This window comes from Pseudoalteromonas rubra (assembly GCF_001482385.1).
GTDB classification, from domain to species: domain Bacteria; phylum Pseudomonadota; class Gammaproteobacteria; order Enterobacterales; family Alteromonadaceae; genus Pseudoalteromonas; species Pseudoalteromonas ardens.
On record NZ_CP013611.1, the window covers coordinates 288,357 to 346,027 of the forward strand.

Here is a 57,671-nt window from a genome sequence, read left to right on the forward strand (position 1 = left end):
TTAGCGCAATATTTACGACCTGTCTTAAAGAATCAGAATCATCTACAACTAAAATGGTTTTACTCATAATGTACCCTCAGGCTGCATGTCAGAAAAAAGTAAGGTCGTCCACAGTGTCATCGTCCTTACTATTGTTGCCGCTATGATTGGATGACAGAATATGTCGTTGCTCCCGGGTCGCAGCAGTACGAGAGAGCGTGTCACTGATCCGTTGATGATTAAATCGGGCGGTCTTGCTTTGGCGGCGCTCTTCAATGAATTTATCCAACTCTTGTGTCATGATCTCCAGCGCAATCGTTACGCTGTCTTGGATCTGATCGACCCGGTCCTGAAACTGCAGGTCAACCAAAATCTCTGAGATTTTTTGTCGATTGTCTTCGTTAGAGGTCTGAAGTATGTGTGCCTGTTGCTCGACGTTTTGAGATAATGTGAGCCAGGTATCAATTACTTCGTTGATTTGGAGTTGATACTTTTCCGTCAATGCCTGGCGTTCGGTTAATTCACTTTCCATCATCGTCATAGAGCTTTGCATTGCTTGTGCAATAGACTCGACCATTTTGTTGATTTTGACCCCTGTCTCTCCACTTGAATTAGCCAGTGCACGCACTTCATCCGCAACAACAGCAAAGCCGCGGCCATTGTCACCGGCACGCGCGGCTTCAATTGATGCATTCAGAGCCAGTAAATTGGTTTGCTCTGCAATTTTCGCGACATCGATGGACATTGCCTGCAATTCTTTGCTTTGTTCGACCATGGTTTTAAACGTCTCGGTACGTTGCTGTTGGCTGGTATTGGATTGTTCAAGATAAGCCAGGATCTGATTTAGCTGATCACGACTGTGTTGAGAAGTTTGTTGTAAGGTATTGGCACTGCTGTTATCCAGGCTACCTAAGGTTGCAGTGATATTGTTCACTAACTGGGAAAACTCACCAGACATATTGTCAACCGCCTGCTTGGTCTGTTGTCGGGCACTGTTTATTTGTTCCCGCAACTGCGGGGTGATGGTGTGGCCCAATTGCTGCAGACAGGTGAGATCAGATTGCTGTCCGAGTGCTTGTTCTGGTTGAGGGTCCGTTGCCTCTGGTACGTCTGCCCTGGCAGCGCGAATGCTAACATACAGAGCGAGTCCAGACAGAGTGGTGATAATCAGCGCAAAGGCCAGGTTTGATCCATACCAGGCGATCACAAATATGATTGACTGAATAGCAATGGAAAGTGGGATCATAGTTACGACCACTTTGACCTGTTAGAAGATCCTTTAATCCTAGTCGAGACTATTTATTGTGCAAATCCAAATAATCACCTTGAATACTCTTGCGCTTAATACACCCGCTTGTGTAGTGTGATGCTTGCATCCGGTCGATTTAATTCATACAGTAGAGGAAATTTCCTCAAGCAGTAACAAGAATGACGAAAGACAACACACAAATGAGTAAAGAAGAACAACAAAAAATGCTTGCCCAGTGGCAACACACTTCCCTTCAGACTGCGCAGAAGTATCTTGCAGAAAAAGGCATAGTCGGTATCAATATTCAAACCGGTGAGTCCCGTATTTTGCCTCCTATCTGTGGTGTTTGGAAAATTAAAGACAATAAAGGCAAAGGGTACTGGGTTGTCTCTGGTAAAGTCCCAACAGATGCGATGCCTGTGAGCGGGGCAGCGGATGCTCGCGCCGCACTCAAACACTTTTCTTATCAATGGCAAATCAAAGCCGATAAAATCCTCGGCGCAGAGCACCCTGATCCGACACAGGCCGAATATGCTAATTTCCTTATTCACCATGCTCATGGCGTCTATGATTTGGCTAACAGAGAGCAGTTATGGGCTAATGCAGCATCGTAAACGGCTCTGAGTTCATTTCTTTTACCGGGCATTTCATTCGCTGTCTTGGAATGCCTGCTTCCATAAATACACCGCCTTGTTTGGAAAAGCCGGATTTCAAAAAGGTGGGCACCTCGTCCAAAATGCACTGTACGAAGACGTTCTCATAGCCTTTTTGTTCTGCCAGTATACTAAGAAAGCTGATCAAAGACTGATAGGCTTCACGGTTTCTGTGTGCCCGAATGATTGCAATTCGACTGATCAGACCATCACAACATAACCTGCCGGTTCCAATTGGGCACTGATTTTCGTCCCGCACGAGAACATGTTCCGCAGTTTTATCGTGTTGATCAAATTCTACTTCCCTTGGCAGGTGAAGCTCGCAAACGAAGACTCGCTCGCGGATTTGGCGCAGTTGTCCCTGAGTTTTTTGCCAACTCACTCTATCGACGTGGTAATTCATGATTGCCTCGCATCAAACATCATAATCACGCCTGATTAGGGGATCAGCCTGTGCTATTTATTATTGTGGCACCGACTTGGTCGATGCCTTATTGTGTGACTAACCCTCAGATTCAGGTAATTACACCCAGTCCTCAATGTAAAAGGACCCATCGTTAATAAGCGTAGTTAATGTTTGTTTAAATTCCAAACATGCAAACTCACTTAATAATGAAGATACGGGCGTACAACTCTGATCTGTCAGCTTTTTAACGGCTGGTAAGACCTCAAGTGGAAGGGTGAAATTTTGCCCATTCACGCTCATTATCACCGTGTGTGTCGTTAACTGATACAGTGCTCTGACGCCTCCTGACCGTACTAGGGTGTCTTGGGGCGAAATATCATCTTGTAAGGTGTCAGCAGTCAGTGGCGGATCGAGTGGTGCCAGATCCATTTCATGCTTAGGCTCACTGAGTGTCTGTCCCAGCCATTGGTCGAAGATGTCGCTGTCATGCAGTATCGATTCCAGCATGGTGCGGATCTTCCCTTTGTCCTGACGACTGACCTCGCCCAGAGAGTCACGCAGCGAGAGATCAGGGTCGCTGTAACGAGTTGTGCCTAACTCTGCATCTATCAGGTGATCAGCCAGGCTTGAGAGTAGATCTTTTTGATCTGGAGCCCTGAAACCAACAGAATAGTTCATTGCATTTTCAACAGCATAGCCTTCATGAGGGCAGCCGGGTGGAATGTACAAGATATCACCCGGTTCCAGTTCTGCATCAATGCAGGCTGCAAATTGCTCTACCTGTAAGAGGCTTTTGTTCTGCGCAAATTGTTTCAGGCTGGCGTCAGGCATACCGACGCGCCAACGTCTTTTCCCCTGGCCCTGAATGATAAACACGTCGTATTGGTCAAGGTGTGGACCAACACCACCCCCCGGCGTAGAAAAACTGATCATCAGATCGTCAATACGCCAGTTTGGAATAAAGCGAAAGGGTTCCAGTAAGCTGGCAGCCTGAGGGTGCCAGTGATCAACGGCCTGTACCAGCAAAGTACTGTGCTGCTCTGTCAGCAACGAAAAGTCTTCAAACGGACCATGGTGTGCATCCCAGTGATTGTCGTGGTTGGTGACGATCCGAGACTCAATATTGTCTTCCATTGCCAGGCCTGCCAGTTCTTCTGGTGACAGTGGATCGATGAAATTCTGAAAGCCTTGTTTGATAAGTAGAGGTTTTTTTTGCCAGTACTGGGCGAGAAACGCGGCCTCAGTCAGGGCATTGATAGATAGCTGATACATAAAGTGACTCCAATAAAAAAGCGAAAGTCCGGCACTATGCCACGACTTTCGCTTCTCAGGCTTATTTCTGAGTGATACCAATTTGCATAATTAAGCCGCCCATGCTGAGGCAAGAAGACCTCGCTTGTCACCGGTCAAAAGTGTCCGAATCTATCTCTGAAGTATAGGTTCTTAACGAACATTTTTAACACTGTGAGCGGCAGATTATATCTTTCAAACTGGTTATTAATGCTTAGTACTAGTTTAGTTCATCAATGAAAGCTTCTGCGCGGCCAATATAGTTGGCAGGCGTCATTAGCTTCATGTCAGCTTTTACTTGCTCTGGCAGATCCAGGCCATCGATAAACTCAGCCATAATTACCTGATTAACGCGTTTACCGCGTGTCAGCTCTTTTAGCTTTTCGTACGGCTTTTCGATACCGTATTTACGCATCACAGTCTGGATTGGCTCAGCCAGTAGCTCCCAGTTGTCATCCAGCTCTGCTAACAGGCGATCTGCATTCACTTCCAACTTGCTGATCCCTTTAAGTGTGGCCTGGTAGGCGATCAGAGTGTAACCCATGCCAACACCCAGGTTACGTAGTACCGTCGAATCGGTCAGGTCACGCTGCCAGCGAGAAACTGGTAGTTTTTGCGCTAGGTGAGTGAAGATTGCATTGGCAATACCCAGGTTGCCTTCAGAGTTTTCGAAGTCGATTGGGTTCACTTTATGTGGCATGGTTGAAGAACCAATTTCGCCCGCAATGGTTTTTTGCTTAAAGTGGTTGAGTGCAATGTAACCCCATACGTCACGATCAAAGTCGAGCAAAATAGTGTTGAAACGTGCAACCGCATCGAACAGCTCTGCAATATAGTCGTGCGGCTCAATTTGCGTGGTGAAAGCATTCCAGGTCAGGCCCAGGCTGGTTACAAATTGCTCTGCATGATTGTGCCAGTCGTAATCTGGGTAAGCGCTCAGGTGAGCGTTGTAGTTACCGACTGCACCATTGATTTTGCCCAGCATCTGAACGTTGGCAATTTGCTCGCGCTGACGTTGCAGACGTACGTATACGTTTGCAAATTCTTTGCCCATAGTTGAAGGAGAAGCAGGCTGACCGTGGGTGCGGGTCATCATTGCCACTGACTTATATTCAATCGCCTTTTCTTTGATAGCAGCCAATAGCTTGTCGCAGTATGGCAGCAGTACTTGATCACGCGCTTCACTCAGCATCAGACCATGAGAAAGGTTGTTGATATCTTCAGATGTACAGGCAAAGTGAATAAACTCATTTACTGCCTGAAGCTCAGCGTTGTCTGCGACTTTCTCTTTCAAAAGATACTCGACGGCTTTAACGTCATGGTTAGTTGTGCGCTCAATCTCTTTAACTCGCGCGGCATCCGCTTCACTGAAGTTATCAACAATGCTGTCTAACAGGGCATTCGCCTGCTCACTGAAGGCTGGAACTTCGTTGATTGCAGCTGCGTTGGCCAGGGCTTGTAGCCAACGTACTTCAACCGTCACACGATACTTGATCAGGCCGAATTCACTGAAAATACTTCTCAGCTCACTGGTTTTGCTACCATAGCGGCCATCTACTGGAGAGATAGCGGTTAACGCTGAAAGCTCCATAACTTCTCCTAACTAATTGGTTTTGAACGATATTTAAATATAACTTTGTGCAGCAGTAATGATTTTTTTCTTCGCAAAGAAAAATTGACGACGCTTACCACCAAGCTGACGCCATAACACTGCGCTGCGGATCCCGGCCAGTAACAGGGCCCGGATCTGATGTTGTACATGAGATTGTTTGAGCAACTCGGGTTTACCAAAAATTTGGATTTTTGGGCCCACCGGACTTACAACCTGGCTATAGATATCAGCCAAAGCGGCAACGATTTGCTCGTCACCGATATCGAAGTGCTGAAGTTGCCTGTCGAGTTGTTCAATACGCTTGCCCAGTTCAGCTAGAGCTTTGCTATTGGCTGACAGCGCGCGTTCTAATTGCATCAGACTACCGACGTATTTGACCATTTCCACGTCCTTCTCACCTTGCGCACTCAGCTGATCTGCGAGTGCACGACAGCCTTGCTTGACGGCACCGGGGTCTTCGTAGACATCCTGAGGGTTTTGCGGCGAAGTAATAGTGATACTTTTTAATATACTGTCTGTTTCGTGGCTATTAAAGGTGCCATATCGGGCGCATTTCTGGACAAGCTTGGCAATTTGACACATAGCTGCCAGTGGGATCACGACTTCACGCTGCATTATTTGATCACCGACTCAATGATACCACCACCCAGACACACATCATCGAGGTAAAAGACTGCAGATTGACCAGGTGTCACTGCTTTTTGTGGTTCATCAAACAACACGCGTGCCATGCCATCCTGACCGACCAGTAATGTACATGGAATGTCTTCCTGGCGATAACGGGTCTTAACTGTACAACGTGTTGTGCCCTGTGGACCCACGCGATCAACCCAATGTAGCTGGTTGGCGTTGAGGCCATTACTGAACAGGCGAGGGTGGTTTTTGCCTTGCCCGACGATCAATACATTGCGTTCAACGTCTTTATCGACCACATACCAGGGTTCGCCGGAGCCTTCTTTCATTCCGCCGATCAATAACCCTTTGCGCTGACCCAAAGTGTGATACATCAGGCCTTCATGTTCACCAACATGGTTGCCTTCGCTGTCTTCAATATTGCCAGGCTGAGCTGGCAAAAACTTTTGCAGGAAGTCTTTAAACTTGCGCTCACCAATAAAGCAAATACCGGTGCTGTCTTTCTTATTGTGAGTAATTAAATCCTGCTCTTCCGCGATGCGGCGTACTTCGGGTTTCTCGATATTGCCGACCGGGAAAAGTGTTTGTGCCACGTGCTCATGGCTGAGTGTGTAAAGGAAGTAGCTTTGATCTTTATTGTTATCAAGCCCACGCAGCATGGCAAACTTGCCATCTCGTTCCTCACGACGTACGTAGTGACCTGTCGCGATATAGTCAGCACCCAGTGCTTCGGCGGCAAATTCTAAGAAAGCCTTAAATTTGATTTCTTTGTTGCACATGATATCCGGGTTTGGTGTGCGACCGGCTTTGTATTCGGCAAGGAAATACTCGAATACATTGTCCCAGTATTCTGCAGCAAAGTTAACGGTATGCAACTCAATGCCTAATTTATCGCATACTGCCTGAGCGTCTTTTAAATCTTCAGCGGCGGCACAGTATTCGTCATTGTCGTCTTCTTCCCAGTTCTTCATGAACAGGCCTTCAACCTGATAGCCTTGCTGTTTAAGCAGGTAGGCCGAAACGGAGGAATCTACGCCGCCGGACATGCCGACGATGACTTTAATTTGACTGTTATCGCTCATAAACTCGCTGTGTATTTTGATTACAAAAAAGTGAGCTGCATTATAGCATGTAAATCAAGGTGCCCGGAAGTCGCGGGCCGATTAATCCCAAGTTTTTCATCGTCGGGCTAAGTGGTTTTCATCACGCGATACTGGCCGTTTTCAATCCCATCAAGCGTGTAGGGGCCGATCCGGTAGCGGATCAGTCGCAGGGTCGGGTAGCCAACATGTGCTGTCATGCGTCTCACCTGACGGTTACGACCTTCTGATATGGTGATTTCCAGCCAGCTGGTGGGAATGTTCTTACGTTCGCGGATAGGGGGAGTGCGTGGCCATACATCGGGAGCTTTGATCACGCGCACTTTGGCTGGTCGTGTCGGCCCGTCTTTGAGCATGACCCCCTCGCGCAGTGCATGCAGCGCGGTGTCATCGGGTTCACCTTCTACCTGAACCCAATAGGTTTTGTCGGTTTTTTTGCCCGGCTCGGTCAGCTTATGTTGTAAGCGGCCGCAATTGGTGAGTAACAGCAGGCCTTCGCTGTCTCGGTCGAGTCGTCCTGCGGCATAAACATCTTTTATATCAACAAAGCTGGCGAGTGTTTGGCGATTTTGATCGTCGGTAAACTGGCACAGGACATCAAAGGGTTTATTAAACAGAATGATTTTAACCTGATCTGGCGAGAGCTTAGGTTTATTCGTTCGTTTTGTGCCGGGACGTTTATGAGTAGGGCGCTTGGCAGTGTGTGTTCGGTTTTTTGTGCGCTGTGCAGGCATAGTCACTAGTATAGCTGAGTTGCGATGGCGCGAGTGTAGCAAAGAATGGCGGCAAAGAAAAAAGGTGGCTGTCAGGCCACCTTTTTACAGCAATGAATGTATTAAGCCATGTTAGCTAATACGTCATTCAGTGTTTTGCTTGGACGCATGGCTTCAGAAGCCAGTGCATCGTTAGGCTGGAAGTAACCGCCGATATTCATCGCCTGGCCCTGAACGTCGTTCAGTTCACCGACGATTGCCGCTTCGTTATCTGTCAGGCCTTTTGCAACGTTTGCAAATTTAGTTTGTAGCTCAGCATCTTGTGTTTGCTCTGCAAGGGCTTGTGCCCAGTACATAGCAAGGTAGAAGTGGCTACCACGGTTGTCGAGTTCTTTCACTTTACGTGAAGGTGACTTGTTCTCATCGAGGAATTTACCCGTTGCTGCGTCCAGCGTGTCTGCCAGTACTTGTGCTTTGCTGTTACCAGATACCTGGCTCAGGTGCTCAAGAGAGGCTGCTAGCGCCAGGAATTCACCCAGTGAGTCCCAACGTAGGTGGTTTTCTTTTTCGAACTGTTGCACGTGTTTAGGCGCAGAACCGCCAGCACCTGTTTCAAACAAGCCGCCGCCATTCATCAGTGGTACGATAGACAGCATTTTTGCACTGGTGCCCAGCTCAAGAATTGGGAACAAATCTGTCAGGTAATCACGTAGAACGTTACCAGTCACTGAAATTGTGTCCTGACCCTCTTTCATGCGAGCAAGTGAGAATTCGGTTGCTTCAACTGGTGCCAGGATATGAATTTCCAGACCTGAAGTGTCGTGCTCTGGCAGGTAGGCGTTTACCTTTTTGATGAGCTCAGCATCGTGTGCACGATTTTCGTTCAGCCAGAATACCGCAGGCGTGTTGGTTGCACGTGCGCGGTTAACTGCCAGCTTAACCCAGTCTTTGATAGGTGCATCTTTCACTTGACACATACGCCAGATATCGCCTTGCTCAACATCGTGTTGTAGCAATACGTTACCTGCTTGGTCAACAACGCGGATTTGACCGGCTGATGGTGCTTCGAATGTTTTGTCATGTGAACCGTATTCTTCGGCTTTTTGTGCCATCAGACCAACGTTAGGGATAGTACCCATAGTACGTGGGTCGAACGCACCGTGCTCTTTACAGAACTCGATAGTTGCCTGATACACGCCAGAGTAACAACGATCAGGAATGACGAAGCTGGTATCTTGCTGTTTACCTTCCGCATTCCACATCTGACCACTGGTACGGATCGCAGCTGGCATAGATGCATCGATGATCACATCGCTTGGTACGTGCAGGTTAGTGATGCCACGGTCAGAGTCAACCATTGCAATACTAGGGCGCAGGTCATAAACGGCAGCTAAATCAGCTTCAATTTCTGCACGTTTCGCTTCGTCCAGGTTAGCCAGTTTGTTGTAAACGTCACCAATACCGTTGTTTACATCTACACCCAACTCTTCGAATGTTTTGCCATGCTTAGCAAATACTTCTTTATAGAATACTTTAACAGCGTGACCAAAAATGATTGGATCAGAAACCTTCATCATGGTGGCTTTCATGTGCAATGAGAAAAGTACGCCTTTTTCTTTTGCCGCTTCTACTTCTGCTTCCAGGAAGCTGCGTAGTGCACTTACGCTCATACGAGACGCGTCAATGATTTCGCCAGCCAATAATGGTGTGCTTTGTTTCAGGACTGCAACCGTGCCATCTGTAGCAACGTGTTCAATGCGAACGTCAGTTGCTTGTGCAACAGTAGTTGATTGCTCTGAACCGAAGAAATCGCCTTCGCTCATGCTGGCAACATAAGATTGTGAGTCTTTAGACCATGCACCCATTGAATGTGGGTTTTTACGTGCGTACGCTTTAACAGAAGCTGGTGCGCGACGATCTGAGTTACCTTCACGCAGTACCGGGTTTACCGCACTGCCTTTGATCTTATCGTAAGTCGCTTTGATTTGGGCTTCTTTGTCGTCTTTAGGCTCTTCAGGGTAGTCAGGAAGGGCATAGCCTTTTTCCTGCAGCTCTTTAATTGTCGCTTTTAGCTGAGGGATAGACGCACTGATATTAGGGAGTTTGATGATATTGGCTTCTGGCGTTTTGGCCAGTTCACCTAGCTCAGCAAGGGCATCACCAATGCGTTGCTCTTCGCTCAGAAATTCTGGGAAGTTCGCAATGACACGGCCTGCCAGTGAAATATCACGAGTTTCAACTTCAACACCAGCCGCTTTGGTGTAAGCCTGGATTACTGGCAATAAAGAGTAAGTTGCCAGAGCCGGCGCTTCATCTGTTTTAGTGTAAATAATTTTTGATGTCATCATCATTCCTAGATAGTTTAGGGCTAAACAGCCGTTCAACAAAGCAAAAGCTTGCTATTCAAGGACGTATCCGCATACACGATCTTTATTCAGCCATCAGCTTGGTGACCTGATTAGGGATCATCAAGCTGATGGCTGAGCTCGGCATATAGCAAGTTTGTTAGGTATTGTTACTCGTGGGCACAATAAAAATATCTAACACACCTGACGCGCCCTGAGGCTTAACAAATTGGGTGGCTTGTTTGACATCGGCGGGGATTGTATCAACCAAATGACGAAGTCGCTAATGCAATTTAATAAACATATAAAATTTTATGAACTAAGGTGGAAGAAATGAGACTAATTAACGAAGAGGATTAAGCGAGAAACAAACGTAACCCGCTTTGAGTGTGCCAAAATCTTGCAATGCTAAACAACTTCCTCCGCTATCGGCGCGATGTTGGTAGCGTGCAGCCCTTTGGGACCTTCTTGCAGATCGAATGTTACATCCTGACCGGCTTTAAGCGTTTTGTATCCATCCATTACAATCGTGGAGTAATGGGCAAAGATATCTTCTTCGCTGCCGTCTTCTACGATGAAACCAAACCCTTTGGCATTATTGAACCATTTGACTTTTCCGCAAGCCATACTTCTACATCCTTCTATAAGTTGACTAAATTAAGTTAATCTAACCTTTGAAATTTGCTAAGCTGCCCATATGATTATTATGTCCAGCTAGGTAAAGACTGTAGTTTATTTGGCCAGACAGTCAAGTTTTTAAAGCGATTTTTTAACAATTTATTTATTTTTCAATTCAAGTTGCTTGAGTTGATAAGACAAGACTATATTTTATTATGAGTGGGACAAACGAATCTGGTGTGGTTGACGCGGTCCGCGAGGAACAGAAACAAAAGTTGCAACCGCCGCGCAAGTACAAAGTGATTTTAAACAATGACGATTACACACCAATGGATTTTGTCATTGAAGTTTTAATGACATTTTTCCGTATGGATAGCGAAAGAGCAACTGAAGTGATGTTGAAAGTACATCACGAGGGAAAAGCGGTATGTGGACTGTATCCTGCCGACATTGCCCATACAAAGGCTGAGCAGGTAAATCGATATGCTCGGGATCACGAGCACCCGCTGCTCTGTAGTTGTGAGCAGGAATGACCTTATATATTCTCGTTGGGGGTTGCCAATGCTAAATAAAGACTTAGAAATTACTCTGAATACCGCGTTTCGTGAGGCAAGAAATCGCCGTCACGAATTTATGACGGTAGAACATTTACTGCTCGCATTGATTGATAACCCGTCTGCCAGTGAAGCACTGAATGCTTGTGGCGTTGATACAGAGGGGCTAAAAAAGGAGTTATCTGAATTTATTGATGAGACTACGCCGGTCATTCCAGATTTGGAAGAAGACCGTGAGACACAGCCGACACTTGGCTTTCAGCGCGTATTACAGCGCGCCGTTTTTCATGTTCAGTCTTCTGGTCGTAATGAAGTGACGGGTGTCAATGTGTTAGTGGCGATTTTCTCTGAGCAGGAAAGTCAGGCTGTGTATTTGCTGAAAAAAGCAGATGTCAGTCGTTTGGATATTGTTAATTATATCAGCCATGGTATTTCAAAATCGGACGATGAAGTTGAGCCGGAAGATAATGAAGAAATCCATGAAGAGAGCCACGAAGCAGCATCTGAAGAAAAAACCAAATTGGAGAACTTCACAGCCAATTTGAATGTGCTGGCCAAAGCGGGTCAAATTGATCCTCTGGTTGGGCGCGATCAGGAAGTAGAAAGAACCATTCAGGTCCTGTGCCGCAGAAAGAAAAACAATCCGTTGTTGGTTGGTGAGGCTGGTGTAGGTAAAACGGCTATCGCTGAGGGCTTGGCGTATCGGATTGTTAATGAGCTGGTACCAGAAGTGATTGCCGATGCAGTGGTGTATTCACTGGATATGGGCGCGTTACTTGCCGGAACTAAATATCGGGGTGACTTTGAAAAACGCTTCAAAGCACTGCTGAAGGAGTTACAGGCAAAACCCAATGCCATTTTATTTATCGATGAAATTCACACTATTATTGGTGCCGGAGCGGCGTCAGGTGGCGTGATGGACGCGTCAAACTTGATTAAGCCTCTGCTATCAAGCGGCCAGCTGCGTTGCCTTGGGTCAACCACGTATTCCGAATTTAAGAATATTTTCGAAAAAGACCGTGCGCTGGTTCGGCGTTTCCAGAAAATCGATGTGGTGGAGCCGAGCGTAGCGGATACCGCCAAAATTCTGAGCGGTCTGAAAGAGCGTTATGAAGAACACCATGGTATCAGGTATACCCAAAAAGCGTTGAAGGCAGCTGCGGAGCTGAGCGCAAAATACATTAATGAGCGTCACTTGCCAGATAAAGCCATTGACGTAATTGATGAAGCGGGTGCAAACCAGCGCCTGTTGCCTGCCTCTCGACGTAAAAAAACCATTGGTGTCGCTGATATTGAGCAAATAGTCTCTAAGATTGCGCGCATTCCTCAGCAAAATGTGTCATCAAGCGACAAAGAAGTGCTTAAAAACTTGGATCGTAACCTGAAGATGCTTGTCTTTGGTCAGGACGAATCCATTGATGCTCTGACGTCTGCTATTCGTTTATCACGCTCAGGGTTGGGCAGTGAGGATAAGCCGATTGGTTCATTCTTATTTGCAGGCCCAACTGGGGTTGGTAAAACGGAAGTGACTAAGCAACTGGCGAAGTGTATGGGCATTGAGTTTGTACGCTTTGATATGTCTGAGTACTCTGAGCGTCATGCAGTAAGCAGATTGATTGGTGCGCCTCCTGGATATGTTGGCTTCGAACAGGGCGGCTTGCTGACCGATTCGGTGATTAAGCATCCGCACTCTGTGGTGTTACTGGATGAAATTGAAAAAGCGCATCCGGATATCTATAACATCTTATTGCAGGTCATGGACCACGGTACACTGACCGATAATAATGGTCGTAAAGCCGATTTCCGCAACGTGATTGTGGTGATGACAACCAATGCAGGTGTGCAGGAAACCGTGCGCCAGTCTATTGGTTTCCAGCAACAGGATCATTCACACGATGCGATGGTTGAGATTAATAAGGTGTTTACACCTGAGTTCAGAAACCGTCTGGATAATATTATTTGGTTTAATCACCTTGAAAAAGACGTCATCTTGCAGGTTGTCGATAAGTTCATTGTTGAACTACAGGCGCAGCTTGATAAGAAATCTGTCTGTCTTGACCTGACAAATGAGGCGAGAGATTGGCTGTCAGACATTGGTTATGACAAGTCGATGGGCGCGCGTCCAATGGCCAGGGTGATACAGGACAACCTTAAGAAGCCACTTGCCAATGAGATTCTGTTTGGTGAGCTGGTTGATGGTGGAACTGTCACTATATCCGTTAAAGATAAGAAGCTGTCGTTTAAGTTTGAGTCTAATGTGGTTGAACCCGCTTGACCTTGACTTAAGACGACAAAAAGCCCGGCAATTGCCGGGTTTTTTGTTTTAATCGTCTCTTTGTATCCGCTTAGTGTGGTAAGCGTTACTGAGCTGGGCGAATTAACGCGCGCGGAAGACGATACGTCCTTTGCTCAGATCATAAGGTGTCATTTCAACAGTCACCTTGTCACCGGTCAAAATACGGATGTAGTTTTTGCGCATTTTGCCAGAGATATGTGCCACAACTACGTGACCATTTTCCAATTCAACACGGAACATAGTATTTGGTAAAGTGTCAAGGACCGTGCCTTGCATTTCAATAACGTCTTCTTTCGCCATGGGGAGCGTATCACCTCTTTGATAAGTTTAACGGTGCAGATTTTGCCGAAAAGCGCGCGATAAGTAAAGGCAGGAGCGCTTATTTTTGTAATCTAAATGTTGACCCAGACATCGCTTTTGAACTGTTGCGCAGGTAAATATTGTTGCTTATAGCGCATTTTGGGACAGGCATCTATCTGGTATCCAAGATAGAGGTAGGTTTTATCATGCTGTCGGGCAAAGTCTAATTGGGCCATGATCATGATAGTCCCCAGGCTTAATTGGGCATAATCGGGGTCAAAAAAAGTATAGATAGCTGATAAAGCGGTGGGCATTGTATCCGTGACTGCAACGGCTATGAGCTTGTCTTTGTGCCATAGTTCGATGAAAGTGATGGGCAACCAGCGACAAAACAGAAAGCTTTCGTATTGAAGTCGGTTGGGCGGATACATAGAGCCATCGCTGTGACGCATTGTGATGTACTTTTCGTATAACTGATAATAGTCAGCTTGTTCCTGAGTACTATATTCAAAGCGAAACTCTGAGTTTATTTTATTCCATTTGCGTTTTTGTGAGCGTGAGGGAACATACGCATCAGCCAGTACACGCACTGACTGGCAGGCGTGGCAGGCTGGGCAGTGTGGACGGTATATATGATCGCCACTGCGACGAAAGCCAAATGAGAGCAAGGCCTCAAAGCGAGCAGGTGTATAGCAGTTGCTATCCAGGATAACCAACAACTGCTCTTTTCTGTCTGCGAGGTAACTGCAATCAAACTGTTGACTCAGTCCAATTTTTGAAGGGAAATGTTCAGTCATATATCGCCCTCAATGGTTGCGGATGCCACATCGAATCAGGCACTTGATAATGGCTTGCTGCTTTAAGTTTAGCTAAAAATTCTCTTCGTGAGATGACTTTTGCACCTAAAGACACCAAATAAGGGTTCTCTAGTTGGCAGTCTATGAAGTGGGCGCCATGACGCTTGAGCCAGTTTACTAATGCCCACATAGCCAGTTTGGAGGCATCTGGTACGTGGTAAAACATTGACTCTCCGCAAAAAACACCATTTAACATCACACCGTATAAACCGCCAATCAGGGTGTTCTCGTGCCACACTTCAACGCTGTGTACGAACCCTTCATCATGGGCTTTCAGATAAGCATTGAGCATGGCACTGTTGATCCAGGTGCCTTCTTTGTCCAGCCGCTGCTCCCTGCATGCCTTAATAACTTGCTCAAATGCTGTGTTCACCGTTACCTGTGGCGCTAGTTTTCGCATAGATTTTTTGAGGGAGCGACTGACGTGAAATTCATCTAGGTCGAGGATACCCCGTTCACTGGGCGTCCACCACATAATCGGCTCTCGTTCATTGAACCAGGGGAAAATACCTTGTTGATAGGCGCGGCGCAGCCTTGTGGTACTCAGACATCCACCTACGGCCAGCAGCCCATCTGGATCTTTGAGTGCAAAATGGCAGGGGGGAAAAATAAAATCGGTGGCAGACAGATGAAACAATTGCTGAGTCATATTCGGGGATCTGAATTACAAACTAAAAACTTCAGGGATGAAGTCAGTCTAACCTATTTTTGCTCAGGCGTGGGGATTTTATATTGGAAGACGTGTGTTAAGTCACACGTCTTCCAGCAGGCGTTACTTAAGGTTGTCTAAGTAACGCTCTGCATCTAGGGCTGCCATACAGCCTGTGCCCGCAGAGGTAATTGCCTGGCGGTAAATGTGGTCAGAGACGTCACCAGCAGCAAAAACGCCTTCAACGCTGGTTTGAGTGGCATTGCCGTTCAAACCTGATTGTACAACCAGGTAACCGTCTTTCATTTCCAGCTGACCTGCAAACATGTCTGTATTTGGTTTATGGCCGATAGCAATAAACACACCAGCAAGGTCTAGCTGCTCAGTGGCATCAGAATCGGTATCTTTAATACGGATACCCGTCACACCCATGTCATCACCCAGGACTTCATCGAGCGTTTTGTTCAGGTGAAGTACAACATTACCATTGTTTGCCTTTTCCATCAGACGATCTGACAGGATTTTTTCACTGCGGAAAGTGTCACGTCTGTGGATCACGTGTACTTCTTCAGCAATGTTTGACAGATACAGCGCTTCTTCAACAGCTGTATTACCACCACCGACAACCGCAACTTTTTGTCCGCGATAGAAGAATCCATCACAGGTTGCACATGCTGAAACACCGCGACCCTGGAAGTTGGTTTCTGATTCCAGACCCAGATACTTAGCAGAAGCCCCCGTCGCAATGATCAACGCATCACAGGTATAAGTACCCTGATCACCCGTTAAAGTGAAAGGACGCTTAGTGACATCAACTTTGTTGATGTGATCAAAAATGATCTCAGTCTCGAAGCGCTCAGCGTGCTCCTTCATGCGATCCATCAGTGCAGGACCTGTCAATCCATGCGCATCACCTGGCCAGTTTTCAACTTCAGTAGTGGTAGTCAGCTGACCGCCTTGTTGCATTCCTGTGATCAGCACTGGGTTAAGGTTAGCACGGGCTGCATAGACAGCGGCAGTATAGCCTGCAGGCCCTGATCCAAGGATCAATAGTTTGCAATGTTTTGCATCACTCATGTAAACAATTCCTAAAAATAAATTTTATCTTCTCTAGTTAGTGCTGCCGATTCTATGAATTTCAAGCCAGAAGTAAAATAAATTGCAAAAATCGATTTTTTATAAAATGACAAGCTGTCAAATATACTGTACTTGCTGAGAATTTGCGCCACAAGCGTGTAAATGAACGGTATTTCATGACCTGAGTGTTTTTTTTTGCTATGTTCTAGGGAATTTTTCTCTGTCTATTTGACGTTAGTCTGTTTTTAAAGGTAGTTATGGCATTTTGGCAGGATAAACCTGGGTTTTCACTGGAAGCGGAAAGTTGCACAATACTCACTGACGCAAAACAGTATCATACACAGCTTTTGTCACTCATTCGCGGCGCACAGCAACGCATTTACTTAACCGCATTGTATTTGCAAGACGATGAGGCGGGGCGTGAAATACTGTCTGCCTTACATGAGGTGGCAACAGCGCGGCCAAACCTAGAGATCCACGTGCTGGTCGATTTTCATCGTGCTCAGCGTGGTCTGATAGGTGAAGTAAAATCAGAAGGCAATGCGAAGCTGTATTGTGATATGCAAGCACAGTTTGGCTCACAGGTTAAAGTTTACGGTGTGCCGGTCAAGGCAAAAGAGCTATTTGGGGTACTTCACCTTAAAGGGTTCGTGATCGATGACACTGTGCTCTACAGTGGCGCCAGCATAAACAACGTGTACTTGCAGCATGGTGATAAATACCGTCTTGATCGCTACTTTGTGATTGAGAACCCTGCACTGGCGGCAAGTTTTTGTCACTTTCTGGATACTTATTTGTTGTCCAGTGAAGCGGTTCCGAGATTGGATTTACGCCCACTTAAACCTTTCTCCGAGCTAAAGGTGGCGCAAAAGCAGCTGATGAAGCAGCTTAAAAAAGCACAGTATGATATGAGCACGGCAACGGCGGAAAATGGCTTAAATGTGCGCGCTTTTTTGGGGTTTGGCCGCCGCACAAACAAGTTAAATCGCCTTATCAAAGCTTTGTTCGACACCACCGAGCGTGAGCTGTTGCTATACACGCCTTATTTCAATTTTCCGGCTCCATTGCTGCGCTCATTGCGAAGATTGCTTAAAGAAGGCAAAACAGTCACCATAGTGATTGGTGACAAAACCGCAAACGACTTTTATATCTCGCCTGATCAGCCGTTTAGCCGTATTGGTGCCTTGCCTTATTTGTATGAAACCATTTTGTACAAGTTCCTTAAATCGCAAAGGCGCTATCTCAATGCCGGCCAGTTGAATGTTTATTTGTGGCGTGATGGCAATAATTCATTTCATCTGAAGGGAATTAATCGGGATAATCAGGTTCATCTGATGACCGGGCATAACCTTAACCCGCGTGCCTGGGGCCTAGATATCGAAAATGGTATTCTGATAGAAGATCCCGAGCAGCAACTTGAGCAGGCCATTAATCAGGAGCGAGATGCAATTCTTGCTAACTGCACCAAACTGACTGGTCCGCAGGATCTTGAAACAGTGGATGATTATCCATTACCGGTTAAGAAGATACTTGGCCAGGCGAAGCGTGTCAAAGTTGACTTTATTATCAAAAAGTTCATTTAGATTAAAAAGGGCCATCAGGCCCTTTTTTGTACGCCATCATTACGAGCTAGTATTTTCATAAGCATGGCTATGAACATTGGCGGCCCGGCCTGAAGGATCCGCATTTTGCTCAAATGATGCATCCCAGGCGAGCGCTTCAGGCGTGGAGCAAGCGACTGATTTGCCGTGAGGCACACATTTGGCTGCCGCATCTCCAGGGAAGTGTGATTCAAAAATACAACGGTAGTAGTAGGCCTCTTTGCTATCTGGTGTATTGATAGGGAAGCGGTACTGGGCGCTGGCCAGCTCCTGATCACTGACCTTCTCGTCAACATACTCTTTTAGCGAGTCAATCCAGGAATAGCCAACACCATCGGAGAACTGCTCCTTTTGACGCCAAAGCACATCGTCTGGCAGATAGCCATCGAATGCTTCACGAATAATGTGCTTTTCGATGCGTCCATCTTTGCACATTTTGTAATCCGGGTTAGTGCGCATGGCAATATCGACAAACTCTTTGTCGAGGAATGGTACCCTGGCTTCTACGCCCCAGGCAGCCATTGACTTGTTTGCTCGCAGGCAGTCAAACATATGCAGCTTAGAGACTTTACGGTTGAGCTCTTCATGAAACTCCTGACTGTTGGGAGCCTTATGGAAATACAAATATCCCCCAAACAACTCATCGGCTCCTTCTCCTGAAAGCACCATTTTTATCCCCATGGCTTTGATGTAACGCGCCATCAGATACATCGGGGTCGACGCCCGAATTGTCGTAACATCGTAGGTTTCAAGGTGATAAACCACCTCTTTCAGTGCATCGATACCTTGCTGCACAGTAAAGTGAATTGGGTGGTGAACTGTGCCTATCTGGTCGGCGACCTTCTGAGCAGCTGCGAGGTCGGGTGATCCTTCTAGGCCGATGGAAAAGGAGTGCAGTTTGGGCCACCAGGCTTCAGTCGCATCATCGTCTTCAATGCGCCGCGCCGCAAATTTTTGTGTGATTGCTGAAATAACCGACGAATCCAGACCACCCGAAAGTAACACGCCATAAGGTACATCACACATGAGCTGGCGTTTTACGGCAGCTTCCAGCGCGTCTTTAACGGTAACTGGATCTGCGCCATTGTCTTTAACCGCATCAAATTGCTGCCAGTCTCGCTGATAATAGGGTCTCAGTGTGCCTTCTTTGGAGTACAGGTAATGCCCCGGCGGAAATTCTTCAATCTGGTTGCAGATTGGGGTGAGTGCTTTCATTTCACTGGCGACATAAAAATTACCATGCTGATCACGGCCTGTGTATAGAGGAATAATACCAATGTGATCGCGACCAATCAGATAGGCATTCTCTTGTTCATCATACAGGCAAAAGGCAAAAATCCCGTTCAGATCATCCAGAAATTCAGGTCCTTTTTGTTTGTATAGCGCCAGCAATATTTCACAGTCTGATTGGGTTTGAAAGGTGAAAGGGACACTTAGCTGCTGCGCCAGCTCTTTGTGGTTATATATTTCCCCATTTACGGCAAGAATATGCGTCCGTTCCGGGTTATACAAAGGTTGTGCGCCACTGGATACGCCAACGATAGCGAGTCGCTCGTGCACCAGGATTGCTTTCTCACTGGCATAGACACCGGACCAGTCAGGCCCGCGGTGGCGTAAACGCTTAGACATTTCTATTGCCTGCTCACGCAGAACTGTTGGGTCGGACTTAATTTCCAACACACCAAAAATTGAACACATAATGGACCTCATTCCTGTTAACTATTATTGTCGAGCACCTGTATTTTCGGCGTCTCGTGCCCATAGTACTATCAGAAATGGGATATCAAGTCACATAAAAAACTGTGATTTTGTCGAGTAAATATTGCCCTACCTTGGTGCGCAAATGAACCAAGATAGGGCGGTGTGACTAGTGTGTGGTGCCTGCAGCAATCTGCAGATCCGTATCATGGGTCAAAGCAGAGGAAATCATCACTTTGAGTGCATCGACAACCTGAGGAGCACTCATACTGGGTGCACCGATTTGGTGCGTGGCTTGTTCGGGTAAGTAAGGAATATGAATGAAGCCGCCACGGCAATTGAGCTGATGCTCATTGATATAGTGAAGCAATCCGTACATAACATGGTTACACACATAAGTGCCGGCGGTATTTGAAATACTGGCCGGGATCTGTGCCTGTCTGAGATCATTGAGCATGTGTTTAACCGGGAGTGCAGCAAAGTAAGCCGCGGGGCCTCCTGCTAATACCGGCGTATCTATCGGCTGAGCACCGGCATTGTCTGGAATACGTGCGTCGTTAATATTGATGGCCACACGTTCAATGGAAATGTCCGCACGGCCACCTGCCTGACCCACGCAAAGAACCAGCGCAGGGGCATATTTGTCTATGGCTCTGTTCAGTTGTGTTAAGGCATGGTCAAACTCGCAAGGGAGCTCTTTGGTACGAATTGTATGCCCTGCAATATGACAGCCGTCGAGCTGATGTACAGCTTGCCAGGAGGGGTTAATCGATTCTCCGCCGAAGGGTTCGAAGCCCGTCAATAATACGGTTTTATGCGTGCCTTTAGTCATTGAAGATGACTCCATACATGAGCAAGATGTTAATGATTAACAGCGACAAAGCTGTCGGAATTTGAACTTTGATAACCTGATATTTGTCTTTCAGATCTAATAGCGCTGCCGGAACTATATTAAAATTGGCGGCCATAGGCGTCATCAGAGTTCCGCAATAACCTGAATACATACCGATGGCAACTAACGGGGCCGGACTTGCGCCATGACCCTGAATTAGAAATGGCACGGCAATGCCGGCTGTCATAACAGGGAAAGCAGCAAATGCATTACCCATGACCATAGTAAACAGGGCCATACCAACACAATAAATAACCACCAGCATGAAGCGGTTGTCGGGAGAAACAAATAATGTGACCAGATCCTGAATGGCAGTGCCGGTATTGGCGACGATGAACACCCCTCCCAGCATCGCGAGCATTTGCGGCAGAATTGCGGCCCAGCCTATGGAGTCGACCAGGCGTCGTGATTCCCCCAGAGCCTGAAACGGGCTGCCACCGGTAAACTTCCAGCTGACTAACAGTGCGACTGTACAGGCCAGCGTCAGTGCTGCAAGGGTCACATGACTCTGGTCGAATACAAATAACCCTGCTACCTGAATATCTTTGAGCAGGATAGTACACACCACAGTTACTATGGGGATAAGCACTGCGGGAATAAACAGCTTATTACCGATCCGTCGGGCACTGGCAGTTTGCACTTCGTCACTGGGTACATCGTAGCTGCCCATGGAGACCTTGCCCATTCCGGCCAGTATTGCGATGGCGATGACAAAGCTTCCTACCCAGCGATGGGTCAGGTTTTCTCCCAAATAGGCGGCAGATAAATCACCAAACAGAAACACACTACCAAATAATCCCCAGAACAAGGCGGTAGTTAGTCGTTTTGGGTGGTGTTTATCTTGCAGTGTTTTGACCACCAAAAATAACACCACGAAGCCGATTAGCAGATATATATTATCAATCGACAGGATAGCAGGCTGCGCACTGGCAGAGGAGGCTATTGTGCTCATGCCAATTCCTCCCGGGCAACTGAATTGCTTGTATTGGAGCCGTTTTGCTCGGCATGCAGGGCTATTTGCGTTCGTATCTTGGCTTCTAGTCTGGCCAGTCGAAACAGGTGGACAATCAATGCCGCAATGGCTGTCGGAATAGCCCATAAACCAATATGAAGAGGTTCAATTCCCGTAATGCCATTTTCTCTTAAAAAGGCATCCATCAGTAATACGGCACCAAAGGCGATGAAAATATCTTCACCAAAGAAGACGGCAATATTATCACACGCTGCGGCATGCGCACTGATCATATCCCGGACAGGTTTTGGCAAATCGCCATGCATGTTACTTGCTGCACCAAGCGCCATAGGCGCTAATAAAGGACGCACTGTTTGAGGCTGACCTGCAAGGTTGATGAGCCCAAGTGCGGCACTACATTCACGCACAACAAAATAGACGCTGAGGATCCGCGCTGTGGTGGCACCTTTGATACTGGCTATCCAACTTTTGGCATGCTGCTGTAAGCCATAGCGTTCTAAGATAGCAATCACAGGCAAGAGTAATAAAAAGCTTGCTAACTGGCGGGAGTTAAGAAATTTTTCTCCAAAGGTTTCCAGCAAAGTCAGGTAATCTAAATCGACTGCCCAGCCGGTGACGAGCCCGGCACAGGTCACGACCAGCAGGGGGTTAAAACGAAAGGCAAATCCGAGGATCACCACCAGTATCCCTGTAAGGGGCAAAAAATTAAGTTCGCTCACGAAATACTCCTGTCGCGATGTGTCAGCGCAAAGCGCAGTTGGTTGAGATGATATTGTTGTTGTTGTGTCTCTTGGTATGCCCGAGCCGGGGTGACCAGCGTGAAATTAATCATATCTCCGGCACTGAGTTGAGCAAAGTGTCTCAGATCCGCCGCAATCACTTGGGCTACCATTGGGTAACCGCCCGTGGTTTGACAATCATTCAGCAGCACAATAGGGGCGCCGTTTGGTGGCAGCTGAACGGTGCCAGGTAAAACCGCCTGACTATTGATAGAAACTTGATGAGTGACTGGCTCAGAGGCCGAAAGTCGCATACCCATTCTATTGCTATCTGGCGATACCTGCCATTGCTGAGTGCACAATAGCTGCTGTGTTGTGAGGGATAACCGTTCGCAGTGTGGGCCTGGCAATATGCGTATTTGTTTATGGTAGGGAGGCTGAAGCGCGCCAGCACTACTTTTTGCTACACAGCTTTCATAGTGTAGCTGATCGCCGGCGGCCAATGCTGAACCATCAAAGCCTCCAAATCCCGCCTGGACATCGGTCGAGTGCGAGCCCAACACGGTATTCAGGGTGAACCCTCCTTCAACACTCAGATAGGCACGCAGTGCATCTGAGCTCGAGGCGAAGCTCAGGATCTGACCTGGCTTGCTAAAATAGCGCCAGCCGGGCGTCAGTGGTGTATCGTCAAGACGCGCATTCAGGTCACCCCCAGTCAGCGCAAAATTGGTAGCTGTCGTAAATTTTAGCTGGGCGAGTCCGACTGTGATCTCAAGTACCGCAGTATTTGGCGCATTATCCAGTAACAGGTTGGCAATGTGCAGTGCCATGGGATCCATCACACCACTTTGAGAGACCCCAAGATGACGATGCCCATGTCGTCCGAGATCCTGGATACACATTTGCACGCCGGGCTTAATGACTTCTAGCATAGGCCCTCCTTCTGTGGCACAAATTTGACGTTATCACCTGGCTGAAACAAGCTGGGGGACTGCACATTGGCATCGAATAAGCGGGTCGTGCTGTGACCCAGAAGCCGCCAGCCGCCTGGAGAGGCGCTGGGGTAAATCGCACTTAAATCTTCAGCGATGGCAACAGAGCCGGCTGGCACATGTGTTCTGGGTGAGTTGAGACGGGCAACCTGCAGTTGCTCAGGTACACTACCCAGATAGGCAAAACCAGGTAAAAAACCCAGAAATTTGACCTGATAAGTTGGTGAACTATGCAGCTCAACGATGTCTTTTGGTGATAAGTTCAGCTGTTCAGCCAGCGGTGCCAGATCTGGGCCAGCTTCCCCTCCATATATAACCGGGATTGTGTGTGTAGTGGGTTGAAAGTCTTCTGCACTGAGTGATTGCCACAGAGTGAGTAATGCTTCTTGCCACTTGGCGCACTGTGTGTGGTCTTGCAAAACCAGGGTAAGAGAAGTCTTGCCAACTACAATATCTGTGTAACGGGCTTGTTTTTGCAGGTGACGATGTAGGGCAAACAAGCGATTCTGTTGTTCGTTGTCGAGTCGGGCGCAGTTAAGGTCGAGTACAACAGCTTGCTCGCCGAGCAGGTAAGTCTGTTCTTGTGTCATGGTTTCTTATTTTCATTTTATTGTCTTCACATGTGGCGGCCCGTCAGTGTCGGTTCACTCAGAGGGACACCCGGGCAAAGCATAGCAAGCTTATTGTTGGCTGTCTTGCCAAACCTGTCCAGCGTTGTCAGTCTGAGAGCTAACCACAGCTAAAAAAAAGCCATGCAAGGGTTGCATGGCTCTCTTCAGTTGGGATTGAGTTAGTTGCTTAACAACCATTCACTCAACAGGCGTACACCAAACCCGGTGCCACCCGGAGATACTTCACCTTTACCTGTGGTAGTCAGTGCGTTTCCGGCAATATCAATATGTAACCAGCGCGTGTCACCGGCAAAGTGCTGCAGGAATGAGGCCGCGGTGGTTGCACCAGGGCCGCCAGAACCAATATTAGCAATATCTGCAATATCGGATTTCAGCATGTCTTGGTAGCCCAGAGGAAGTCGCCATAGCGGCTCATTGACGGCTTTACCTGCAACCGTAAATTCCGTGACTAGCTGATCATCGTCTGAGAACACGGCTGCGTAGCGGTTACCGACAGCACGGATTTTCGAGCCTGTCAGCGTTGCAAGATCAACCATTACCTCTGGTTTGTAGTAGGTGCGGGCATACCACATAGCGTCACTCAATACCAAGCGGCCTTCCGCATCGGTGTTGAGGATTTCGACACTCAGACCTTCTGCTGTACGCAGCACGTCACCGGGTGCAATAGAATTCTCAGAAACCATGTTCGCGGCCATGCCCATCACGGCAACCACGTTCACATCTGCTTTCGCCAGTGCCATAGCCTTTACGGTACCCAGTACCGCAGCGGCGCCAGCCATATCTGATTTCATGCGGGCGATAGATTTGCCTGTTTTGATGCTATAACCGCCAGAGTCAAACGTGATCCCTTTACCAACCAGTGCAATTGGGGTGTCGTTATTTCCTTTATAATGGGCTACCACCAGGCGTGCACCTTCTTTACTGCCTCTGCCAACACCTTCCAATGCGTTCATTCCCAGAGACTTAAGCTGCTCGGGTTCGAGGATTTTGACTTCAACACCATATTGCTCAAGTTGTTTTGCGGCATTTGCAAAATCAACTGGCGTCATTTCAGTCGGAACTTCTGAGGTCAGGTCACGCGCCAGAAACACACCCTGCTCGATATAGCTTAAAGTGGTGTACTCGGCCTGGGTTTGACGTTGGTCATCGACACTCAGGCTGTAGGTCATGCTGTGCGTGTTAGGTTCTTTTTTGTATAACTCGAAAGTGTGGTCGCGCAGATTTGCACCATGTGCATATTGTGCAGCAAGCGCATGGTTACTTAGCTGACCATTAACGCCTTTGAATGCCACACTGACGGTGCCGGCTTCTTTTTTCTCCAGTTTGGCATGCAGGTTACCACCAAGCTTGGCCATTTTGGCACTGTCCAGCTCATCGCGCTCACCAAGACCGACGACAAGAATGCGCTTGTGCCTGGAGTCCACTGGCGCTAATACTTCTACAACCTTGCCGTATTCACCTGTAAATTTGTCTGCTTCAAGTGCTTTGGAAAGCTGTTTACGGGTATCTCTGTCAAGAAATTTAAATGCATTGCTTTGCTCGCTGTCCTGAAACACAACCAGCGCATCGGTTCTTTCGTTCAGTTTATTGGTGAACTGGATGTCTGCGGCCAAAGCCGATGCTGAGCCGAAAAGTGCGACGCTGAGTGCGCAAAGACGAGTAGATAATGACATTGATTAAACCCTCAATAACTAATTTGGACTTTGTTTTACCCTAAACGACCAGATTAATTAATTAAATGTCGTTGAATGACACAGAATCATAGTTAAAGTGCGGGCTGGCAGGTTTTTTCCCTGATAATGAAAGAGCAGTCACGGTTTCGCGGTCTCAGTAGATAACAGATATTTATTTAAAGGATACCGGAGTGAATAAACGACTAATTCTGGGATTTACGCTGATGAGTGCCGCAAGTCTGGTGAATGCTGGTGAAGTCTCTGTCAACAGCACAATGCCTGAACAAGCCAGCTCACATATTAAAACTTTGGTTCTGGGGTCAGGGTGTTTTTGGGGGGCAGAAAAACGCTACGAGGCTTTGCCTGGTGTGGTAGATGCTGAATCCGGCTACGCTGATGGCCGTGGGTTTACAGCAAGTTACAAGGCAATTACGGCACCTAGCAGGCGTTTTGATCCTAACAATTACGCTGAAGTAGTGCGGGTGACTTATAATGCCAGTCGGCTCTCGACCGCGTCATTGCTTAAAGCTTATTTTGAAAGCCATGACCCGACTCAGAAAAACCGTCAGGGCAACGACATTGGTACACAATACCGCTCGATAATACTGTATACCGATAAAGCGCAAAAAGAACAGGCTATTTCGTTAACTGAGCAGTATCAGGTATTGTTGACGAAAGCTGGATATGGCCAAATCCAGACCGAACTTAAACCGCTCGCAGCATTCGTTCGAGCAGAAGAATATCATCAGAATTACCTGGTTAAAAACCCCAATGGGTATTGCCCGGATCACAGTACTGGTGTCACTTTTATCGATATAGCAGAGCAGCAAGTTGACAATGACGCTTTGTTAGCGGGCAAGCACGTGGTTGTGATTGATGCGCCTTACTGCCCATATTGTGACAAGTTTAAGCAGCAAGTCGTGAACGACTATCAGGGTAGCATTCCTTTACATTATCGCCGTGCCAGCCAGTTGCAGGGGCTGAGTATTATGTCAGCGACCTGGGCGACACCGACCATTTTATTCCTTGAAAATGGTAAAGAAGTTGCTGGGTTTCAGGGCTATATGAACCGTAAGGAATTCTATCAGGCGCTGGGCGCATTTAAATTGGGTGACAGCGACGCCTTTAAAACCGCGTTTGAACAGGGCACAGACAGACCATTTTGTAAACAATATGACTTGTTCAAGAAAACAGGGGATGGGGTCTTTGTCGACAAGCTCAGCGGGCAAGCCTTATTTGATACGAAAGATAGGTTTAATTCGGGCACTGGCTGGTTGTCATTTAAGCACCCGGTCGCAGACAGTGTTACTTATCATGAGGATAATAGTCATGGTATGCAACGCGTTGAGATCCGTTCCAGTTCATCCGGAATTCATCTGGGTCATGTGTTTGCTAAGGAAGGGCCCGGCGGAAGTGACCGCTACTGCATCAATGCGACCGTATTAGAGTTTAAATCAAGACAGGATTATCAGGCAAATCACTTTTCATCTGACTGAGTAACTTGGTCTGAGCTAAAGGACTAGCACCCAATCGCCTGAGACAGCGGGCAATTGTTGATTGACTCTTCCCAGCAAAAGCGGTTTTCGGTAGGTGCACAGTTATTGAAATAGCTTTTGGGACGACCTCCAGCCACTTGTGGCGTCGCTTGCATTGCCAGTGCTTTGTCTGTACTGAGTCTTTTGATGCTTTTTTTGTTTAAATTGAGTTTCATTTTGATATTCCTTTTAAAAAAATGCGTGATGTTCATTTGTTGAACAATATCCACGTTAGTATAGTTGTAATAATGTTGTAAAATTGTTTTTCATGTGTATTTGTAAATAATTATATCACAAAAAAGACATGTAATGAGGAGGTACGGCAGAACGAATTTATAACTATACTGAAGAGACTTATATTTTGACTTCGCTCTTACTATGCATCGTTTGTTCTGTGTTTTGATTCTGGCATGGTCATTGTCGCTGAGGGCCGTGCAGCCAGTGCAGATCCTCTACAATGACTGGACCAGCCAACAGGTTCTTTCTCATATTGTGGCAGATATTTTTACGGAGCTGGGTTACCAGACTGAGTTTATCGAAGCCAAAACGGATGGCCAATGGTTCTTACTCAAAGCCGGTATGGCAGACGTACAGGTTGAAGTGTGGGAAGGCACCATGGCGGATAAATATGCGCAGTTGATGCAGAGCCAGATCATAGTCGACCTGGGGGATTATGCGCTTAAAACCCGAGAGGATTGGTGGTATCCACTGTATGTTAAGCAACATTGTCCCGGGCTTCCTCATTGGGAAGCCCTGATCCAGTGTGCGGAGGTATTTGCCCGTCCTGGTTCCCAGGGTAAAGGTGTGTATATTGCAGGTCCGTGGGAAAAGCCTGACAGAGCCAGGATCCGGGCACTGAAGCTGCCATTTGTTGTGGAACAAGTAGACAGCGGTGAGGCCTTGTGGAAAAAACTGGCCATCGCGCACAAAATCAAACAGCCCATCCTCATGTTTAACTGGACGCCTAACTGGGTGGGTGCCGTGTATCCAGGTGAGTTTGTTGAGTTTCCGGACTTTGACGAGCGCTGTGAAACTGAGCCCAGTTGGGGCGTGAATCCCAAGTTTTTGTTTGACTGCGGCAACCCCAAATCTGGCTGGCTAAAAAAAGTGGCCAGCACGCTATTTGTTGAACAACATCCCTGCCTGGCGGAGGGGTTGCGTCAGTTCAATATGACCGGTGCAACGCTTGAACAGCTTGCTGCTATGGTAAATCTGGAGAATTTCACCCCAAGCCTGGTTGCCAAGCACTGGCTTGAAAATAATCAGGTACGTTGGCGTAAATGGTTTGTCAGCTGCTTACGCGCTTAAAATATCTACAGAAATACCACATAACGGTATGTTTTATATAGCTGTAATAGAAAAATGTGAATTTACGCGGATCTCCGGACAATCAGCTTAGGTGGTAACAGGGTATCTGTGACTGTTTCTCCTTTAATTAAAGAGAGCAGGTTATTGACCAGCATCTGACCGGCCAGCGTTGTATTCTGTTGCACCGTAGTCAGGGCGGGTGAAATAAAGTTGGCGGCAGCAATGTTATCGAAGCCAATAACCGCTACATCATCAGGCACTTCTTTGCCAGCTTCTTTGAGTGCTTTGAGCGCGCCAATTGCAATGAGGTCGCTGGCTGCGAATAACGCGTCAAATTGAATATTATTAGCCAATAAAGACCGGGTTGCATGATAACCCGACTCCTCAGTTGAAATCGCATTGGCGATTTGGCGCTCTGATAATACACAGTCATTGGCTATCAGCGTATCTCTAAACCCCTTGAAGCGTGCGAAAAATTCAGGGCTGTGCTCTGATGCGTCACCGACAAAAGCATACTGAGCGCGATTTTGCTGTAACAGATGTTCCGCTGCCAATTTACCACCACCATAGTTATCACAGCTGACCGTCAAATCCTCACGCCCATCGACTGTCGCTCCCCAGCAAACAAATTTGGTATCCTGAGTGAGCAATTGCTGAAGGCGAGACTGGTAGTCCATGTAGTCACCATATCCAAGCAGAATGATACCGTCGGCACGGTGGCTATCCTCATAGTCTGCTCGCCAATCTTGACTCGTGGACTGGAAGGACACCAGCAGATCATAGCCTTGCTTTGCACAGGCTCGGGTGATGCTGCCCAGCATATTAAGAAAAAACGGGTTGATTTGTGATTCATCACCGGTTGGGTCTTCAAACAGTAACAGAGCCAGTGTGCTGCTTTGCTGAGTGCGCAGGTTACTGGCGTTTTTGTCGACTTTATAGTTGAGCTCCTTTGCGACTTCCCAGACGCGGCGACGTGTCTCTTCATTGACCAACGGGCTGTTTCTCAGCGCACGGGACACTGTAGACTGGGAGACGCCCGCAAAATGGGCGATATCAAAAGAGGTGGCTTTGCCTTTAGGTTTCATAGTGCATTGGTTCTGAGTGATAACCTGATTATTGTCAGCAAATGAATAAAATTTGCAAGCTTAATATCTCTGTTTCCTCTTTAGTAACATATTTAACTGATTGTACTGTCACTATACTGTATACGACAAATAGAATTGGCGTGAAAACACGCAGTTGGCATACGCAGCACCGATCTGACCAAAATTTTTATTGCCTCCATCTGACACCGGTGTCATAATGTCACTGTTTTATCATTTTGTTGTCAAAACGTATTTAGCTGTCCTTTCGGGGACAGCCTTTTTTCAGCTGAACGTGCAAAGTTATCTAGCTGAATCTTGGCATCATCACCCAAGCCAGTTACCTTGGAAGTTGTGCACTAAGTGCACCCAGATAAAAGAGAAAAACAACATGAGCCAGACAACACCTCATAGCTCGAATGACACAGGACAGGCCTTTGAGCCAATTGTCGTCGCGGATATTGGCGGTACCAATGCCCGCTTTGCCGTCGTAACCCACTACGAATCGAGCAACAATCAGTTTATTATTAGTCATCAGTCTACGTATCCCAGCGCCGAATTTCCCTCTTTTGAAACTGCCATTAGCCGTTACCTCAATGAACTCCCAATAGCCAAACCAACACGCGCGTGTTTAGCCGTTGCGGGCCCCGTTAAGGCTCAACAGGTTTATCTGACGAATCTCGGTTGGCAGTTTAACAGTCAGGATATTAAACAGCAGTTCGGTTTTAATGAATTGGCTGTGATCAATGACTTTGCAGCCTTTGCTTACGCAGCGCCGTATCTAGACCCAAAACAAAATATAGAAATTAAATCGGGTCAGGCACAGGCCGGCGCCAACATCGCAGTGATGGGACCTGGCACTGGCTTTGGTGCCGCATGTCTGACCAGAGACATTAATGGTAGTGCTGTTATGAGCTGTGAAGCTGGCCACATTAGCCTCGCTGCAGTGACCGAACTGGACCAGCAACTGTTGGTGGCTCTGAAGCAGGAGATTGCACATGTCTCTGTTGAAGAGGTGTTTTCGGGGCGTGGATTGGCACATTTATATCAAGCCATGGCTAAAGTAAAAGGCCGTACCGCAGAAAGGTTGACTGCTGCACAGATCAGTGAGCGCGCATCCGAGTGTGAGATCTGCGATGCCACGTTGAATCATTTTTGTGACTGGATTGGCAGCGTAGCTGGCGATCTGTCGTTAACGTTTGGTGCGCTTGGAGGCGTATTTATTGGTGGTGGGATATTGCCGCGAATGGCAGAGCGACTCAAATCAAGCCAGTTTGTTGAGCGTTTTGTGACTAAAGGGCCTATGAGTCAGTACGCAGGCCAGATCCCAGTCACCTTAGTTGTGCAGGAAAATATTCCTTTGATTGGTGCCGCAGCGTGTCTACATGAGCGTGCGAGCATCAGATAGTCAGGATAAGTGTAATGAAGAAAGTGACCATTAACAGTGTCGCACAGTATGCGGGAGTCTCGAAAAAGACGGTTTCTCGAGTGCTGAATAATGAACCTAACGTCAGCCCGGCGACCCGTGAGAAAGTACTCAAGGTGTTCAAAGAGCTGGACTATCGGCCAAACCCGATAGCTCGGGGGTTGGCGCGTAACAAGAGCTTCATTATCGGCTGTCTGTATGATAACCCGAGTAAAAGTTACATCACTCGGGTGCAAAGCGGTGCGTTAGAAGCGTGTCATAAACACAATTACAACTTGCTGATCCACCCATGTGAGCTCAGGGGGGAGGCGTTAATTGACAACATAGATCAATTGCTGACGACGTCTCGCCTCGACGGGCTGGTGTTGACGCCGCCATTTTCTGATTCAAGGGAATTGATAGAGTTTCTTAAGCAGAAACAAGTCAATTACGCATTGGTGGCTTCTGCAATTCAGGATGATGACTCCATTTCTGTATGTAGCAACGACGAGCAGGGGGCATATGAACTCACCGAGCACTTGATTACGCTTGGGCATACCGACATTGCATTTATCAAGGGACACCCGGATCATAGTGCCACCGAAAACCGATTTAACGGTTATAAACGGGCGCTCGAACAGCACAAAATTCCTTTACAAGAACGGCTTGTGGCTGAGGGTAACTTCAGTTACCACTCGGGTGCAGATAGTGCTAAGGCGATACTGGATCTGACGCCACGTCCCTCCGCTGTGTTTGCCTCGAACGACTACATGGCGGCAGCTGTCCTTAAGCTGGCAACCCAGCGGGCGTTGCGAGTGCCGGAGGATTTGTCTATTGCCGGGTTCGATAATGCACCTATTGCCAGGCATATCTGGCCGGGCCTGACGACCATTGCACAGCCAGTCGAAGAGATGACCCTGCAGGCGGTTGAGCAACTGATACTGCAGATTTCTGAGCCTCAGGAAGAGGTTTATCATCGTGTGCTGGAAGCGCGTCTAATCACTCGCGAGTCAACAGCCCAAAACCACTAAATCCCATTTTTATACTTGCCCAAAGCCCGGCCATTACTGGTCGGGCTTTTTTGTTTGTTATTTGTTCATTTGTGAAATTTAGACTAAATTTAACGGAAAGGTTGACACCGGTGTCAGAAACGTGAGTAAATATAGTGACACCGGTGTCAGGTTGGGGTGAGAGACAACCTGATAGCGTACCTTTGAACGGGTAAATCAAAGCTGCTCAGTACAGGTAGAGCTGTACTGAGCCTTTTCCTCTAACAATAGAGAGTTGAATTATGTTGCATCCTCGAATTCATGAAGTCACTCAACGCGTTATCACTCGCAGTCAGCGATCTCGTCATGCCTATCTTGAGCGTATCGAACAAGCAAAAAAACAAACTCGAGTCAGAGCCGGACTAGGCTGTGGTAACCTGGCACACGTGATGGCGGCCTGTTCGAGCAGTGACAAAACCAGATTAAAAGCTGATGAGCAGCCAAACCTGGCCATCATCAATTCGTACAACGACATGTTGTCTGCCCACGTGCCTTACAAAGAATATCCGGATCAAATCAAAGCGATTGCCGAAAAATACGATGCGACCGCACAGGTTGCCGGTGGTGTACCGGCAATGTGTGACGGTGTAACGCAGGGTCGCGATGGCATGGAGCTGTCTTTATTTTCACGTGATGTGATAGCAATGTCGACAGCGGTTGCACTCTCACACGACGTGTTTGACGGTGTGTTCTGTCTGGGGGTGTGCGACAAGATTGTTCCGGGACTGTTGATTGGCGCACTATCTTTTGGCCACCTTCCCATTTACTTCTTACCTGCGGGACCGATGCAGTCGGGTATTCCAAACAAAGAAAAGGCGCGTGTTAGACAAAAATTTGCACAGGGCCTGGTGAGCCGCGAAGAGCTATTGGAAGCGGAAAGTGCGTCTTACCATAGCGCAGGTACCTGTACTTTCTACGGTACCGCTAACTCAAACCAAATGCTCATGGAAATTATGGGTCTGCATTTACCGGGCAGCTCATTTATCAACCCTTACACTGAACTGCGCGAAGGCCTGACAGCCAGCGCAGTAGAAACCATGTTGAAGCAACTCCAGGGTGATGACAAAGCGAATAGCCTGGCGGAAGTGGTCAGTGAGAAAACTGTGATTAACGGATTGGTTGGTCTGTTAGCGACGGGGGGGTCAACTAACCACGCTATTCACCTGGTTGCGATGGCAAAAGCGGCTGGCGTCGAAATCACGTGGAAAGACATGGCTGATTTATCGGAAGTTGTGCCGTTGCTGACGCGTATTTACCCAAATGGCTCAGCCGATGTGAATCACTTCCAGGCTGCTGGTGGTATGGGATTCCTGATGCGTGAGTTGCGTGATGCGGGTTACCTGCACAATGACGTAAAAACCATTGTCGGCGAAGGCCTGGATGCATACACCAAAGAACCTGTATTGGATGTCGATCCTTCACTCATCATGACGGACAGCAAGGGTCCTGCAAAAGTGAAGTGGATTGATTGCCCGGTAGATTCTCTGGACGAAGATGTACTCAGACCCGTTTCTAACCCATTCAACAATCAAGGTGGCTTACAGCTACTGAGTGGAAACCTGGGTAAATCAGTGATTAAAGTGTCGGCCGTTGCAGAGCAGCACCAGGTGGTGTCGGCACCTGCCAAAGTATTTAGTTCACAAGCCGCACTGCAAGAAGCTTATACGCGAGGCGAACTTAATCAGGACTTTATTGCGGTTATCAAAGAGCAAGGTCCTAAGGCAAAAGGGATGCCGGAATTACACAAATTGACACCGGTCATGGCGAGTTTGCAGGATGAAGGCTTTAAGGTTGCCATCGTGACAGACGGTCGTATGTCAGGCGCCTCAGGCAAAGTCCCTGCGGCTATTCACCTGGCTCCGGAAGCCGTTGAAGGTGGCCCGATTGCGAAAGTACGGGAAGGCGATTTGATCACATTAGACGCACCAAAAGGTGAGCTGCTACTGCATGTCAGCGACGAAGAGCTTGCCCAGCGCGAGATTGAACTAACGGAAGTTGGTACAACCTTTGGTACAGGCCGTGAGTTATTTAGCGGCTTTAGAAATATTGTCAGCAGCGCCGATTTAGGTGCGAGTGCATTCGGCATAGAAGAATAATAGCAACTGGGAATGAGGACATTATGAGCATTAAAGAGATTTTATCAGCGGCACCGGTAGTACCCGTTATTGTTATTGATGATTTAGAAGATGCAGTGCCATTAGCGCAGGCATTATATCGCGGTGGTCTTCGCGCATTAGAGGTGACATTGCGTACGCCAGTTGCTGCACAAGCAGTAAAGGCGATGAAAGAAGCGGTACCAGAGGCCTATGTAGGCACAGGTACTGTGGTCGACAAAGCCTCGTTTGACGCTTCTGTTGAGGCTGGCGCCGACTTTATGGTGAGCCCGGGTGTCAGCTTAGAATTACTGGCGCTGGCAAAAGAGTCTGATATCCCGTTTCTGCCTGGTGCGGCGACGCCTAGCGAAGCGATGGAACTGGCAGCGCAGGGCTTTAAGTTTCTTAAGTTTTTCCCGGCAGAAGCTGCAGGTGGCACGGCAATGCTGAAATCAATCGGTGGTCCTTTACCTCAGGTGACGTTTTGCCCAACTGGTGGGATCAGCTTAGCAACAGCACCCAACTATCTGGCACTGAGCAATGTAATCTGTGTTGGAGGGACCTGGATGCTCGATAAAACACTTATCGCAAACAAAGACTGGCAAGCCATCGAAGCGCTTGCTCGACAAGCAAGTGAAGTAAACTAATTTAGGGGAATAGGGTTATGATTAATATTGCAATTAATGGCTATGGCCGTATCGGTCGAAATGTACTGAGAGCACTTTACGAATCAGGTCAAAATGACCAGATCAAGATTGTCGCGATCAATGATCTGGCACCTGCACAGACTAACGCGCACCTGACTCAGTTTGACTCTGTACACGGACGCTTTAACTTCCCTGTTGAATTGAAAGACAACACGCTGACTGTTGGTGAAGATAAGATCACGCTGACCCAAGAGCGAGACCCTGAGCAATTACCGTGGCGTGATCTGGATGTCGACATCGTGCTTGAGTGTACGGGTTTGTTTACTTCACGTGAAACTGCGGGCAAACACATTACTGCGGGTGCAAAGAAAGTCATTGTGTCTGCACCTGGAACGGATATGGATGCCACTGTTGTGCACGGTGTGAACAGTGATGTGCTAAATGCAGACAGCACTATTATTTCAAATGCGTCTTGTACGACTAACTGTCTGGCACCAGTTGCGAAAGCACTGAACGATTCCATTGGTATTGAGCAGGGCAGTATGACCACCATTCATGCATATACCAATGACCAAAACCTGTGTGATGTCTATCACAAAGACTTATACCGTGCACGTAGTGCCACACAGTCTATGATCCCGACCAAAACTGGTGCGGCTAAAGCGGTTGGTCTGGTGCTGCCTGAGCTGGCGGGTAAACTGGATGGCATGGCAGTACGCGTGCCTACCGTCAATGTCTCTGTGGTTGACCTGACCTTTATCGCTAAACGTGAAACATCTGCTGCGGAGGTCAATGAGATCCTTCAGGGGGCTGCAGAAGGTGCAATGGCAGGTATCCTCGAATATAACACTTTGCCGCTGGTATCTGTGGACTTCAATCATAACCCGGCTTCATCAGTCTTTGATGCGACGCAGACTAAAGTGGATGGAAAATTGGTTAAAGTTATGGCTTGGTATGACAACGAGTGGGGTTTCTCAAATCGTATGCTTGACCAGGCAAAAGCATTGGCTGCGTTCCTGTAAGTAACACGCTTAGCGGCAATTTAAATTCTTGCGTCATTTTAGCCCCACACCATGTGGGGCTTTTTTGTACGCGCTTTTTTATACAAAGCGGCGTGTTTACCTTTTTTAACGCCAAAGTTGGCCTATTAGGCGCGTGGTGTTTGCACCTTAGGGCTGATTTTTATTACACTGCGCACAATTTTAATTAACGACAAAGAAATAACATGAAAGAAGGGTTTAAAGTACCTCATACGCTCATCCTGCTGTTGTCTATGATGCTGGTGGCATATATTGCGACTTGGCTAGTTCCGCAAGGTTTCTTCGATACAGTCACGCTCGATAATGGCCGTCAGGCTGTAGTGCCCGGCACTTATGCACTTGCTGAAGCACAAACTCATTTAACGCCCATGGATTTCCTGGTCGCTATTCCGCGCGCATTTGCAGCTGCACAAGACGTTATTTTCTTTGTTTTTATTGTCGGAGGTGTTCTGTCAATTGCACGTGCAACGGGTACCATTGATGCCTTAATTGGCCGCCTGCTTGAGCGGTTTGGTCATAAGCCAAATATTTTGATTTTTATGGTGGTGTTTTGCTTTGCACTCGCATCCGGCGCCATTGGTACTGCGGGCGAATATATTCCCTTTGTCCTGATTCTGGTGGGACTGTGTAAAGCAATGCGGCTTGATGCGATGACTGCTGTGGGCATGGTCGTGGCAGGGTATGGGATTGGTTATGGTGTGTCAGCCTTTAACCCTTTTACCGTGATGGTAGCGCAAAAGGTTGCTGATATTCCGGTTTACTCAGGTATTGAGCTACGTCTGGCGATTTTCTTGCCGTTCGTTTTAATTGGTTTCCATCACGTATGGAGCTATGCCAAAAAAGTACAGGCAAACCCTGAATTATCCCTGACGAAAGGCCTGCCTTGTCCGCTTGCTGGTTCAGCAGAAGCGAATTACCCGATGCTTAATAAGCGCCACCAAATGATCTTGTTTGGCCTCGTTGCTGCCATTATCACGGCTGTCTGGGGTATTTCTCAAAAGGGCTGGTATCTGTATGAGCTGGGTGCGGTGTTTATCTCCTGGGGTATTTTCACAACGTTAGTCGGCCAGATTGGTGCTGACCGCGCTGCAAATGAGTTTATTGAAGGCGTGAAAGATCTGGCAAGTACTGCCATCCTGATTGGTGTTGCAAGGGGCATTGCGTTAATTATGGAAGATGGACAGATCTTGCATACCTTGGTTTACGCTATGTCGTCGCCGCTGTCACATTTAGGCGCTGAGCTGGCTGCGGTCGGCATGTTCATTATGCAAACACTGTTGAACCTGTTTATTCCTTCGGGCAGTGGTCAGGCATATGTAACTATGCCGCTTATGGCACCGGTTGGTGACATCATTGGTGTGTATCGTCAGGTTGCAGTGCTTGCATACCAGTTTGGTGATGGTTTCTCTAACATGATTATTCCAACCAACGCTGTGCTGATGGGTATCATCGGAATGGCCGGTGTACCTTATCATTTATGGTTCCGATTCTGTCTGCCGCTATTCGGCAAGCTGATGCTGGCAGCGTCAGTGGTATTGGTGCTTGCGGTTACATTTGGTTATGGTGAAGATGTACAGCCAAAAGTGAGTGCAACGACACAGGTGCAATCGTAATATCTATCTGCTCGCAGAGTATCCGCTCTGCGAGCAATCTCTTCGCTCACAGCCCGGCCCCCTCTAAACCCTCTTTATCCTAATTAATGATATATGTTGTCGCTAATTCTAGCTTTCAGTTTGTTACCTACCCAGCTTGTTGTTTTTATGACGTAGCTCACAAACTAGGTTTTGGGTGTTTTTGTTACCTTTTATGTTATTTTGTAAATATGTTTTTGTATTTTTGTTCTTGGCAGTGGAAAAGTTGAAGTGCTAGTAATAGAGGTGAACCCAAAAAAGGAACTGTACAATGAAAATAAAGAAACAGCCTCTTGCTTGTATTATCGCGACACTACTCAGTGTAAGTGCTTCTGCAACAACTGATCGTGACTATCAACACCGCTGGCTTGATCCAAATGGGGATCCTATGCTTGCATTGCAGTGGAACTTACTAAATTCCGGTTCACTGGCAAATACCCAGTCTGGAATTGACCTGAACTTGTGGCAGACGCATATCTGGGGTCACAAAGGACAGGATATTCTGGTAGCAGTCGTGGATTCGGGTGTTGACATGGAACATGCAGACTTAGATGCCAATACAATAGATGATCCCTTAATTAATCCACAACCTAATGCTGGTAGCGATCATGGCACTATGGTGGCGGGGATAATTGCTGCGGTACAAAACAACATCGGGGTGCGTGGAGTTGCGCCAATGGCAAAGGTTACGGCATTTACCAATTATGGCGGAACCTTCGAAAGTCATGAGCAGTGGAAGATAAGTCATGGTTACGATGGTGACCTTTTGGATAACTCAACCACAGATCGGATCCGTATCTTCAATAAAAGTTATGGTATGAGTCCGTCGGTGAGTTTGCCTTATACTTTTTCAAAAACCATTCAGGATAGCCAGGGTAAAGATATCCTGATGTTTAGCCAGCCTGAGCAGGAAAAGATCTATGAAGCGGTTTCTCTGTCCACTGAACAGGATCCCCGCACCGCAGTCTACGTGCAGGCAGCCGGAAATTCATATCGGGATTCTCGCATTCACTATTTTACAGACACAGGATTAGACTTTTTCGGTTACAGTTTTCCCGTTGGCGGTAATTATGGCTTGCCCTGGACAAACGGTAACTCACTTTATACTCCTGCGAACTTCTGGAATCTGACGGTCAGTGCGCTGAGTGCAGATGGTGTATTGTCTGAGTACTCGACGGTAGGGAGTAATGTGTTTCTGACTGCCCCTGGTGGATTGGACAGGGGCACCCCGGGTCATGCAACTACGCGTATTTCATGCGCCTGGTATCTGGAAAACATTGATGCAAACTTCAATTGTAATGGAGACGATGATTTTACTGTGCGTATGAATGGTACATCGTCAGCGGCACCGAATACGTCGGGTGCTATTGCGTTGCTGCTTTCTGCTGCGCAGCAACAGAACCATGATCTGACACCGCGCGACATCCGTCATCTCCTGGCACGTACAGCAACAAAAGTGGATCCGACACGCGCCGACATCGACGTGAATGGCATTACAGCATTTGAAGGGTGGAGCACCAATACAGCAGGGCACACATTCTCACCTTACTATGGCTTTGGTTTGATTGATGTAGATAAAGCGACAGAGCTGGTGCGCCGCTATGCAATCGAACAACTCCCTTCTGAGTTGGTTAAGACGCCCTGGTATGGGCTGAATGAAGCAGTGAATCCAACTATTGAAGATGATGCCAGCCAGACGACAACGGCAAGCATTAAAGTAACAGATGACTTGTTTATAGAAGGTGTTCAGATCCGGCTAGATGCACGACACGCACGTATTTCAGATTTGAAAGTAGAGCTGGAGTCACCGAATGGTACCCGCAGTATCCTGATGTCACCCTTTAATAACCTGGTAGGGCAGCATCTGGGCTTACCAGAGCAGTCACCCGGTAGCCAGGATGGCTATACAGATCATTTGATGCTCAGTTACAAGTTTTGGGATGAGAAAGCCAATGCAGGCGATGGCCAGTGGAAGCTACATATCACAGATATGAGTAACGAAACCCGGGCTTTTGGGATCTTTGACTTCGTCAATGGGAGTCAAGTCCATCAGGTAGAGAACAACCCTGAGGCTGGTGTATTACAAGGCTGGTCTATTCGTATTCTGGGTCATAAAACGAAAGTAACGAAGAAAAAAGCGCTGTAAATTCAGAACAGTGGTTGCAGAGCAACCAGTAAACCAAAACGCCGTGTCTCATAGAGGTGCAGCGTTTTGGTTTGTGTCGTTTTAAATCGGCTAGTCTAATTTAAGCTCAAAACTAGCTGTCTTCTTTGCTGGTTGATTTCCTCACCTTCGTTTACTTTGATAAGCCATTCTGTTTTCTTTGACTGGCGTATCGCCACCGTCGGACCTCCACCGTATGCAGTAAGGGACAGGCCCATCGTGATGTCTAATACCAATTTCACGGAGCAAAGATGACGCTCACTGTGTTAAAAATTTCTCATTTTGAATCTTTACCTAAGGTATAAATTCGCAAAGTTTTGGCTAGTTATCGAACATATTCTCTCGCCTTAAAATAGAACACTTAATTAAGGAAATTGGTGTAAAAAGCGCTTTTTATTGGGGAGGCATCTCATTTTGAAGCATACTGATAGCTGCTTTAAAAGCCGGAATGTTGGTGATTTTTGAGTTATGTAAACAGCAGTGATTATTGAGTGATTGTAAATAAAGGGGGGAGGCAGGCTACCAGCCAGTAACTGGCAGCCTGTAAGAGGTTATTTTGGTTAGAATGTTGCGCGGTAGCGAACACCAAACTCGCTGGCATCATTGCTCTTGATCACCAGGATATAGTCACCGGTATTCAGGCGTGCATCATCGTAACGTTCATCAAAGATGTTACGACCGTACAAAGAAATATCCCAGTTGGTGTTAGCTGGTGCGTAAGAGATATCAAAGTTTACTGTAGTACGGTCATCGATTTGAGTCATACGGCGCGGATCTGAACTTGGCTCACCATACATGCTGTCGCGGTATGAAATATCAAAACGTGTGTTGACGGTTGCATTGTTACTCAGTTCAAATTCGTAAGATGGGCTTATAGAAGCGGTCCACTCAGGTGTGAGTGGGGCAACCGGCTTAATGCCGTTTTGCTCTTCTACATCCACATCCATGAAGCCGAAGCTTGAATGCAGGGTAAAGCGGTCTGTGACATAGTAGGTGCTTTCAAATTCGATACCGCGTGATGTCTGTTCAACAATCAGGTTGTTTGTGTCGAATCCAGAGTCCGTGACTACGTTCACCTGATATGGCAGGTCTTCATATTCGGTGTTGAAAAACGCCACACTCATGCTGAAGTCGTCAGTCAACTGACCTTTAAAGCCGGTTTCATAGTTGATAGCGCTGATGTTCTCACTCGCCATGAAAGCATTATTTGCACGTACAGCAGCAGCGGCATTCGGGTTGTCAAAACCGCCTTCGCCGAAGAACTGACCGATCAGGAAATACGGACGAGCTGGGTACTGACCAGACTGATAACCAGTTTGAACCGTACCGTACCAGTTCAGACCATTTTCAAAGGTATAGTTGGCAGCGGCTTCCCATGAAATCTCATCCCAGTCTTTGCTTGATGAAATGGTGCCAACAGGGTCAAATACGTTAGTTGATGCTTCTTTTTCATCTTCTGTGTAACGTACACCACCGGTCAGACGCAGATCATCTGTCAGGTCATATCCCAGGTTGAAAAATACCGCGCGGCTGGTTGTTTCCTGATCCAACTCAAGTTTAGTTGGGCCACCGTCAAAGCTTGCTTCGTCTGAACTCTGGCGGTTGCTGCCTTCTTCATTAAACCAGTACAGACCCGTTACAAAATCCGCGCGACCCAGGTAGCCAGTTAGTTGCAGTTCAACAGACGTCTGATCAGCTTCACCACGTTCTGGATAGTGATCGAGCGCAATAGCTGTACCATCATCATCCAGGCCCGCTTTGTACTCTGAAGAGCGTTTGCTGAAGATAAACTTAGTGCCAAAATCGGCATTGATATCGTATTCGGCAGTTAATGAGATACCGTTTGCTTTGTTCGAAACGGTTGCTGTCTCAATGCTGCTGGTTGCATTGTCATACGGGTCGGCGGCGACCATAGAGTTACGCAGGCCTGCTTTATATAAACGGCCTTCCGGCATTTCATCGATTAAAACAGTAAACGGACGTGTACCACCTTCACCGTCATTTGCGTCAGCAGTCAGGACCAAACGTAGATCATCAGTGGGTGTGTATTTTACAGACATACGACCGTGGAATTCCTGATTCTCACCTACATCGTATTCAGCATTTGGTAGGTTAGTAAATTCACCCAGCCCACCGCGGCGGTTAAAGCCCATATTAAAGTTGAACGCCAGTTCATCAGTCACGGCCTGGTTAGTGAACATGCTTGCTTTGATGCGGCCACGTGTACCTGTTTCCGCGCTAACCTTAGTGATTGCTTGCTGGTCTGGCTGCTTAGTGATGATGTTAATAGCACCACCAATTGAGTTACGGCCATATAAAGTACCCTGAGGACCACGCAGTACTTCAATACGCTCGATATTAGCCAGGTTCCAGTTTTGACCTACCTGGCGACCCAAATAAACACCGTCTACATAGACACTGACACCTGGATCTGTGGTGATGAGGTGGTCTTGCAAGCCGATGCCACGAATAAATGGGTTTGCAGATGAGTTATGACCTGCAGAAAAACCTGTGATATTCAAATTTGGAACAAATTTGCCCACATCAGTGATGTCAGAGATACCTTGCGCATCCAGATCATCTCCTGAGAATGCACTCATAGCGATCGGTACTTCATAGATAACCTGTGAACGTTTGGTCGCGGTTACTGTGATGGCTTCGATTTTTGATTTCTCAGCTTGTGCTTCTTCTGCTAAAACGGGGGCAGAAGATAAGCCGGCCATTGCCAGTGCCATGGCGGTTGCGATCGGAGTAAGATTGCGTGCTGTGGTGCTCATGTATGTTCCTCAAGTTAGAAACGGTTAATTTTAAATCTCGTGTGTGGTGGTTTCTGCGAGGGAAGTCGCCAACCGGGTTGAATGGCTATCACTGAGCTGGATTTTGACATTTATAAAATTGACGCGCACAAAAAAGCAATCACCATATGGGGACTGCATGACTTTTATTAACAAGAATTTTAAAAATGAAAGGCCAGCAAAAGCTGCTATTCGGTTGGGCGTGCATTCTACAATGGAATGAAATAATTTTGCAATAAAACTTGGTTAAATTTTTTTATTTTGCTCGGTTTTTGAATAGTGTTGTCTGTGTATTCGGTAAATTTACATGAATGTGCCTTTTTTGTAAAAACTCACTAAAGCTAAGTTTATTGTGTTGTAATTTGCAATTATATTCTCTGCCCATTTTGATTTGCTCCTGTAACCTGTGCTAGCGTTGTAGTTTGGACCCAAAATAGGGTGTCTCAGGCGCAGGAAGGAAGTATGGATTTTAAAAGTATCATGTGTGCACTATTAGTGGTGACAGTGTGGGGGGTTAACTTTTCAGTGATTAAACTGGGGCTGGAAGAGTTGCCGCCTATCTTATTTTCCGGCTTGCGCTTTTTGATTGTGGCAATTCCTGCCGTGTTTTTCATTCCCTTTCCCAGGACCTCTGTGTGGCATGTACTCGGGGTGGGTTTATTTCTCGGTGTTATTAAGTTTGGCTTGCTGTTTGTCGCAATGGAAAATGATGCCTCAGCAGGCATTGCCTCGCTATTACTTCAGGCACAGGTGGTGTTTACGATAGTACTGAGTGCACTGGTGCTCAAAGAGCAAGCCAGCCGGTTTCAGATTGTTGGCGCCGTCATTGCGTGCAGTGGATTTGCCATGTTCTTTATGAGTCAGACTGGTAGTGTGACTTTGCTGGGGGTAGCATTAATACTGTGTGCAGCCTTAAGCTGGGCGGTGTCGAATCTGATTATGAAGCAATTACAGCAAGTTAACTTATTACATTTCATGGTCTGGGTCAGTGTGGTGGTCCCTTTACCGCTGTTTGCCTTGTCCTATTATCTTGAAAACGATATGCCGATAAGCCTTGTTCTAAGCAGTAGTGGGCAGACCTGGCTGGCTTTACTTTATGTTGGGCCTGTTTCAACTCTGCTGGCATTTGCACTGTGGGGCTGGCTGCTTGGCAGGCATCACGCTGCAGCAGTTACCCCGTTTGCGTTACTCATTCCTTTGGTTGGCATCGTGAGTGCAAACGTGATCCTGAACGAGCAGGTCGACACATTTGAGTTGATTGGTGGTGCTGTGATCCTCTGTGGTCTGACATTTTCCGTTTTAGGTGAGCGGTTATTTCAATTCTTTTCAAACACAGCGTCAGTAAAACGAAAAGTCAGCTGACAAATTTGCCAGAGCGGGTGCAGTTAAATTGGCCAGTTGTCTTTGCTAATCCGAATATTGCGACCTGGTGGGCGAAATTTGTTCGTCCTATAGCAATCAGCGCTAGACAATTGGTCTAAGTCCCTTGAGTATCCCAGCTCAATGTGAAAAAATTCGACACAATTAAAATCCAGTTAACTCACATACGAGGAACACACTATGCGCATTATTTTGCTAGGCGCGCCGGGTGCAGGTAAAGGCACTCAAGCTCAATTTCTAATGGAAAAGTACGGTATTCCACAAATTTCAACAGGCGATATGCTACGCGCTGCGATCAGCGAAGGTACGCCGCTGGGCCTGGAAGCCAAAAAAGTGATGGATGCAGGTCAGCTTGTATCTGATGACATCATCATTGGCCTGGTAAAAGAGCGCGTTGCAAAAGAAGATTGTGCGAATGGTTTCCTGCTAGATGGCTTCCCACGTACTATCCCTCAGGCAGATGCAATGAAAGAAAATGGCATTGCTGTTGATCACGTTATCGAGTTCGACGTTGCTGACGAAATCATTGTAGAGCGTATGAGCGGTCGCCGTGTGCACTCGGCCTCTGGCCGTGTTTATCACGTTGTGTACAATCCACCAAAAGTGGAAGGCAAAGACGATCAGACCGGTGAAGATCTGATCATTCGTGCTGATGACACAGAAGAGACAGTGCGTAAGCGTCTTGGCATTTATCACGACCAGACCAAGCCACTGGTAAGCTACTATCAGTCTGAAGCGGATGCAGGCAATACTCAGTACCACAAACTGGATGGTACTCAGGCTGTTGAAGCGGTAAGCCAGCAACTTGCTGAGCTGTTAGGCTAAGTTAGCCGTTAGAGTAAATTAAAAAAGCCAGCTGAGATGCTGGCTTTTTTGTACCCAATGAACAGGCTAATGATCTAGGCTTTTGCGACAATAATTGCCCTGAGCGGAGCCGGGTAACCTTCAATGGTCTTACTGGGGTCGCTTGGATCCAGAAAGTCTGCAAGCGATTCGGTTTGCATCCACTCGGTACGTCTTTGTTCATCCAGCGAGGTCACGTCTTTGTCAACCACCTGTATGTCTTTAAAGCCAACGCGTTGCAGCCACAATGCAAGCGCATCACAGCTTGGAATGAACCATACGTTACGCATTTTTGCGTAGCGATCTGTGGGTACCAGGACGGTGTTAACATCACCTTCGATGACCAGAGTTTCAAGTACCAGTTCACCACCTGGGCGCAACTGAGCTTTCAGCTGAGCCAGGAAGTCAATGGGGGAGCGGCGATGATACAGAACACCCATTGAGAAGACCGTGTCAAAGGCTTTCAATTCGGGGAGCTGCTCTACACCTAGCGGCAGCAGATGGACATTGGGGTCCGGGTTGAAGTGTTTGATAGCCTGAAACTGACTCAAAAACAGATCTGAAGGATCAATGCCCACGACAAATTCAGCCCCCGCGCCGCGCATTCGCCACAGGTGATAACCAGAGCCACAGCCGATATCTAACACATTACGGCCATGTAAATCGCTAATATGAGGCAATAAGCGATCCCATTTCCAGTCGCTGCGCCATTCGGTGTTTATGTCGATACCATGAACATGAAAAGGGCCTTTGCGCCATGGCATCATACGTTTGAACAGATGTGTCAGCTGCTTTTGATGCCCGTCAGAAATGGGGGGTTGGCGAGTAAAAGAGACTTTGCTCTGAATATCAACCTGATCAGCGGGTAAATTAGGCAGGTTTTTTAATACTTTTTCCCATTGTGGCCAGTCGCCATGCTGCGCTTCTTTTTGCCAATGAGACAGCTGAGCCGGCAATGTTTCCAGCCAGTGACTGAGTGGGCTTTTTGCAATGGCGGCGTAAAAATCGGTAAACCAGGAATTCATAGTCTTTCTCTTATTTAATCGCAATCATGGAGCAGAAGTTAAAGCACTGATACCACACCTGGGTGTGAGCAAACCCAATCTGCTCGAGGCGATTTCTGTGGGCGCTGAGGCTGTCAGTACGCATTATGTTTTCAATCGCGGTACGCTTTTGGCTGATCTCCAGTTCTGAATAGCCATTGTGTCGCTTGAAGTCATGGTGAAGATCAATCAGCAGATTGTCTTTGATATCATTTTCGCCTTTGATCTTCTCTGAGAGCAACAAGACACCGCCAGGCTTAAGTCCCTGGTATATCTTTTCCAGTACTATGGCTCTTTGGTCCTGAGGAATGAACTGTAAAGTAAAGTTCATTGCAACGACGCTGGCGTTGTCGATCGCTAATTCGTTGATGTCGCCCAGTTGCACATCTACCGGGACATCGGACTTAAAGCCCTTAAGATGCATCTGACAGCGCTCAACCATAGGCAAAGAGTTGTCTACAGCGATAATGCGGCAATTCTCTTTGTCGATATTACGGCGCATACTTAGGGTTACTGCGCCTAGTGAGCAGCCCAAATCATATAGATTTGAGTTACTCTGAGCATACTGTCCTGCCAGTTTGCCCATGGTACTGACTATGGTGGCATAACCCGGCACTGAGCGCTGGATCATGTCCGGAAATACTTCTACAACGTTTGCGTCGAAGGTGAAGTCTCTGACTTCTTGCTCTGTGGCATATATACTGTCTTTGCCCGTCACACTGCTAGTCCAATTTGTCTTAGAAAAAAATAATCATGCTATTTTAGCATTTTATACTAGATAGTCAGTGATAAATTGAGTAGCTTGGCTAGTATTAACAATAAGAAGTAAGTTAGAGAACCAACATGGCGAAAAATAAAGTGATCAGCACAGAAGATATCCTATCCACACTTTGTCACTCGGTGACTGAGGTTTTGTCCTCGGCAAGTGGCAATCAGATTGCCTATTCGGCAATGGTACAGAAGATCACCCGCACCTGTATGCGTCCAGATATTGGTTGTTTTGTCCTGTTTGATGGCGGTTTTACCGGTCTGGTTGTGACCAACTTTACTGCTCAGGCTGCAATGGAAGTTTATCAGGACTACATGCGGTCAATGGGGATGCCGGAAAGCGAAATTGCACAAAGTCATTTGTCAGACGACGTATCTAACGTGATGGGAGAACTGATGAACCAAATCGTTGGTGACTTCACCAGCAAAGTCCGTGAGCAGCTTCATACCTCTATCACACAGAACCAGCCTAAAATGATGGCGATCAATAAGCAGGTTCAGATATCGGTTGATACGACCATGGACAGACCACAGGCACGCCGCGTGACCTTCACCACCCAGGGCCAGAATATATTCTATCTGGAGCTGGCAATGGACAAGACGGAGTTTATCAAGCTACACGATTACGATATCACAGAAGCGGTGGACCCAGATGATATCATCGCCAGTCAGAGATCGAAAAAGGCAGAACCTGCGAAAAAAGCCGAGTCGCCAGCAGAAGATGTGGCAGACGACGACTTTATGGCCGATCTTGGGTTATAACGAATAAAAGTTCGCCCTATTTGGGCAACAGAACTGCCTAATTGACCGCAGCGCTGCCATTACTAGTGTGCTGCGGCACATAAGGCTCAAGCAGGGAGTGAGCTTTTTCAAACTCATACTGAGTAATGAGCTGATTAAGCTCATCTAATACGTCCTTAGGCAACGGTTCATCAATGTGCAATGATGAGACTAACTCAGTGGCACATGAGTCGTATTCTCTCAGCGCCTTAGCGAGTGCGAACAAGGGGGCTTCAGTCGGTTCTGTGTGACTATCTGAGGCACTGTTCGCAGCTGCTTTTTGAGTGTGTGCTATGCCAGAATCAATATGATGTGTAACCTGGGCATGGCAGTCTCTGATGTAATCCAGCAAACTGTCTATCTGTGTTCCATCTACACGAGTGTCCTTAAGCTGAGATTCTAATTCAGCGCATTGACCTGTCAGATAGGTCATTGACAAGTTTGCACTTGCGCCTTTCAGTGCGTGGAGTATATGTTCAGCAAGCTCAGTGTTGCCAATGGTGATGGCCTGTTTGAGGTTGATAAGTTCTTCTATCTGCTGTTTAACAAACTTCTCAAGCAGTGAGAAATACACCTCCCGGTTTCCAGCTGCCCGGTTAATACCGGCTTCAATATCTATTCCTTCAAATGTATATGCTTCCGTTTCAGAGTCTTGCTCCAGAGAGTTCTGACGCTGTTCCGGGACTTGTAAAGAATTAACACCACCTGCCTCTTGTTTCTGGGTATGGGCCAGGATGGTCGCAACCATGTTCTCAACATCGATTGGTTTTGCAATGTGACCCACCATCCCCGCATCCAGACAAGTCTGAATATCATCTTGCATGGCGTTGGCTGTCATGGCCAAAATGGGAGGCTGGGCTGTGTTGGTAAGCTGACCGATTGCACGTGTGGCCTGGAGTCCATCCATAATCGGCATTTGCATGTCCATCAGCACAATATCAAATGTGGTACTCTTTACCGCATTAAGTGCCTCCTGACCATTGTTGGCAACCGCCACCGTTGCACCATGAAAAGATAGGATTTCAACCGCAATTTCCTGATTGACAGGCTGATCTTCGGCCACCAATATGGTTAATCCGGATAGCCTGTTATCCTGGGCAGGACAACTCGTATTGAGCTGTTGTGGTTGAGGCGCCAGGCAGGCTTGTAAGCAATCGAATACGCTTGATGGGTTAATAGGCTTCAATAGAATATTTGAGATAATGTGTTTTTGCTCTTCTTTCAGGCCCAGTTCTCGTCCATAGGCGGTGACCAGGGCATATTGACTTGCAGGAGACTGGGCATGTAGCTCCATAATGGTATCAATGCCGTCTTTTTGCGGCATGTGCCAGTCAATAAACGCAATATCAAAGTGCGGCTGTTGATTCCGTACGTACTCGATACAGGCGTCACCGGAAGAGAATAGCTTAGAAGCGATGCCAAACTTTTTCAGCATTGCGGCCAATACTTCACGTGCCAGGGCATTGTCATCTACTATCAGTGCCATTTTATCTTTGAAGTGTTCAGAAGGCTGACTCACAAGACGGGTAGGGGTTGCGAAGGGTAGCGGCAAGGTAAAGTAGAATGTAGACCCTTTACCCAGTTCACTCTCGACAAAAATTTCGCCACCCATTAGCTTTACCAGATGTTGTGAAATCGTCAGCCCCAGGCCCGTGCCGCCGTATTTACGGGTAATGGAAGTATCGGCCTGCGCAAACGATTGGAATAATCGGGTTTGTTGCTCCAGGCTTAATCCTATTCCGGTATCGATGACACTGAAAAGCAGCCGGGCACTTTGTTCATCCTCACTCTGATAGCTGATATTGATGGTGACATGGCCTTGCTCCGTGAATTTCACAGCATTGCCGGCCAGGTTGATCAGCACCTGACTGATACGCAGAGGATCGCCGATATAGTCATTGCTTACATCCGGGTGAACATCAAATATCAACTCAAGTTGCTTTTCATCTGCCTTTAATCCGACGATGGTTGCTACATTATCTAGGACCTTATCAAGTTGAAAATGGGTTGATTCAATTTCGACTTTACCCGCTTCGATCTTCGAGAAATCCAGGATGTCATTCAGGAGTTTAAGCAGCTGCTTAGCGGCATTGTCGATTTTTTCAACATAACTACGCTGTTTGATATCAAGCTGTGTATTCAGCGCCAGATGCGCCATACCTATAATGGCATTCATGGGGGAGCGAATTTCGTGGCTCATATTGGCAAGAAACTCACTTTTTACTTTGGCATTTTTGTCAGCAAGCTCCTTGGCTGCCAACATGTTGCGTTCCAGCTCATTGCGTTCAGTCATGTCTAAAAAGGTGCCTACCACACCGCCAACTTCTTTATACCCATCAAAGAAGGGGGCTTCATGAACGATGAGTTCTCGAGATTCCTGCTGACCATTTTTTAGCGTAAGCTCAAACTGATGTTGCGCCTGTTGCTCTATTGTGAAGCGCGACTTTTGCTCCAGATAACCTGTGGTGTAGACATCAAACACGTCCTGTATGCGCATACCGGTCACTTCGGCTTCAAACAGATCCAGAAAATCCAGAAATGCCCGGTTAACACCTAAAAAGGTGCCATGAATATCCCGATAATAAGTGGGATTCGGAATGGCATTCAGAATGTGCAGCATCATTTCAAGATGCTGTGACAGGGCTGTTTCAGCGGCGAGCTGCTGCTGCGCATTCTCACAAAGCTGTATCTGGATAGCGAGGTCCTCGCACAGCTGTTGAATGCTGCTTTGTTGCTCATAGTCGAAGTGCTCAACACTGGCAATATACAATGCACCCCTGAGCTGATTGTTGACTAGTAGGGGATACAGTGCCGCGCTTTTTATTGAAATTACTACGGCGCCCGCTTTTACTTCAAAGGCAGTATTGCCTGCATCCAGACTTTGGCGTGTTAATGTCCGGCATAATTGCGTGTATTGGATACCTAGGTTATCAAAACAGGGTGGGCAGCCAATGGTTTGTATTGGTATCAGTGTATTTTCATCCGTATTGCAAATTGCCACACTGGGGGCTGCATAATGGGTGGCGAAAAATTCCAGAGCAAAGCGCCGCAGTTCATCCGGATCACGGCTATGTCTGATCCCCTGGTTAAACATTTCTCGCAATTTAGCGATTTCTATTCGATTGTGAAGTTTGTCATGCATCTGACCAACAACATTTGCCAGTCCACTGAGCTCAGCTCCAAGTTGTTCAGGGAGTTGTAACTGTGCGTTGCCTGTTTGGTTGGCATTGTGTAAAGTCTGACAAAGCCTTTGCAGCGGCTCGAATAATCCGAAGTTGCTCCACCACGCTACCAATATCGTGGCTGCGCTAATCAGTACAACGCCCCATACAATGAGTGTTTTGAGTTGCACAAAAATATGCTCTTTGTCAGTACGCAATTGCTGGCTCTGTTGCATGAATAGCCCATTTAATTGCGCTAGTTCGGCCATTATATGCTGTAGCTCTGCGTGATAATTCGCCAGGTTAAACGCTGCAACGACAAAACCTGGCTGGTTGAGTTCAGCCTGGGTCTGAACAAAAAGTTGCCTAAGATCACTATGCAAGGTTGCAAGCTGAGCTGCTGAGGATTCAACAGGCAGAGTCGAGATGGCCTGGAACAGGCTGACTGGCTGTTGAACTGTCTGCTTGAAAGCAGCAGAGCCCAGTTTACCAGTGATTATCGGTAGTTCAGCCGTACTGAATTTGGCCAGTTTTTCGAGTTGATCCGACTGCGAACTATTCAGGTATTGAGAAAGTTGCATGTTGTGGTTTTGCGCATGTGCTGTGAGGCTGGATGAAACAGTACTAAGGGTAGTAAGATTGTCTAGCTTTTCATTAATGGGTGCTATTTTGGCAAAATTAAGAAGGAGTAATAACGCTGCAATAAACAACAACGACAGTATCACCGAATAAACGATATTTACTCTGAATCTTACACCCATATATGTGCCACACCGTTGAGTTTACTAACATAGTAACCATAGTCGCGTGCGGGCATTTCTCAAGCTATGCTTACTGAAAGTGTGCAAAGCAATGAGGAAGATAAAGGAATGGCCGACATTTTGGTGGTTGATGATGTTGCTGAAAACCTGCATATGCTGCAATTGATCCTACGTCAGCAAGGACATACGGTGCTGGCGGCGATAAATGCTGAGATAGCCTTAAACATTATTAAGCGTAAACCACCTGAACTGGTGATCACGGACATAAAAATGCCAGGTACTTCGGGCATTGAATTGTGTAAGATACTGAAGACGGAAAAACACACCAGTCATATCCCGGTCATTTTTGTCAGCGTCCACAGTGACACCGACTGGATAGTCGAAGCACTGCATGCAGGCGGCAACGACTATATAACCAAGCCTTTTATTCCAGCCGAAATTCTCGCCAGAGTTGATACCCAAATAAAACTGCTGGATGCACAAAAAAGTGCTGTTAAACAGCAGCTTTCTCAGGTTATGAACGAAATGGTCATAGGCGTTGCCCATGAAATTAATACGCCACTGGGCACGGCCATTACCGCGGTGAGCCATTGCTCTGATACGGTGCATAAGCTCATGCTAGATTTGCAAGCAAACAGGGCCAATCTCGAAGTATTTGCAGATAAGCTGGCACAATGTGACACCAGCCTGGCGTTAAGCCAGAAAAACCTGACCCGGGTGGCAAAATTTGTTTCTATGGTGAAACAGATTGCCCGGGTTGAGTGCCCGGTGTCACCCACTCGAGTGAGTCTGGCCGACCTTGCTAATAAAGTGTATAGCGCCTGGTCGGACAAACCCGTCAATGTGCATGTTGCCGTCAATCAGGATCATGTGGCTATGTTTGATGGTGGGTTAGTGGCATCGGTATTAGACACTTTGATCGCCAATTCTCTGTCTCATGGTCGCCAGGAGGGGGCGCTTCAGGTGAATATCGTGATCTCGATAGAGGATGGGCAACTGGGTATCAGCTGTTCAGATAATGGTTTAGGGCTGGATGGAATTTCGGAAGAAGACATGCTCAAACCATTCGTAACGACAAAAAGAGGCAACACTGGCCATGTGGGACTGAGTGCCTCGGTGGCGGCGAACTTGATCGTTAATGCTTTGGATGGCACGTACAGTGTGCGCAATCACCAGAATGGTCTGGAGTGGCAAATATCATTACCTGTGGATGCAGTTTGATCTGAGTCAATCAGGGAGATTATTGATGGAGTGGGCGGACATAAGTCCTTATCTGCGGCGGTGTATTTCTCTAAGCTCGCGAGCAAGATTTTATCTTAATTCAAAAAGTTAATTTTCAATGTTCGAGTTGCAGTTAATTTTTTGAATTTAAGTCACGTTAATATATCGGTGGAACCATTATGCAACAGCTACCTACAGTTGACTATCAAGCGCCTGACGCGGCGAAACAATTTGTTGAATCTCTGCGCTCTACAGGCTTTGGTGTACTAAAGAACCACCCAATTCCTCAGGAACTGGTTGAGTCTATCTATAAAAACTGGCAAGAATTCTTTAACTCAGAAGAAAAGCATGCGTTTTTATTCAATAAAGAAACACAAGACGGTTACTTTCCGCCTGATGTATCTGAAGTTGCAAAGGGCTTCACAATTAAAGATATTAAAGAGTACTTCCACGTTTATCCAAAAGGCCGTGTACCGGCACAGTTGGATGCAGAAATTCGAGAGTACTACCGTCTGGCAAATGAATTTGCGGCGCAGCTACTAAGCTGGGTTCAGGCCGAAGCGCCTGAGGACGTGCGTGCTAAGTTCTCGATTGATCTAAAAGACATGATCAAAGAGTCTGAGCAAACGCTACTGCGTGTTTTACACTATCCGCCGATGACAGGTGACGAAGAACCAGGCGCTATCCGTGCAGCAGCGCATGGCGATATCAACTTGCTGACGGTATTGCCTGCAGCTAATGAACCTGGTCTGCAAGTACAAAGACAAGATGGCAGCTGGCTAGACGTGCCGTGCGATTTTGGCAACCTGATCATTAACATTGGTGATATGTTGCAAGAAGCGTCTGGCGGTTACTTCCCGTCTACTATTCACCGTGTGATCAACCCAACGGGTAAAGCCAGTGATAAGTCGCGCATCTCGTTGCCACTTTTCCTGCATCCGCGTCCGGATGTAGTACTGTCTGAGCGCTATACAGCAGATAGCTATCTGCAAGAGCGCCTTCAGGAGCTGGGTGTAAAATAATCCTAATCAGCTTATCCGAAAGGGTGTATCACCGACAGGTATGAGCTGAGTCTGGCTGGTATATCAAATGGCGCGAAAGCGCCGTTTTACGTTTCGAAATATACCCATGTACCAACCTTGCATTGACCGGTCCTCAAAAAGAGAGAGTTGGCTTGTCGCCGACAGTGTTAGAATTTTTCATTGTACTTGTGGTGATTTCACAGTCTTGGGATTGACGGCTCCATTCATTAGACGGGTATTAAATCAAGCTGGTGCCTTGTTCCTGAAAATTACGGATTTTGTCGCAAAAAAAGGACAATATTCAGTTCCTTGCAAAAATTTTTCTGACAATTAAGCAAAAGTATGCAATATTAAAATTTTTCACAGTGCGAAAAAATAATAAAAAACTTAATGACAACGCTGTCATTTGTTGTGTAACATCAAATCAACATGACTGAATACCGGTTGCCTTTGAATGAGGAGGCACCAATCACAACTTTTAGGGGTCGCTACATGATGGCTAAACAGGTTGAACATGACCAGTTATATATAGGTATCGATGGTGGAGGGACGAAATGTCGCGCTACCATATACTCTGCAATACATGGCGTACTAGGCACTGGTCTTGGCGGTCCTGCGAACCCGCTGCACGGATTTGAAAGAACCTTAGAGTCAATCATGGTTTCTACTCAACTGGCATTACAGGACGCAGGACTTAGAGTAGAGCAGGTACATGAACTCTATGCAGGTTTAGGCCTTGCAGGCGTCAATTTACCGAGCTTATATGACAAAATTATGCGCTGGGATCACCCGTTTAAACAGATGTTTCTGACCACCGATTTGCATACTGCCTGTATTGGTGCACATGAAGGTGAAGATGGTGCTGTAATTATAACCGGAACTGGCTCTTGTGGCTTTGTGCTGGTGGATGGTAAAAGTGCCAATTATGGTGGACATGGCTTTGCTCAGGGAGACATTGGCAGTGGTTCCTGGATGGGACTGGAAGCAGTTAAGGCTGTACTGTTGGACTTAGACGGGTTAGGACCAAACACAGCGTTGTCACAGGTTTTCTTACAGCATTTTAATACCAATACTGCAATGGGCATTGCTGAGCAAATGGCAGGGCAGCCATCCAGCAGTTACGCCAAACTGGCGCGCTATGTATTGGATGCTGCGAAAGGTGGAGACACGCTTGCACTGGAGATTGTTAAAACGGGTGCTGATTATGTCAGTCGCCTTGCCCGCAAACTCCTGGAGAATAATCCGCCCAGATTATCAATGATTGGTGGTTTATCTGAGCCGCTTAGCCAGTGGCTAGACCCGGAAGTGGCAAATCAAGTAGAGCTGCCAAAGCAGCCGCCAGAAATGGGGGCTATTTATTTCGCCATGCAAAGCATTCAACGTCAATCGGAGCGCTTGGTATAAAATATGAACAGATTTTTGGCCAGCCGTTTGTTTGACGGCACACAATTTAAAAATGATGTTGAGTTTGTTGTCGACAATGGCAAACTTCGATTTGAATCGCATCCGTCGGGAAGTGACGTGACGCGACTTGAAGGCATTACCGCACCGGGATTTATCGACGTTCAGGTTAATGGCGGCGGCGGTGGCTTCTTAAATGCTGACCCGACGTTATCGTGTCTGACGACCATTGTTACAGCACATGCGCAGTTTGGTTCAACTGCTTTAATGCCAACGTTGATCACTGACCAGGTTGCTGTGATGGAGCAAGCTGCAGATGCGATTGCTGAGGCCATTGCCCGTAAAGAACCAGGTGTTGCCGGCGTGCACTTTGAAGGTCCACATCTGTCGCACCCAAAGAAGGGCACACACAGCGAGCAGTTTATTCGTCCTATCTCTGAGCGTGAATTTGCCATTTACGCTCGTACAGACTTAGGGATCAAAATGGTCACTCTGGCTCCGGAAACCGTGCCCCTGAGTGACATCAAGCGCCTGGTTGAACTGGGCGTGAAAGTGTCGATTGGTCATTCTAATGCTGATTTTGAAACCACCATGGCAGCACTGGAAGCCGGGGCTGATGGCTTTACTCATTTGTTTAATGCCATGTCGGCATATACTTCACGTGAACCTGGTGTCGTAGGTGCGGCATTGTGGGAAGACAATGCCTGGTGTGGCCTGATCGTGGATGGTCATCATGTGCATCCAGCATCGGCAAAGCTGGCGATCCGTAGCAAACAGCGCGGTAAGATCATGCTGGTAACGGATGCCATGCCACCAGTGGGCACGGATGATCAGGAGTTCGACTTTTTTGATGGTCGCAAGGTGATCCGCACGGGTGACAGGTTGAATTCGACCACAGGCGAATTAGCAGGCAGTGTCTTGGACATGGCCAGTGCGGTGCGCAACAGTGTTAATACGCTTGACGTTACCTTGTCAGAAGCGCTGCGTATGGCTTCTTTGTATCCGGCACAGTATTTGGGTTTGGCAACTAAAGGACGTCTTATTGATGACGCCGATGCCGACTTTGTAGTGCTCGATGATGATCTTCATGTGTTGCAGACTTTTATTAACGGGCAACGCGTATAATTTTCCCTGGGTAAAAAACCCCGCTGCAGTTTAGCGGGGATTTTTTGTATGTGTAGGTAGTAACTATGTCAAATAATAAGAAAAGACTGGCATCACTCGATGCTCTGCGCGGTATGGATATGTTCTGGATCCTCGGTGGTCAGTCCATATTTGCCGCATTGTTTGTATTAACCGGCTGGCAGGGGTGGAAAATATTTGAAGCCCAAACGCTCCACAGTGCCTGGCATGGTTTTACCTTTTACGACCTGATATTTCCCTTGTTTATCTTTTTGTCAGGCGTAGCAATGGGTCTCAGACCCAAGCGCATTGACCACCTGCCAATGGCAGAGCGCAAACCCATTTACATAAAAGCGATTAAGCGACTTGGCTTATTGTGTCTGTTTGGGGTGTTATATAATCATGGCTGGGGAACAGGTATACCTGCCGATCTCGGTGAAATCCGCTACGCCAGTGTGCTTGGACGGATTGCTATAGCCTGGTTTTTCTGTGCCATGCTGGTGTGGCATTGTAGTCTGAAGACCACAGCTTTGACCGGCGTGGGCATTTTGCTGGCCTACTGGCTGCTACTTTGCTTTATTCCTGTACCAGGTGGCAGTGCTGGTGAACTCACACCAGCAGGCAGCTGGAATGCCTGGGTCGATCAGGCATTGCTACCCGGGATTACTTATCAAAACCGTCCGGTTGATCCTGAGGGGATTTTGTCCAGCTTTCCTGCCATTGTTAATGCAATAGCGGGCGTGTTTGCAGGCCAGCTGATAGCTCAGTCGGATAAACTCGGACAGTGGCAGGTAGCAGGGCGTTTGTTTGCCGCAGGTATCGTCAGCCTGGCGCTAGGCTGGCTGTGGGATTTACAATTTCCTGTTAACAAAGAGCTATGGACGAGCTCTTTTGTGCTGGTCACAGTGGGCTGGAGCGCAATTTTTCTTGCGGTCTTCTTTACGCTGGTGGATATACTCAATGGCCAAAAACTCGCTTATCCATTCGTGATCATCGGTGCCAACTCTATCATTATTTATCTGGCATCTAGCCTGGTCGACTGGGCCTTTATTAGCCGCAGTGTGTTTGGCGGTATCATCACTGCTGTGCCAACGCACTGGCAGGCATTGATCAGTGTATGTGCTTTGCTGGCGGTTCAGCTTCTGGTATTACACTGGATGTATAAGCGTAAGATCATTGTTAGTGTGTAATAACGCAAAACATACTAACTCCGATATTTAGTTAGCAAACTCAAAATGGCCCGTTGCTAGGGCCATTTTTATTTGGCTATAAAAAAAGTACATTTTTTTATCACTTTTACTTTACAAGCGCGCTTTTTTCTCTAATAATGACAGCGTTGTCATAATGGTAATAACCTAAACAGTGTATCCCAGTTAGGTTTTGATCTGACCTTGTTTTGATTGCACGCAAAGCAAGGTTCAGATCCCATTTTTCCTGTTTGTTCACAACCTTGAGCCTTACATTATGCAAATAGTAATTCTAAAAAACGCAGCAGAAGTTGCGGCATATGGTGCCGATATTTTCACTCAACAGTTAGCACGTAACGCAGGCTCTGTTTTGGGACTTGCCACAGGGTCAACTCCCGTTGCTTTGTATCAGGAACTTATCCGCCGTAACGAAGCGGGCTCGGTGAGCTTTAGCAAAGCAAAGACCTTTAATCTGGATGAGTATCTTGGATTGGATGGTGAGCACCCGCAAAGCTACCGCTATTTTATGAATGAACAGCTGTTCAATCACGTAGACATTAACAAAGATAATACGCATGTTCCGCCGGGTGATGCTAAAAACCCAATTGAAGCGTGTAAAGAATATGAAGCACAGATCAACGCAGCGGGCGGTATTGACGTTCAGCTATTGGGGATCGGTCGAAATGGTCACATCGGTTTCAATGAGCCTTCTTCGGGCCTGA

The 57,671-nt window shown here is 47.2% G+C and carries 49 protein-coding genes (2 of these 49 cut by a window edge); 22 read left to right on the forward strand and 27 right to left on the reverse strand.

Going from position 1 to position 57,671, the window contains the following annotated elements:
• Together AT705_RS01270 and AT705_RS01275 are read right to left on the reverse strand one after the other, a co-directional pair.
• Positions 1-67: the beginning of a response regulator gene (locus AT705_RS01270; protein ID WP_010385407.1), read on the reverse strand. Its footprint begins 302 nt before the window's first position; 67 of the gene's 369 nt are visible here — the first part of the coding sequence; the start codon lies at positions 65-67; its stop codon lies off the left edge, out of view.
• Positions 68-88: 21 nt separating this feature from the next.
• Positions 89-1,225 (reverse strand): methyl-accepting chemotaxis protein, encoded by a 1,137-nt coding sequence (locus AT705_RS01275; protein WP_058795155.1) that lies wholly within the window; start codon positions 1,223-1,225, stop codon positions 89-91.
• A gap of 182 nt (positions 1,226-1,407) precedes the next feature.
• Between AT705_RS01275 and AT705_RS01280 the strand changes: the two genes are divergently transcribed.
• The gene (locus AT705_RS01280) at positions 1,408-1,842 is read left to right on the forward strand and encodes a DUF4826 family protein (protein WP_058795156.1); all 435 of its coding nucleotides are present in this window, start codon (positions 1,408-1,410) and stop codon (positions 1,840-1,842) included.
• On the opposite strand, the gene AT705_RS01285 is transcribed toward AT705_RS01280, so the two are convergent.
• The 8 genes from AT705_RS01285 to cspD form a co-directional block, all read right to left on the reverse strand.
• Entirely contained in the window at positions 1,826-2,284 is a 459-nt protein-coding gene (locus AT705_RS01285; RefSeq protein WP_049863758.1) for a GNAT family N-acetyltransferase, read from the reverse strand. The two genes, AT705_RS01280 and AT705_RS01285, sit on opposite strands and share 17 nt — an antisense overlap.
• Positions 2,285-2,404: 120 nt before the next feature.
• Positions 2,405-3,559 (reverse strand): cupin domain-containing protein, encoded by a 1,155-nt coding sequence (locus AT705_RS01290; protein WP_058795157.1) that lies wholly within the window; start codon positions 3,557-3,559, stop codon positions 2,405-2,407.
• Between the two features lie 238 nt (positions 3,560-3,797).
• Positions 3,798-5,168, reverse strand: a complete 1,371-nt coding sequence (purB, locus tag AT705_RS01295; RefSeq protein WP_058795158.1) for an adenylosuccinate lyase — start codon at positions 5,166-5,168, stop codon at positions 3,798-3,800.
• Positions 5,169-5,201: 33 nt separating this feature from the next.
• Entirely contained in the window at positions 5,202-5,804 is a 603-nt protein-coding gene (gene hflD, locus AT705_RS01300) for a high frequency lysogenization protein HflD (protein WP_058795159.1), read from the reverse strand.
• On the reverse strand, positions 5,804-6,904 hold the full coding sequence (gene mnmA / locus AT705_RS01305; protein ID WP_010385392.1) for a tRNA 2-thiouridine(34) synthase MnmA: 1,101 nt from the start codon (positions 6,902-6,904) through the stop codon (positions 5,804-5,806). Before mnmA ends, hflD begins: the two co-directional genes overlap by 1 nt.
• A 107-nt stretch (positions 6,905-7,011) precedes the next feature.
• Positions 7,012-7,656, reverse strand: coding sequence for a pseudouridine synthase (locus AT705_RS01310; RefSeq protein ID WP_058795160.1), 645 nt, complete (start codon positions 7,654-7,656; stop codon positions 7,012-7,014).
• Between the two features lie 101 nt (positions 7,657-7,757).
• Positions 7,758-9,980 carry an NADP-dependent isocitrate dehydrogenase gene (locus AT705_RS01315; protein WP_058795161.1) on the reverse strand — a complete coding sequence of 741 codons (2,223 nt, stop codon included), beginning with the start codon at positions 9,978-9,980 and terminating at the stop codon, positions 7,758-7,760.
• Positions 9,981-10,388: 408 nt separating this feature from the next.
• Positions 10,389-10,607: a cold shock domain-containing protein CspD gene (cspD, locus tag AT705_RS01320; protein ID WP_010385386.1), complete on the reverse strand. Its 219-nt coding sequence runs from the start codon at positions 10,605-10,607 to the stop codon at positions 10,389-10,391.
• A gap of 206 nt (positions 10,608-10,813) precedes the next feature.
• Here cspD and clpS point away from each other — a divergent pair, with 206 nt between their 5' ends.
• Positions 10,814-11,131 carry an ATP-dependent Clp protease adapter ClpS gene (gene clpS / locus AT705_RS01325; protein WP_010385384.1) on the forward strand — a complete coding sequence of 106 codons (318 nt, stop codon included), beginning with the start codon at positions 10,814-10,816 and terminating at the stop codon, positions 11,129-11,131.
• A 28-nt stretch (positions 11,132-11,159) separates the two neighbouring features.
• Positions 11,160-13,427 (forward strand): ATP-dependent Clp protease ATP-binding subunit ClpA, encoded by a 2,268-nt coding sequence (gene clpA / locus AT705_RS01330; RefSeq protein WP_010385383.1) that lies wholly within the window; start codon positions 11,160-11,162, stop codon positions 13,425-13,427.
• 102 nt (positions 13,428-13,529) lie between these two features.
• On the opposite strand, the gene infA is transcribed toward clpA, so the two are convergent.
• The 4 genes from infA to trxB all read right to left on the reverse strand — a co-directional run bounded on the left by infA (position 13,530) and on the right by trxB (position 16,331).
• The gene (gene infA, locus AT705_RS01335; RefSeq protein WP_002962494.1) at positions 13,530-13,748 is read right to left on the reverse strand and encodes a translation initiation factor IF-1; all 219 of its coding nucleotides are present in this window, start codon (positions 13,746-13,748) and stop codon (positions 13,530-13,532) included.
• Between the two features lie 92 nt (positions 13,749-13,840).
• Positions 13,841-14,545: an arginyltransferase gene (locus AT705_RS01340; RefSeq protein WP_058795162.1), complete on the reverse strand. Its 705-nt coding sequence runs from the start codon at positions 14,543-14,545 to the stop codon at positions 13,841-13,843.
• Complete coding sequence (gene aat, locus AT705_RS01345) at positions 14,538-15,254, reverse strand: leucyl/phenylalanyl-tRNA--protein transferase (protein ID WP_049863765.1); 717 nt, start codon at positions 15,252-15,254, stop codon at positions 14,538-14,540. The genes AT705_RS01340 and aat overlap by 8 nt, the downstream gene beginning before the upstream one ends.
• A 123-nt stretch (positions 15,255-15,377) precedes the next feature.
• Positions 15,378-16,331: a thioredoxin-disulfide reductase gene (gene trxB, locus AT705_RS01350; RefSeq protein ID WP_046003205.1), complete on the reverse strand. Its 954-nt coding sequence runs from the start codon at positions 16,329-16,331 to the stop codon at positions 15,378-15,380.
• Positions 16,332-16,588: 257 nt separating this feature from the next.
• On the opposite strand from trxB, the gene pssA reads away from it, so the two are divergent.
• Positions 16,589-17,914 carry a CDP-diacylglycerol--serine O-phosphatidyltransferase gene (pssA, locus tag AT705_RS01355; protein WP_058795163.1) on the forward strand — a complete coding sequence of 442 codons (1,326 nt, stop codon included), beginning with the start codon at positions 16,589-16,591 and terminating at the stop codon, positions 17,912-17,914.
• A 39-nt stretch (positions 17,915-17,953) separates the two neighbouring features.
• Here pssA and asnB read toward each other — a convergent pair whose 3' ends face one another.
• The 7 genes from asnB to AT705_RS01390 all read right to left on the reverse strand — a co-directional run bounded on the left by asnB (position 17,954) and on the right by AT705_RS01390 (position 25,511).
• A complete protein-coding gene (gene asnB / locus AT705_RS01360) occupies positions 17,954-19,630 on the reverse strand; it encodes an asparagine synthase B (RefSeq protein WP_058795164.1) in 1,677 nt (558 codons plus the stop codon).
• 169 nt (positions 19,631-19,799) lie between these two features.
• Positions 19,800-20,462, reverse strand: a complete 663-nt coding sequence (pcp, locus tag AT705_RS01365) for a pyroglutamyl-peptidase I (protein WP_049863767.1) — start codon at positions 20,460-20,462, stop codon at positions 19,800-19,802.
• Complete coding sequence (locus tag AT705_RS01370) at positions 20,455-21,474, reverse strand: DUF979 domain-containing protein (protein ID WP_058795165.1); 1,020 nt, start codon at positions 21,472-21,474, stop codon at positions 20,455-20,457. Before AT705_RS01370 ends, pcp begins: the two co-directional genes overlap by 8 nt.
• Complete coding sequence (locus tag AT705_RS01375) at positions 21,471-22,214, reverse strand: DUF969 domain-containing protein (protein WP_058795166.1); 744 nt, start codon at positions 22,212-22,214, stop codon at positions 21,471-21,473. The genes AT705_RS01370 and AT705_RS01375 overlap by 4 nt, the downstream gene beginning before the upstream one ends.
• Positions 22,211-23,146, reverse strand: a complete 936-nt coding sequence (locus tag AT705_RS01380; RefSeq protein WP_058795167.1) for a biotin-dependent carboxyltransferase family protein — start codon at positions 23,144-23,146, stop codon at positions 22,211-22,213. Before AT705_RS01380 ends, AT705_RS01375 begins: the two co-directional genes overlap by 4 nt.
• Entirely contained in the window at positions 23,140-23,796 is a 657-nt protein-coding gene (gene pxpB, locus AT705_RS01385) for a 5-oxoprolinase subunit PxpB (protein WP_058795168.1), read from the reverse strand. Before pxpB ends, AT705_RS01380 begins: the two co-directional genes overlap by 7 nt.
• 200 nt (positions 23,797-23,996) lie before the next feature.
• A complete protein-coding gene (locus tag AT705_RS01390; protein ID WP_058795169.1) occupies positions 23,997-25,511 on the reverse strand; it encodes a leucyl aminopeptidase in 1,515 nt (504 codons plus the stop codon).
• Positions 25,512-25,786: 275 nt separating this feature from the next.
• Here AT705_RS01390 and msrA point away from each other — a divergent pair, with 275 nt between their 5' ends.
• A complete protein-coding gene (msrA, locus tag AT705_RS01395; RefSeq protein ID WP_237113812.1) occupies positions 25,787-27,007 on the forward strand; it encodes a peptide-methionine (S)-S-oxide reductase MsrA in 1,221 nt (406 codons plus the stop codon).
• Positions 27,008-27,030: 23 nt separating this feature from the next.
• On the opposite strand, the gene AT705_RS01400 is transcribed toward msrA, so the two are convergent.
• Positions 27,031-27,222: a hypothetical protein gene (locus tag AT705_RS01400; RefSeq protein WP_049865634.1), complete on the reverse strand. Its 192-nt coding sequence runs from the start codon at positions 27,220-27,222 to the stop codon at positions 27,031-27,033.
• A 241-nt stretch (positions 27,223-27,463) separates the two neighbouring features.
• Between AT705_RS01400 and AT705_RS01405 the strand changes: the two genes are divergently transcribed.
• Entirely contained in the window at positions 27,464-28,354 is an 891-nt protein-coding gene (locus AT705_RS01405; RefSeq protein WP_237113765.1) for an ABC transporter substrate-binding protein, read from the forward strand.
• Between the two features lie 62 nt (positions 28,355-28,416).
• On the opposite strand, the gene AT705_RS01410 is transcribed toward AT705_RS01405, so the two are convergent.
• A complete protein-coding gene (locus AT705_RS01410) occupies positions 28,417-29,439 on the reverse strand; it encodes a LacI family DNA-binding transcriptional regulator (protein ID WP_058795171.1) in 1,023 nt (340 codons plus the stop codon).
• A gap of 388 nt (positions 29,440-29,827) precedes the next feature.
• Between AT705_RS01410 and glk the strand changes: the two genes are divergently transcribed.
• The 7 genes from glk (at position 29,828) to AT705_RS01445 (ending at position 39,447) form a co-directional block, all read left to right on the forward strand.
• Positions 29,828-30,844, forward strand: a complete 1,017-nt coding sequence (gene glk, locus AT705_RS01415; RefSeq protein WP_058797879.1) for a glucokinase — start codon at positions 29,828-29,830, stop codon at positions 30,842-30,844.
• A 14-nt stretch (positions 30,845-30,858) separates the two neighbouring features.
• Positions 30,859-31,872: a LacI family DNA-binding transcriptional regulator gene (locus AT705_RS01420; protein ID WP_058795172.1), complete on the forward strand. Its 1,014-nt coding sequence runs from the start codon at positions 30,859-30,861 to the stop codon at positions 31,870-31,872.
• 260 nt (positions 31,873-32,132) lie between these two features.
• Positions 32,133-33,986 (forward strand): phosphogluconate dehydratase, encoded by a 1,854-nt coding sequence (gene edd / locus AT705_RS01425; protein ID WP_058795173.1) that lies wholly within the window; start codon positions 32,133-32,135, stop codon positions 33,984-33,986.
• Positions 33,987-34,009: 23 nt separating this feature from the next.
• Positions 34,010-34,630 carry a bifunctional 4-hydroxy-2-oxoglutarate aldolase/2-dehydro-3-deoxy-phosphogluconate aldolase gene (locus AT705_RS01430; protein ID WP_058795174.1) on the forward strand — a complete coding sequence of 207 codons (621 nt, stop codon included), beginning with the start codon at positions 34,010-34,012 and terminating at the stop codon, positions 34,628-34,630.
• Positions 34,631-34,647: 17 nt separating this feature from the next.
• The gene (gene gap / locus AT705_RS01435; RefSeq protein WP_058795175.1) at positions 34,648-35,652 is read left to right on the forward strand and encodes a type I glyceraldehyde-3-phosphate dehydrogenase; all 1,005 of its coding nucleotides are present in this window, start codon (positions 34,648-34,650) and stop codon (positions 35,650-35,652) included.
• A 203-nt stretch (positions 35,653-35,855) separates the two neighbouring features.
• Positions 35,856-37,283 (forward strand): YfcC family protein, encoded by a 1,428-nt coding sequence (locus tag AT705_RS01440; protein WP_049865757.1) that lies wholly within the window; start codon positions 35,856-35,858, stop codon positions 37,281-37,283.
• A gap of 289 nt (positions 37,284-37,572) precedes the next feature.
• The gene (locus tag AT705_RS01445) at positions 37,573-39,447 is read left to right on the forward strand and encodes a S8 family serine peptidase (RefSeq protein WP_058795176.1); all 1,875 of its coding nucleotides are present in this window, start codon (positions 37,573-37,575) and stop codon (positions 39,445-39,447) included.
• A 578-nt stretch (positions 39,448-40,025) separates the two neighbouring features.
• Here the strand turns inward: AT705_RS01445 and AT705_RS01450 are convergent.
• The gene (locus AT705_RS01450) at positions 40,026-42,242 is read right to left on the reverse strand and encodes a TonB-dependent receptor (protein WP_058795177.1); all 2,217 of its coding nucleotides are present in this window, start codon (positions 42,240-42,242) and stop codon (positions 40,026-40,028) included.
• 480 nt (positions 42,243-42,722) lie between these two features.
• Here AT705_RS01450 and AT705_RS01455 point away from each other — a divergent pair, with 480 nt between their 5' ends.
• Together AT705_RS01455 and adk are read left to right on the forward strand one after the other, a co-directional pair.
• Entirely contained in the window at positions 42,723-43,622 is a 900-nt protein-coding gene (locus AT705_RS01455) for an EamA family transporter (RefSeq protein WP_058795178.1), read from the forward strand.
• Positions 43,623-43,820: 198 nt separating this feature from the next.
• Positions 43,821-44,465, forward strand: a complete 645-nt coding sequence (gene adk, locus AT705_RS01460) for an adenylate kinase (protein WP_058795179.1) — start codon at positions 43,821-43,823, stop codon at positions 44,463-44,465.
• Positions 44,466-44,539: 74 nt separating this feature from the next.
• Here adk and cmoB read toward each other — a convergent pair whose 3' ends face one another.
• Both cmoB and cmoA read right to left on the reverse strand, forming a co-directional pair.
• Positions 44,540-45,508: a tRNA 5-methoxyuridine(34)/uridine 5-oxyacetic acid(34) synthase CmoB gene (gene cmoB / locus AT705_RS01465; RefSeq protein ID WP_058795180.1), complete on the reverse strand. Its 969-nt coding sequence runs from the start codon at positions 45,506-45,508 to the stop codon at positions 44,540-44,542.
• 10 nt (positions 45,509-45,518) lie between these two features.
• Positions 45,519-46,244 carry a carboxy-S-adenosyl-L-methionine synthase CmoA gene (gene cmoA / locus AT705_RS01470; protein ID WP_058795181.1) on the reverse strand — a complete coding sequence of 242 codons (726 nt, stop codon included), beginning with the start codon at positions 46,242-46,244 and terminating at the stop codon, positions 45,519-45,521.
• Positions 46,245-46,369: 125 nt separating this feature from the next.
• On the opposite strand from cmoA, the gene AT705_RS01475 reads away from it, so the two are divergent.
• Entirely contained in the window at positions 46,370-47,056 is a 687-nt protein-coding gene (locus AT705_RS01475) for a DUF3334 family protein (RefSeq protein WP_049866285.1), read from the forward strand.
• A 37-nt stretch (positions 47,057-47,093) separates the two neighbouring features.
• Here the strand turns inward: AT705_RS01475 and AT705_RS01480 are convergent, their stop codons facing one another.
• A complete protein-coding gene (locus AT705_RS01480; RefSeq protein ID WP_167551966.1) occupies positions 47,094-50,816 on the reverse strand; it encodes a PAS domain-containing hybrid sensor histidine kinase/response regulator in 3,723 nt (1,240 codons plus the stop codon).
• A gap of 288 nt (positions 50,817-51,104) precedes the next feature.
• Between AT705_RS01480 and AT705_RS01485 the strand changes: the two genes are divergently transcribed.
• The 6 genes from AT705_RS01485 to nagB all read left to right on the forward strand — a co-directional run.
• The gene (locus tag AT705_RS01485) at positions 51,105-52,217 is read left to right on the forward strand and encodes a hybrid sensor histidine kinase/response regulator (RefSeq protein ID WP_058795183.1); all 1,113 of its coding nucleotides are present in this window, start codon (positions 51,105-51,107) and stop codon (positions 52,215-52,217) included.
• 179 nt (positions 52,218-52,396) lie between these two features.
• Positions 52,397-53,239 carry an isopenicillin N synthase family dioxygenase gene (locus AT705_RS01490; protein ID WP_010385346.1) on the forward strand — a complete coding sequence of 281 codons (843 nt, stop codon included), beginning with the start codon at positions 52,397-52,399 and terminating at the stop codon, positions 53,237-53,239.
• A 492-nt stretch (positions 53,240-53,731) separates the two neighbouring features.
• Positions 53,732-54,643: an N-acetylglucosamine kinase gene (gene nagK, locus AT705_RS01495; RefSeq protein WP_058795184.1), complete on the forward strand. Its 912-nt coding sequence runs from the start codon at positions 53,732-53,734 to the stop codon at positions 54,641-54,643.
• A gap of 3 nt (positions 54,644-54,646) precedes the next feature.
• Positions 54,647-55,765 (forward strand): N-acetylglucosamine-6-phosphate deacetylase, encoded by a 1,119-nt coding sequence (gene nagA, locus AT705_RS01500; protein WP_058795185.1) that lies wholly within the window; start codon positions 54,647-54,649, stop codon positions 55,763-55,765.
• Positions 55,766-55,830: 65 nt separating this feature from the next.
• On the forward strand, positions 55,831-56,952 hold the full coding sequence (gene nagX / locus AT705_RS01505) for a transmembrane glucosamine N-acetyltransferase NagX (protein WP_058795186.1): 1,122 nt from the start codon (positions 55,831-55,833) through the stop codon (positions 56,950-56,952).
• Between the two features lie 274 nt (positions 56,953-57,226).
• On the forward strand, positions 57,227-57,671 hold the 5' portion of the coding sequence (nagB, locus tag AT705_RS01510) for a glucosamine-6-phosphate deaminase (protein ID WP_058795187.1). It continues 350 nt past the right edge of the window; the window shows 445 of its 795 coding nt (coding positions 1-445); it begins with the start codon at positions 57,227-57,229; its stop codon lies off the right edge, out of view.

Excerpts from the sequence above, each read along its gene's own strand:
- AT705_RS01275 (WP_058795155.1), bottom strand. The coding sequence starts at position 1,225 with ATGATCCCACTTTCCATTGCTATTCAGTCAATCATATTTGTGATCGCC.
- AT705_RS01280 (WP_058795156.1), top strand. The coding sequence starts at position 1,408 with ATGACGAAAGACAACACACAAATGAGTAAAGAAGAACAACAAAAAATG.
- AT705_RS01285 (WP_049863758.1), bottom strand. The coding sequence starts at position 2,284 with ATGAATTACCACGTCGATAGAGTGAGTTGGCAAAAAACTCAGGGACAA.
- AT705_RS01290 (WP_058795157.1), bottom strand. The coding sequence starts at position 3,559 with ATGTATCAGCTATCTATCAATGCCCTGACTGAGGCCGCGTTTCTCGCC.
- purB (WP_058795158.1), bottom strand. The coding sequence starts at position 5,168 with ATGGAGCTTTCAGCGTTAACCGCTATCTCTCCAGTAGATGGCCGCTAT.
- hflD (WP_058795159.1), bottom strand. The coding sequence starts at position 5,804 with ATGCAGCGTGAAGTCGTGATCCCACTGGCAGCTATGTGTCAAATTGCC.
- mnmA (WP_010385392.1), bottom strand. The coding sequence starts at position 6,904 with ATGAGCGATAACAGTCAAATTAAAGTCATCGTCGGCATGTCCGGCGGC.
- AT705_RS01310 (WP_058795160.1), bottom strand. The coding sequence starts at position 7,656 with ATGCCTGCACAGCGCACAAAAAACCGAACACACACTGCCAAGCGCCCT.
- AT705_RS01315 (WP_058795161.1), bottom strand. The coding sequence starts at position 9,980 with ATGACATCAAAAATTATTTACACTAAAACAGATGAAGCGCCGGCTCTG.
- cspD (WP_010385386.1), bottom strand. The coding sequence starts at position 10,607 with ATGGCTTGCGGAAAAGTCAAATGGTTCAATAATGCCAAAGGGTTTGGT.
- clpS (WP_010385384.1), top strand. The coding sequence starts at position 10,814 with ATGAGTGGGACAAACGAATCTGGTGTGGTTGACGCGGTCCGCGAGGAA.
- clpA (WP_010385383.1), top strand. The coding sequence starts at position 11,160 with ATGCTAAATAAAGACTTAGAAATTACTCTGAATACCGCGTTTCGTGAG.
- infA (WP_002962494.1), bottom strand. The coding sequence starts at position 13,748 with ATGGCGAAAGAAGACGTTATTGAAATGCAAGGCACGGTCCTTGACACT.
- AT705_RS01340 (WP_058795162.1), bottom strand. The coding sequence starts at position 14,545 with ATGACTGAACATTTCCCTTCAAAAATTGGACTGAGTCAACAGTTTGAT.
- aat (WP_049863765.1), bottom strand. The coding sequence starts at position 15,254 with ATGACTCAGCAATTGTTTCATCTGTCTGCCACCGATTTTATTTTTCCC.
- trxB (WP_046003205.1), bottom strand. The coding sequence starts at position 16,331 with ATGAGTGATGCAAAACATTGCAAACTATTGATCCTTGGATCAGGGCCT.
- pssA (WP_058795163.1), top strand. The coding sequence starts at position 16,589 with ATGGCATTTTGGCAGGATAAACCTGGGTTTTCACTGGAAGCGGAAAGT.
- asnB (WP_058795164.1), bottom strand. The coding sequence starts at position 19,630 with ATGTGTTCAATTTTTGGTGTGTTGGAAATTAAGTCCGACCCAACAGTT.
- pcp (WP_049863767.1), bottom strand. The coding sequence starts at position 20,462 with ATGACTAAAGGCACGCATAAAACCGTATTATTGACGGGCTTCGAACCC.
- AT705_RS01370 (WP_058795165.1), bottom strand. The coding sequence starts at position 21,474 with ATGAGCACAATAGCCTCCTCTGCCAGTGCGCAGCCTGCTATCCTGTCG.
- AT705_RS01380 (WP_058795167.1), bottom strand. The coding sequence starts at position 23,146 with ATGCTAGAAGTCATTAAGCCCGGCGTGCAAATGTGTATCCAGGATCTC.
- pxpB (WP_058795168.1), bottom strand. The coding sequence starts at position 23,796 with ATGACACAAGAACAGACTTACCTGCTCGGCGAGCAAGCTGTTGTACTC.
- AT705_RS01390 (WP_058795169.1), bottom strand. The coding sequence starts at position 25,511 with ATGTCATTATCTACTCGTCTTTGCGCACTCAGCGTCGCACTTTTCGGC.
- msrA (WP_237113812.1), top strand. The coding sequence starts at position 25,787 with ATGCCTGAACAAGCCAGCTCACATATTAAAACTTTGGTTCTGGGGTCA.
- AT705_RS01400 (WP_049865634.1), bottom strand. The coding sequence starts at position 27,222 with ATGAAACTCAATTTAAACAAAAAAAGCATCAAAAGACTCAGTACAGAC.
- AT705_RS01410 (WP_058795171.1), bottom strand. The coding sequence starts at position 29,439 with ATGAAACCTAAAGGCAAAGCCACCTCTTTTGATATCGCCCATTTTGCG.
- glk (WP_058797879.1), top strand. The coding sequence starts at position 29,828 with ATGAGCCAGACAACACCTCATAGCTCGAATGACACAGGACAGGCCTTT.
- AT705_RS01420 (WP_058795172.1), top strand. The coding sequence starts at position 30,859 with ATGAAGAAAGTGACCATTAACAGTGTCGCACAGTATGCGGGAGTCTCG.
- edd (WP_058795173.1), top strand. The coding sequence starts at position 32,133 with ATGTTGCATCCTCGAATTCATGAAGTCACTCAACGCGTTATCACTCGC.
- AT705_RS01430 (WP_058795174.1), top strand. The coding sequence starts at position 34,010 with ATGAGCATTAAAGAGATTTTATCAGCGGCACCGGTAGTACCCGTTATT.
- gap (WP_058795175.1), top strand. The coding sequence starts at position 34,648 with ATGATTAATATTGCAATTAATGGCTATGGCCGTATCGGTCGAAATGTA.
- AT705_RS01440 (WP_049865757.1), top strand. The coding sequence starts at position 35,856 with ATGAAAGAAGGGTTTAAAGTACCTCATACGCTCATCCTGCTGTTGTCT.
- AT705_RS01445 (WP_058795176.1), top strand. The coding sequence starts at position 37,573 with ATGAAAATAAAGAAACAGCCTCTTGCTTGTATTATCGCGACACTACTC.
- AT705_RS01450 (WP_058795177.1), bottom strand. The coding sequence starts at position 42,242 with ATGAGCACCACAGCACGCAATCTTACTCCGATCGCAACCGCCATGGCA.
- AT705_RS01455 (WP_058795178.1), top strand. The coding sequence starts at position 42,723 with ATGGATTTTAAAAGTATCATGTGTGCACTATTAGTGGTGACAGTGTGG.
- adk (WP_058795179.1), top strand. The coding sequence starts at position 43,821 with ATGCGCATTATTTTGCTAGGCGCGCCGGGTGCAGGTAAAGGCACTCAA.
- cmoB (WP_058795180.1), bottom strand. The coding sequence starts at position 45,508 with ATGAATTCCTGGTTTACCGATTTTTACGCCGCCATTGCAAAAAGCCCA.
- AT705_RS01475 (WP_049866285.1), top strand. The coding sequence starts at position 46,370 with ATGGCGAAAAATAAAGTGATCAGCACAGAAGATATCCTATCCACACTT.
- AT705_RS01480 (WP_167551966.1), bottom strand. The coding sequence starts at position 50,816 with ATGCAACTTTCTCAATACCTGAATAGTTCGCAGTCGGATCAACTCGAA.
- AT705_RS01485 (WP_058795183.1), top strand. The coding sequence starts at position 51,105 with ATGGCCGACATTTTGGTGGTTGATGATGTTGCTGAAAACCTGCATATG.
- AT705_RS01490 (WP_010385346.1), top strand. The coding sequence starts at position 52,397 with ATGCAACAGCTACCTACAGTTGACTATCAAGCGCCTGACGCGGCGAAA.
- nagK (WP_058795184.1), top strand. The coding sequence starts at position 53,732 with ATGATGGCTAAACAGGTTGAACATGACCAGTTATATATAGGTATCGAT.
- nagA (WP_058795185.1), top strand. The coding sequence starts at position 54,647 with ATGAACAGATTTTTGGCCAGCCGTTTGTTTGACGGCACACAATTTAAA.
- nagX (WP_058795186.1), top strand. The coding sequence starts at position 55,831 with ATGTCAAATAATAAGAAAAGACTGGCATCACTCGATGCTCTGCGCGGT.